General features: G+C 65.2%; 62 protein-coding genes and 12 tRNA genes (1 of these 74 only partly in view). 47 read left to right on the plus strand and 27 right to left on the minus strand.

The genetic code is table 11. The features are described 5' to 3' along the window. Positions 1-1,443 (minus strand): HNH endonuclease signature motif containing protein (locus A5779_RS15425; RefSeq protein ID WP_064883296.1); only part of this gene is annotated, 1,443 nt, incomplete at its 3' end. Positions 1,444-1,614: 171 nt separating this feature from the next. Here A5779_RS15425 and A5779_RS15430 point away from each other — a divergent pair. Then, positions 1,615-2,541: a LysR family transcriptional regulator gene (locus tag A5779_RS15430; RefSeq protein ID WP_064883298.1), complete on the plus strand. Its 927-nt coding sequence runs from the start codon at positions 1,615-1,617 to the stop codon at positions 2,539-2,541. On the opposite strand, the gene A5779_RS15435 is transcribed toward A5779_RS15430, so the two are convergent. Next, the gene (locus tag A5779_RS15435; RefSeq protein ID WP_110777363.1) at positions 2,538-3,518 is read right to left on the minus strand and encodes a 2-hydroxyacid dehydrogenase; all 981 of its coding nucleotides are present in this window, start codon (positions 3,516-3,518) and stop codon (positions 2,538-2,540) included. The genes A5779_RS15430 and A5779_RS15435 overlap by 4 nt on opposite strands. A 317-nt stretch (positions 3,519-3,835) precedes the next feature. On the opposite strand from A5779_RS15435, the gene A5779_RS15440 reads away from it, so the two are divergent. The 10 genes from A5779_RS15440 to A5779_RS33010 are packed head-to-tail and all read left to right on the plus strand — an operon-like array spanning position 3,836 to position 13,553. Further along, complete coding sequence (locus tag A5779_RS15440; protein ID WP_064883302.1) at positions 3,836-5,389, plus strand: ABC transporter substrate-binding protein; 1,554 nt, start codon at positions 3,836-3,838, stop codon at positions 5,387-5,389. A gap of 5 nt (positions 5,390-5,394) precedes the next feature. After that, positions 5,395-6,324 (plus strand): ABC transporter permease, encoded by a 930-nt coding sequence (locus tag A5779_RS15445; RefSeq protein WP_064883304.1) that lies wholly within the window; start codon positions 5,395-5,397, stop codon positions 6,322-6,324. 11 nt (positions 6,325-6,335) lie between these two features. Next, positions 6,336-7,322 (plus strand): ABC transporter permease, encoded by a 987-nt coding sequence (locus A5779_RS15450; protein ID WP_064883306.1) that lies wholly within the window; start codon positions 6,336-6,338, stop codon positions 7,320-7,322. A 23-nt stretch (positions 7,323-7,345) separates the two neighbouring features. Then, positions 7,346-8,377 (plus strand): ABC transporter ATP-binding protein, encoded by a 1,032-nt coding sequence (locus tag A5779_RS15455; RefSeq protein WP_064883308.1) that lies wholly within the window; start codon positions 7,346-7,348, stop codon positions 8,375-8,377. Further along, positions 8,370-9,359, plus strand: coding sequence for an ABC transporter ATP-binding protein (locus A5779_RS15460; protein WP_064883310.1), 990 nt, complete (start codon positions 8,370-8,372; stop codon positions 9,357-9,359). The genes A5779_RS15455 and A5779_RS15460 overlap by 8 nt, the downstream gene beginning before the upstream one ends. Then, positions 9,356-10,078 carry a sulfite exporter TauE/SafE family protein gene (locus A5779_RS15465; protein WP_064883426.1) on the plus strand — a complete coding sequence of 241 codons (723 nt, stop codon included), beginning with the start codon at positions 9,356-9,358 and terminating at the stop codon, positions 10,076-10,078. The genes A5779_RS15460 and A5779_RS15465 overlap by 4 nt, the downstream gene beginning before the upstream one ends. A gap of 1 nt (position 10,079) precedes the next feature. Then, on the plus strand, positions 10,080-10,880 hold the full coding sequence (locus tag A5779_RS15470; RefSeq protein ID WP_064883312.1) for an IclR family transcriptional regulator: 801 nt from the start codon (positions 10,080-10,082) through the stop codon (positions 10,878-10,880). Between the two features lie 25 nt (positions 10,881-10,905). Beyond that, a complete protein-coding gene (locus A5779_RS15475; RefSeq protein ID WP_064883314.1) occupies positions 10,906-12,255 on the plus strand; it encodes an enolase C-terminal domain-like protein in 1,350 nt (449 codons plus the stop codon). A 1-nt stretch (position 12,256) separates the two neighbouring features. Beyond that, a complete protein-coding gene (locus A5779_RS15480) occupies positions 12,257-13,216 on the plus strand; it encodes a 2-hydroxyacid dehydrogenase (RefSeq protein WP_064883316.1) in 960 nt (319 codons plus the stop codon). 55 nt (positions 13,217-13,271) lie between these two features. Next, entirely contained in the window at positions 13,272-13,553 is a 282-nt protein-coding gene (locus A5779_RS33010; RefSeq protein ID WP_082941700.1) for a WhiB family transcriptional regulator, read from the plus strand. 100 nt (positions 13,554-13,653) lie between these two features. Here A5779_RS33010 and A5779_RS15485 read toward each other — a convergent pair whose 3' ends face one another. Continuing rightward, on the minus strand, positions 13,654-15,000 hold the full coding sequence (locus A5779_RS15485; protein WP_413784922.1) for an MFS transporter: 1,347 nt from the start codon (positions 14,998-15,000) through the stop codon (positions 13,654-13,656). 318 nt (positions 15,001-15,318) lie between these two features. Here A5779_RS15485 and A5779_RS15490 point away from each other — a divergent pair, with 318 nt between their 5' ends. Next, on the plus strand, positions 15,319-15,519 hold the full coding sequence (locus tag A5779_RS15490; RefSeq protein WP_064883319.1) for a hypothetical protein: 201 nt from the start codon (positions 15,319-15,321) through the stop codon (positions 15,517-15,519). A 152-nt stretch (positions 15,520-15,671) separates the two neighbouring features. Here the strand turns inward: A5779_RS15490 and mbp1 are convergent, their stop codons facing one another. After that, the gene (mbp1, locus tag A5779_RS15495; RefSeq protein ID WP_064883428.1) at positions 15,672-15,914 is read right to left on the minus strand and encodes a microaggregate-binding protein 1; all 243 of its coding nucleotides are present in this window, start codon (positions 15,912-15,914) and stop codon (positions 15,672-15,674) included. 218 nt (positions 15,915-16,132) lie between these two features. On the opposite strand from mbp1, the gene A5779_RS15500 reads away from it, so the two are divergent. After that, the gene (locus A5779_RS15500) at positions 16,133-17,152 is read left to right on the plus strand and encodes an iron-containing redox enzyme family protein (RefSeq protein ID WP_064883321.1); all 1,020 of its coding nucleotides are present in this window, start codon (positions 16,133-16,135) and stop codon (positions 17,150-17,152) included. Position 17,153: 1 nt separating this feature from the next. Here A5779_RS15500 and A5779_RS15505 read toward each other — a convergent pair whose 3' ends face one another. From A5779_RS15505 to A5779_RS15545, 9 genes are all read right to left on the minus strand, one after another. Then, entirely contained in the window at positions 17,154-17,342 is a 189-nt protein-coding gene (locus tag A5779_RS15505; RefSeq protein WP_055110950.1) for a CDGSH iron-sulfur domain-containing protein, read from the minus strand. Continuing rightward, a complete protein-coding gene (locus A5779_RS15510) occupies positions 17,339-18,037 on the minus strand; it encodes a HemK2/MTQ2 family protein methyltransferase (RefSeq protein ID WP_064883323.1) in 699 nt (232 codons plus the stop codon). Before A5779_RS15510 ends, A5779_RS15505 begins: the two co-directional genes overlap by 4 nt. A gap of 98 nt (positions 18,038-18,135) precedes the next feature. Further along, positions 18,136-20,319 (minus strand): catalase, encoded by a 2,184-nt coding sequence (locus A5779_RS15515; RefSeq protein WP_064883325.1) that lies wholly within the window; start codon positions 20,317-20,319, stop codon positions 18,136-18,138. 171 nt (positions 20,320-20,490) lie between these two features. Next, complete coding sequence (locus A5779_RS15520; protein WP_064883327.1) at positions 20,491-20,829, minus strand: MGMT family protein; 339 nt, start codon at positions 20,827-20,829, stop codon at positions 20,491-20,493. Then, a complete protein-coding gene (locus A5779_RS15525) occupies positions 20,826-21,371 on the minus strand; it encodes a DUF488 domain-containing protein (RefSeq protein ID WP_064883329.1) in 546 nt (181 codons plus the stop codon). The genes A5779_RS15520 and A5779_RS15525 overlap by 4 nt, the downstream gene beginning before the upstream one ends. Continuing rightward, on the minus strand, positions 21,364-21,579 hold the full coding sequence (locus A5779_RS15530; RefSeq protein ID WP_064883331.1) for a hypervirulence associated TUDOR domain-containing protein: 216 nt from the start codon (positions 21,577-21,579) through the stop codon (positions 21,364-21,366). Before A5779_RS15530 ends, A5779_RS15525 begins: the two co-directional genes overlap by 8 nt. A gap of 21 nt (positions 21,580-21,600) precedes the next feature. Beyond that, complete coding sequence (locus tag A5779_RS15535) at positions 21,601-23,181, minus strand: MFS transporter (RefSeq protein ID WP_064883333.1); 1,581 nt, start codon at positions 23,179-23,181, stop codon at positions 21,601-21,603. Between the two features lie 3 nt (positions 23,182-23,184). Next, a complete protein-coding gene (locus A5779_RS15540) occupies positions 23,185-24,426 on the minus strand; it encodes a cytochrome P450 (protein WP_064883335.1) in 1,242 nt (413 codons plus the stop codon). 3 nt (positions 24,427-24,429) lie between these two features. Continuing rightward, a complete protein-coding gene (locus tag A5779_RS15545; protein ID WP_064883337.1) occupies positions 24,430-25,383 on the minus strand; it encodes a sterol desaturase family protein in 954 nt (317 codons plus the stop codon). 159 nt (positions 25,384-25,542) lie between these two features. Here A5779_RS15545 and A5779_RS15550 point away from each other — a divergent pair, with 159 nt between their 5' ends. Next, complete coding sequence (locus A5779_RS15550) at positions 25,543-26,142, plus strand: TetR/AcrR family transcriptional regulator (protein WP_064883339.1); 600 nt, start codon at positions 25,543-25,545, stop codon at positions 26,140-26,142. Positions 26,143-26,183: 41 nt separating this feature from the next. Here A5779_RS15550 and A5779_RS33015 read toward each other — a convergent pair whose 3' ends face one another. Further along, positions 26,184-26,891: a TetR/AcrR family transcriptional regulator gene (locus A5779_RS33015; RefSeq protein WP_082941702.1), complete on the minus strand. Its 708-nt coding sequence runs from the start codon at positions 26,889-26,891 to the stop codon at positions 26,184-26,186. A 110-nt stretch (positions 26,892-27,001) separates the two neighbouring features. On the opposite strand from A5779_RS33015, the gene A5779_RS15560 reads away from it, so the two are divergent. Both A5779_RS15560 and A5779_RS15565 read left to right on the plus strand, forming a co-directional pair. Further along, on the plus strand, positions 27,002-27,940 hold the full coding sequence (locus A5779_RS15560; RefSeq protein WP_064883341.1) for an oxygenase MpaB family protein: 939 nt from the start codon (positions 27,002-27,004) through the stop codon (positions 27,938-27,940). A 43-nt stretch (positions 27,941-27,983) separates the two neighbouring features. Continuing rightward, the gene (locus A5779_RS15565; protein ID WP_064883343.1) at positions 27,984-28,676 is read left to right on the plus strand and encodes an alpha/beta hydrolase; all 693 of its coding nucleotides are present in this window, start codon (positions 27,984-27,986) and stop codon (positions 28,674-28,676) included. 24 nt (positions 28,677-28,700) lie between these two features. On the opposite strand, the gene A5779_RS15570 is transcribed toward A5779_RS15565, so the two are convergent. After that, a complete protein-coding gene (locus tag A5779_RS15570; RefSeq protein WP_064883344.1) occupies positions 28,701-29,822 on the minus strand; it encodes a sensor histidine kinase in 1,122 nt (373 codons plus the stop codon). Beyond that, on the minus strand, positions 29,815-30,510 hold the full coding sequence (locus A5779_RS15575) for a response regulator transcription factor (protein ID WP_064883431.1): 696 nt from the start codon (positions 30,508-30,510) through the stop codon (positions 29,815-29,817). Before A5779_RS15575 ends, A5779_RS15570 begins: the two co-directional genes overlap by 8 nt. 88 nt (positions 30,511-30,598) lie before the next feature. On the opposite strand from A5779_RS15575, the gene A5779_RS15580 reads away from it, so the two are divergent. Then, the gene (locus A5779_RS15580) at positions 30,599-31,123 is read left to right on the plus strand and encodes a hypothetical protein (RefSeq protein WP_064883346.1); all 525 of its coding nucleotides are present in this window, start codon (positions 30,599-30,601) and stop codon (positions 31,121-31,123) included. 29 nt (positions 31,124-31,152) lie between these two features. On the opposite strand, the gene pyrE is transcribed toward A5779_RS15580, so the two are convergent. Next, positions 31,153-31,692, minus strand: a complete 540-nt coding sequence (gene pyrE / locus A5779_RS15585) for an orotate phosphoribosyltransferase (protein ID WP_064883433.1) — start codon at positions 31,690-31,692, stop codon at positions 31,153-31,155. Positions 31,693-31,859: 167 nt separating this feature from the next. Then, positions 31,860-32,552: an HAD family hydrolase gene (locus A5779_RS15590; protein ID WP_236734779.1), complete on the minus strand. Its 693-nt coding sequence runs from the start codon at positions 32,550-32,552 to the stop codon at positions 31,860-31,862. A 601-nt stretch (positions 32,553-33,153) separates the two neighbouring features. On the opposite strand from A5779_RS15590, the gene A5779_RS15595 reads away from it, so the two are divergent. From A5779_RS15595 to A5779_RS15695, 22 genes are all read left to right on the plus strand, one after another. Further along, positions 33,154-33,238, plus strand: a tRNA-Leu gene (locus A5779_RS15595). A gap of 54 nt (positions 33,239-33,292) precedes the next feature. Beyond that, a tRNA-Lys gene (locus A5779_RS15600) sits at positions 33,293-33,367 on the plus strand. An 8-nt stretch (positions 33,368-33,375) separates the two neighbouring features. Further along, positions 33,376-33,451, plus strand: a tRNA-Gly gene (locus A5779_RS15605). 34 nt (positions 33,452-33,485) lie between these two features. Further along, positions 33,486-33,980 (plus strand): HNH endonuclease, encoded by a 495-nt coding sequence (locus A5779_RS15610; RefSeq protein WP_064883349.1) that lies wholly within the window; start codon positions 33,486-33,488, stop codon positions 33,978-33,980. A 71-nt stretch (positions 33,981-34,051) separates the two neighbouring features. Then, positions 34,052-34,125, plus strand: a tRNA-Asn gene (locus tag A5779_RS15615). 4 nt (positions 34,126-34,129) lie between these two features. Further along, positions 34,130-34,214, plus strand: a tRNA-Tyr gene (locus A5779_RS34040). Positions 34,215-34,221: 7 nt separating this feature from the next. After that, a tRNA-Gln gene (locus A5779_RS15620) sits at positions 34,222-34,295 on the plus strand. A 5-nt stretch (positions 34,296-34,300) separates the two neighbouring features. Continuing rightward, positions 34,301-34,371: transfer RNA gene (locus A5779_RS15625), tRNA-Glu, on the plus strand. Between the two features lie 10 nt (positions 34,372-34,381). Continuing rightward, positions 34,382-34,452, plus strand: a tRNA-Glu gene (locus tag A5779_RS15630). Positions 34,453-34,464: 12 nt separating this feature from the next. After that, positions 34,465-34,552, plus strand: a tRNA-Ser gene (locus A5779_RS15635). Positions 34,553-34,554: 2 nt separating this feature from the next. After that, positions 34,555-34,631, plus strand: a tRNA-His gene (locus A5779_RS15640). Between the two features lie 11 nt (positions 34,632-34,642). Next, positions 34,643-34,716, plus strand: a tRNA-Arg gene (locus A5779_RS15645). 11 nt (positions 34,717-34,727) lie between these two features. Continuing rightward, a tRNA-Arg gene (locus tag A5779_RS15650) sits at positions 34,728-34,801 on the plus strand. A gap of 168 nt (positions 34,802-34,969) precedes the next feature. Further along, positions 34,970-36,028 (plus strand): catalase family peroxidase, encoded by a 1,059-nt coding sequence (locus A5779_RS15655; RefSeq protein ID WP_330220072.1) that lies wholly within the window; start codon positions 34,970-34,972, stop codon positions 36,026-36,028. After that, positions 36,025-36,600 carry a cytochrome b gene (locus A5779_RS15660; RefSeq protein WP_064883353.1) on the plus strand — a complete coding sequence of 192 codons (576 nt, stop codon included), beginning with the start codon at positions 36,025-36,027 and terminating at the stop codon, positions 36,598-36,600. Before A5779_RS15655 ends, A5779_RS15660 begins: the two co-directional genes overlap by 4 nt. A gap of 19 nt (positions 36,601-36,619) precedes the next feature. Beyond that, entirely contained in the window at positions 36,620-37,072 is a 453-nt protein-coding gene (locus tag A5779_RS15665; protein WP_165609157.1) for a COG4315 family predicted lipoprotein, read from the plus strand. A 5-nt stretch (positions 37,073-37,077) separates the two neighbouring features. Beyond that, positions 37,078-37,623: a sigma-70 family RNA polymerase sigma factor gene (locus tag A5779_RS15670; RefSeq protein ID WP_269085846.1), complete on the plus strand. Its 546-nt coding sequence runs from the start codon at positions 37,078-37,080 to the stop codon at positions 37,621-37,623. Further along, entirely contained in the window at positions 37,620-38,267 is a 648-nt protein-coding gene (locus A5779_RS15675) for a zf-HC2 domain-containing protein (protein WP_064883356.1), read from the plus strand. The genes A5779_RS15670 and A5779_RS15675 overlap by 4 nt, the downstream gene beginning before the upstream one ends. 7 nt (positions 38,268-38,274) lie before the next feature. Further along, complete coding sequence (locus tag A5779_RS15680; protein ID WP_064883358.1) at positions 38,275-39,189, plus strand: ribonuclease Z; 915 nt, start codon at positions 38,275-38,277, stop codon at positions 39,187-39,189. 82 nt (positions 39,190-39,271) lie between these two features. Next, complete coding sequence (locus A5779_RS15685) at positions 39,272-39,835, plus strand: hypothetical protein (RefSeq protein ID WP_131811651.1); 564 nt, start codon at positions 39,272-39,274, stop codon at positions 39,833-39,835. 300 nt (positions 39,836-40,135) lie between these two features. Then, positions 40,136-40,816, plus strand: coding sequence for an MspA family porin (locus A5779_RS15690; RefSeq protein WP_064883362.1), 681 nt, complete (start codon positions 40,136-40,138; stop codon positions 40,814-40,816). Positions 40,817-40,879: 63 nt separating this feature from the next. Then, positions 40,880-41,572 carry an MspA family porin gene (locus A5779_RS15695; protein WP_064883365.1) on the plus strand — a complete coding sequence of 231 codons (693 nt, stop codon included), beginning with the start codon at positions 40,880-40,882 and terminating at the stop codon, positions 41,570-41,572. Here the strand turns inward: A5779_RS15695 and A5779_RS15700 are convergent. The 6 genes from A5779_RS15700 to A5779_RS15725 all read right to left on the minus strand — a co-directional run bounded on the left by A5779_RS15700 (position 41,548) and on the right by A5779_RS15725 (position 45,905). Further along, complete coding sequence (locus A5779_RS15700) at positions 41,548-43,017, minus strand: glyceraldehyde-3-phosphate dehydrogenase (protein WP_064883367.1); 1,470 nt, start codon at positions 43,015-43,017, stop codon at positions 41,548-41,550. The genes A5779_RS15695 and A5779_RS15700 overlap by 25 nt on opposite strands. 118 nt (positions 43,018-43,135) lie before the next feature. Further along, a complete protein-coding gene (locus tag A5779_RS15705; RefSeq protein WP_064883368.1) occupies positions 43,136-43,417 on the minus strand; it encodes an Ada metal-binding domain-containing protein in 282 nt (93 codons plus the stop codon). After that, positions 43,414-44,136: a 2OG-Fe(II) oxygenase gene (locus tag A5779_RS15710; protein WP_064883369.1), complete on the minus strand. Its 723-nt coding sequence runs from the start codon at positions 44,134-44,136 to the stop codon at positions 43,414-43,416. The genes A5779_RS15705 and A5779_RS15710 overlap by 4 nt, the downstream gene beginning before the upstream one ends. After that, the gene (locus A5779_RS15715; protein ID WP_413784923.1) at positions 44,133-44,684 is read right to left on the minus strand and encodes a methylated-DNA--[protein]-cysteine S-methyltransferase; all 552 of its coding nucleotides are present in this window, start codon (positions 44,682-44,684) and stop codon (positions 44,133-44,135) included. The genes A5779_RS15710 and A5779_RS15715 overlap by 4 nt, the downstream gene beginning before the upstream one ends. Before the next feature lie 56 nt (positions 44,685-44,740). Next, entirely contained in the window at positions 44,741-45,250 is a 510-nt protein-coding gene (locus tag A5779_RS15720) for an RNA polymerase sigma factor (protein WP_064883373.1), read from the minus strand. Between the two features lie 55 nt (positions 45,251-45,305). Beyond that, positions 45,306-45,905 (minus strand): TetR/AcrR family transcriptional regulator, encoded by a 600-nt coding sequence (locus A5779_RS15725; protein ID WP_236734781.1) that lies wholly within the window; start codon positions 45,903-45,905, stop codon positions 45,306-45,308. A gap of 90 nt (positions 45,906-45,995) precedes the next feature. Between A5779_RS15725 and A5779_RS15730 the strand changes: the two genes are divergently transcribed. Beyond that, a complete protein-coding gene (locus tag A5779_RS15730) occupies positions 45,996-47,600 on the plus strand; it encodes an FAD-binding protein (RefSeq protein WP_064883375.1) in 1,605 nt (534 codons plus the stop codon). Here A5779_RS15730 and A5779_RS15735 read toward each other — a convergent pair. Further along, a complete protein-coding gene (locus tag A5779_RS15735) occupies positions 47,592-48,506 on the minus strand; it encodes a L,D-transpeptidase (RefSeq protein ID WP_064883441.1) in 915 nt (304 codons plus the stop codon). The genes A5779_RS15730 and A5779_RS15735 overlap by 9 nt on opposite strands. 106 nt (positions 48,507-48,612) lie before the next feature. On the opposite strand from A5779_RS15735, the gene A5779_RS15740 reads away from it, so the two are divergent. The 4 genes from A5779_RS15740 (at position 48,613) to A5779_RS15755 (ending at position 51,584) form a co-directional block, all read left to right on the plus strand. Beyond that, positions 48,613-49,353: a DsbA family protein gene (locus A5779_RS15740; RefSeq protein WP_064883377.1), complete on the plus strand. Its 741-nt coding sequence runs from the start codon at positions 48,613-48,615 to the stop codon at positions 49,351-49,353. Further along, positions 49,350-50,189 (plus strand): cytochrome c biogenesis CcdA family protein, encoded by an 840-nt coding sequence (locus A5779_RS15745; RefSeq protein ID WP_064883379.1) that lies wholly within the window; start codon positions 49,350-49,352, stop codon positions 50,187-50,189. Before A5779_RS15740 ends, A5779_RS15745 begins: the two co-directional genes overlap by 4 nt. An 85-nt stretch (positions 50,190-50,274) precedes the next feature. Beyond that, positions 50,275-50,649 (plus strand): BlaI/MecI/CopY family transcriptional regulator, encoded by a 375-nt coding sequence (locus A5779_RS15750; RefSeq protein WP_064883381.1) that lies wholly within the window; start codon positions 50,275-50,277, stop codon positions 50,647-50,649. Beyond that, entirely contained in the window at positions 50,646-51,584 is a 939-nt protein-coding gene (locus A5779_RS15755) for a M56 family metallopeptidase (protein ID WP_064883383.1), read from the plus strand. The genes A5779_RS15750 and A5779_RS15755 overlap by 4 nt, the downstream gene beginning before the upstream one ends. 7 nt (positions 51,585-51,591) lie before the next feature. Here the strand turns inward: A5779_RS15755 and A5779_RS15760 are convergent, their stop codons facing one another. Next, the gene (locus A5779_RS15760) at positions 51,592-52,011 is read right to left on the minus strand and encodes a DUF5313 domain-containing protein (RefSeq protein WP_064883443.1); all 420 of its coding nucleotides are present in this window, start codon (positions 52,009-52,011) and stop codon (positions 51,592-51,594) included. A gap of 67 nt (positions 52,012-52,078) precedes the next feature. On the opposite strand from A5779_RS15760, the gene A5779_RS15765 reads away from it, so the two are divergent. After that, the gene (locus A5779_RS15765) at positions 52,079-52,456 is read left to right on the plus strand and encodes an ArsR/SmtB family transcription factor (protein WP_055110904.1); all 378 of its coding nucleotides are present in this window, start codon (positions 52,079-52,081) and stop codon (positions 52,454-52,456) included. On the opposite strand, the gene A5779_RS15770 is transcribed toward A5779_RS15765, so the two are convergent. Beyond that, entirely contained in the window at positions 52,457-53,149 is a 693-nt protein-coding gene (locus tag A5779_RS15770; RefSeq protein WP_110777370.1) for a thioredoxin domain-containing protein, read from the minus strand. It abuts the gene before it with no gap. A gap of 139 nt (positions 53,150-53,288) precedes the next feature. Here A5779_RS15770 and A5779_RS15775 point away from each other — a divergent pair, with 139 nt between their 5' ends. Both A5779_RS15775 and A5779_RS15780 read left to right on the plus strand, forming a co-directional pair. Further along, a complete protein-coding gene (locus tag A5779_RS15775) occupies positions 53,289-54,581 on the plus strand; it encodes a lipase family protein (protein ID WP_082941705.1) in 1,293 nt (430 codons plus the stop codon). A 118-nt stretch (positions 54,582-54,699) separates the two neighbouring features. Beyond that, on the plus strand, positions 54,700-55,194 hold the 5' portion of the coding sequence (locus tag A5779_RS15780; protein ID WP_064883385.1) for a TetR/AcrR family transcriptional regulator. Its footprint extends 69 nt past the window's final position; only the first 495 of its 564 coding nucleotides appear in the window; it begins with the start codon at positions 54,700-54,702; the stop codon falls past the right edge of the window.

The following is a 55,194-nucleotide window of genomic DNA, read 5'->3' on the forward strand; positions in this document are numbered from 1 at the left end:
GCCACCCTTGAGTTTGATTGCGGTGAAGCCATATTCGCCGATGATCCGGCGGGCCTGCGTCACGATGCCGTCGGGGTGTTGGATGTCGGTCCAGCCGTTTTCACCGGTCTGAAAGGTCTTGATCAGGTGGTGGGTTCGGCATTTGGGGCCGAGGTTGCCGGGATGGGTGGCTCCGGCGGGCCAAGGGGTGGCGTGGTCGAGGTCGCAGTTGTGGGCTGATACCGCGCAGCCGGGGAACGTGCACACGAGGTCGCGCATCCGGACGAATGTGGCCAGTTTCGCCGAAGGGCGGTAGTTGGTTTGGGTGGTGAGGTCGTCCGCGTTGGTGAGGTATTTGACGGTGGCGCCGGTTGCGATGAGTTCGGCGAGCAGGGGTGCGGGCACGATTCCGCCGCCGAGAATTACTGCAGGACCGCCCGTTACGGCTGGTGTGCGGTCAGCGCCGTAGTCGTTGAGGTTGGATTCACCGTGGATGCGTGGATCACGGGGTGGTTGTGCCGGGGGTGCCGGTGTTTGTTCGCCGGGCTTGTCGGCACTGTCATCGTTGTCTTCACGGAGACTCACCTCGCTGTCCGCGGCATTGCCTGAGCCGCCGGCCTCATTGTTGTGAGTGTCGGTGGCTGACTGGGGCAGGGTTTGCGCGAGTAGGTGGATCATCACGGCGCGGGAGCGGGGGTCGACGCCGGTGGCTTGGCAGTCGAGGTCGTTGCATTGACAGGTGAGGTGGTCGGCTCCGGCGCCGATGGCGCCCAGTGCGTCGGAGCGGCGTTGCCCGGTGGTGCGCGGGTCGTTGTCGCAGACTCCGCGGGCCATGGTGTTGAGTAGGTTTCTGAGCAGGGCGGCGTCGGTGGCCAGCAGCCGTCCCCAGATAGAGACGGTGCCGTTGGGATCGTCGGGGTCGCCGAAGTGGATGTCGCGCTCGCGGGCGGCGGTGCGGGTTCTGCGCACGGCGGCGGGGTCGAATTTTTCCACCCAGACGTCGATGGCCTGTTCGGTTTTGGTGGCTGTCAGTGCACCGTAGGTGGTGGCGGCGCCGGCGAGGGCGGTGTCGACCAGTCGCAATGCGTCTTCGTCGTTGATGAGTTGGGTGCGCCAGGTGATGGTGGAGACGACGGCGGTTGAGATGTCTCCGCGGGCGAAGACGGCGGCGACTTTGGGAAGCCGTTCGCGCAGGGCTTGGGCGATGCGCATTTGGGTGGAGGCAGCGCGACGGGTCAGGTTGCAGGCGGCGCTGATCGCGGCGGTAGCGGATTCCCAGCCGTCGATCACCCGGAAGGCGGTGATGTCGTCTTCGTCGTCGCAGTGGCGGGCCACGATCTCGGCGATGGTTGCCAGGCGTCCGGCGGATTCGATGGCTTCGGCGCGGGTGCGGTGCTCGAGGGCGTCGATCAGCGCGGCGTCGGTGGATTCACCGAGCGCCGACCGATCGAGTAATTCGAACACATGTTCGATAATACTCGTATATCAGCTGGTTGGCCATGTTTTTCGATTGTCGCTGAACTGTCGCTCGCCAGGCGGGCAACGGCGTGCAATTAGTGCACCGCCAGGCCATCGCTGTCGTCCATTCATGCGGTTCAGGCATTGATGTAGGCCTACCGGCGATAGGCTGCACCGGTGTTCTCGCTGTCGAGGCTGTCGTGCTTCATCGCCGTCGCGGAGGAACTGCACTTCGGGCGGGCCGCCGAACGACTGCACATGACACAGCCGCCGCTGAGCCGCCAGATCCAGCAATTGGAGAGCGAACTCGGGGTGCATCTGATCGACCGCACCACTCGGTCGGTCACCCTCACGCCGGCTGGAGTGGCATTCCTGCCCGACGCGCGGCGCATCCTGCAATTGGCCGAAGGTGCGGCGCTCAACGTAAAGCGCGTTCCCGCAGGCGATCTCGGTACCGTGGTGATCGGGTTCACTGCGGCGTCGGCGCACCCGGTGCTACCCAGGTTGTTCGAGGCCGCGCGGCAACAGATGCCCGACGTGAAACTCGATCTGCGCGAGATGGTCACCGCAGCTCAGATCGAGGCGCTGATGACCGGTGAACTGGATCTCGGGATGGCGCGGCCACCGCTCAAACGGCCCGGCCTGGTATCCCGGCCGCTGCTGCATGAACAGCTCATCGCCGCACTGCCGGCCGCGCATCCGCTGGTCGAGGTGCGCCGTCAGCTCACGCTCAACGATCTCGACGGCCAGGACATGGTGATGTACTCACCGGTGCAGGCCCGGTACTTCAACGAGCTGCTGATCAGCACGTTCACGATCGCCGGCGCCACGCCCCGCTATGTCCAGTACGTCACCCAGGTGCACACGATGCTTGTGCTGGTCCGCTCCGGGATCGGCATCGCGCTCGTGCCCGCATCCACGGCCACCCTGCATCCCGAGGGGGTGGTGTTCCGCTCGATCGGCGCGTTCCGGGAGCGTCCGGTCGAACTGGACGCCGTCTGGCGCGGGGACAGCACAAACCCTGCGCTGCTGCGGCTGCTGCGAGACGTCCTGCCACCGCGTGAGTGGACCACCGACGATCTCGTCGAGGATTTCGTCGGTTAGCTACGTGCGGCAGGAGCCGGCATGGGCACCGGCGTGACGAGCTCGCCGGACTCCAGGAACTTGTCCAAGTTGGCCAGGGTCAGCGCCTCCATGGCGGCCCGGGTCTCGACGGTTCCACTTCCGACGTGGGGCAGCAGCACCACGGTGTCCAACGACAGCAACGCCTCGGGCACGTTCGGCTCGTCGGTGAACACGTCGAGTCCCGCACCTGCCAGCCTGCCTTCGCTCAGCGCCTCGACGAGGGCTTCCTCGTCCACGACGCTGCCGCGGGCGATGTTGATCAGGTAGCCGTCGGGCCCGAGCGCGTCGAGCACATCCCGGTCGACCAGGTGCCGTGTCCCGCTGCCGCCGGCCGCGGCGACGATCAGGACGTCGACCTGCCGGGCGAGCCCGACGGCGGACTCCACGTAGGTATACGGGCAGCCCGCGACCTCACGCCGGTTGTGATAGCTGATCGTGCAACCGAACGCGACCAGCCGGGTGGCGATCGCCTGCCCGATGCGGCCGAGGCCGATGATGCCGACGCGGGCTCCCGAAACCTTGTGGGTCAGTGGATAATTGCCTTCCGCCACCCAGCGGCCGGCCCGCAGATAGCGGTCGGCGGCCGAGAACTGCCGCATCGTGTCGATCAGCAATCCGACGGCAGTGTCGGCCACACAGTCACTGAGCACGTCGGGGGTGTTGCTGACCACGACGTTTCGCGCCGCGGCCGCCTCGATGTCCGTGGTGTCATAGCCGACCCCGAAGTTCACCACCGCGCCCAGATTGGGCAGCGCGGACATCAGTCCGGCGTCCACACCAGTGCGCCCCGAGGTCACCACCGCGGCGATCGTGGCACCGTGCTCGGCGAGGAATGTCGCGCGTTCAGGGCCGCCGGGCAAAACCTGGGCGTCGTAGCTGGTCCGCAGTGTCTCGGCGAGTGAAGGCTTGAGCGGACCCACCTGCAGGACGCGGCGGCTGGAATCGGATTCGGGCACACGTACTCCTCGGTCGGGATGCAGCTACGGTAAGCCTGCGTGCAAATACCCGTCCAACACGGAAATAGCATGGGTTGATACGCAAGCTGCATAATTCCCCCCGCGGCATTGCTGCGGACGTATCGGTCAGCCCCATTTTTGGTCGGAACCCCAGTTCAGAACCGCTTTTAGGGTGACCTGACCCACTTTCCAGCGTGTTCGATCAGCGTCATTTCTCCCGATTTCGGCGGGTTGACGGGCGGAGTGGGCCGTTCTTAGCGTGTGTCTGCGGTCACAACCAGCATCTACATACGTGGACATCACACCCTGGAGGATCCATGAGGCGAGTTCTCGCCGCTCCGGCAGTCGCTCTGGCCGCCTGCGCGCTCACCGCGGGGTGCACCGTCGCCAACACCGCGCACGGCGGCTACGACCCGGACACCTTGCGGATCGTCATCTCCCAGGAGCCGCCGACGCTGGAACCCTGCGAGAGCTCGCTGACCTCGACCGGCATCGTGGTGCGGTCCAACATCACCGAACCGCTCATCGAGCGCGATCCCGATACCGGCGACCTGCAGCCGCTGCTGTCCACCGCATGGCGCCAAACCGCGCCCAACCAATGGGCTTTCGACATCCGCAAAGGCGTCACCTTCTCCGACGGTGCGCCCTTCACCGCCAAGGATGCGGCCTTCTCGATCGATCGCGCGGTCAACTCCGATCTGCAGTGCAACGTCGACGGCTATGTGTTCGGCGACGACAAGCTCGACGTCAGAGCATCTGGCGACAACACGGTCGTCATCGGCACACCGAAGCCGGATCCGATTCTGCCGCTGCGGATCTCGTTCGTGGAGATCGTGCCGTCAGGAACCAGCACCACCGAGAAGGTGCGCGAGCCCATCGGCACCGGCCCGTATGCCATCGCCGACTGGGAGTACGGCCAGAAACTGCTGCTCAAGCGCAACGACCGCTACTGGGGTGCCAAGCCGGCCTTCGCCCGCGCCGAATACCAGTGGCGCAGCGAGGGCAGCGTGCGCGCCGCCATGATCACCAACGACGAGGCCGACATCGCCACCTCTCTCGGCCCCGAGGACGGCGCCGGCGACCGTGGAGTTCCGTTCCAGAACAACGAGACCACCGCGCTGCGCATGCAGGCGGGAGAAGCGCCGCTCGACGACATCCGGGTCCGGCAGGCCATCAACTACTCCGTCAACCGGACCGGCATCGTCAGAGCTCTGTTCCGAGGACTCGGGGAGCCGGCCTCCCAGCTGATCCCGTCGGGTGTCGTCGGGTACAACGACCAACTGCCGCTGTGGCCCCACGATCTCGACAAGGCCAAGGCGCTCATCGCCGAGGCAAAGGCGGACGGGGTACCCGTGGACCGCCAGATCCGGCTGATCGGCCGCACCGCTCAGTTCCCGAAGATCTCCGAGACCATCGAGGTGCTGCAGAGTGAATTCGCCGAGATCGGTCTCAACGTCAAGATCGAGATGATGGACACCGCAGGCCAATTGCAGTACCAACTGCGCCCGTTCCCCGCGGACACCGGGCCCTACCTGCTGATGATCATGCACGGCAACCAGGCGGGCGATGCCGCCTTCACCATGGACCAGTACATGCTCTCCGAGGGGCCGCAGAGCGCCTACGGCACACCGGAATTCGACGGCAAGATCCGCGCCGCCGAAGCCCTTACCGGCCAGGCCCGCCAGGACGCGTTCGCCAAACTGTTCGCCGAAGAGCCGCAGCAGATCATGCAGTTCGCCTACATCGCCCACATGAAAGGCATTCTCGGCAAGTCCCCGCGCGTGGACTACACGCCCAACTCCGCCACCGGCGACGAGATGCGGCTTTCGGAGATGACGCCCGCCGCGACCGACCGTACCGACAGGAGCTGAGCCCGATGTTCCCCTTCCTCCGTCGCCGGATGTACACCAGCACCATTCCGTTGATCGTCGTGCTGCTCGGCGTGTTCCTGCTCGCCCGGCTCACCGGCGATCCGACCAACCTGTACCTGCCCGAGTCCGCCACCGCCGACCAGCGCGCAGCGTTCGCCCACCAGCACGGGTTCGATCAGCCGTTGTTCACCCAGTTGGTGGACTACTTCAAGGGCGTGATCCACCTCGACTTCGGAACCTCTTTGCGCACAGGAGAATCCGCGTCGGCGATGGCGCTGCGGGCGTTCCCGGCCACGCTGCAACTGGCCTTCGTCACCATGCTCCTGGCGATCATCGGCGCGGTCATCGTCGGCTGCTGGGCTGCCTACCGGCCCAACTCACTGGCCGACCGGTTCTCCAGCCTGCTGTCGATGACCGCGGCCAGCATTCCCGATTTCTGGTTCGCCATCACCGGGGTGTGGCTGTTCTCCGTGCTGATGGGATGGCTGCCCACCTCGGGTACCGACGACGGCATGCTGTCCTGGATCCTGCCGATCGCCACCCTGATGATCCGTCCCCTCGGCGTGCTCACCCAGGTGGTCCGAGGCGCCATGGTCTCGGCACTTTCGGCGCCCTACATCCGGCTGGCCCGGAGCAAGGGTGCCGGCGATCTCCGGGTGGTCAGCCACCACGCGCTGCGCAACGCCGCCGCACCCGCGCTGACGGTGGCGGGCGATCTCGCGGTCGGGCTGATCAACGGCGCTGTGGTGGTGGAGGCCATCTTCGGCTGGCCCGGCATCGGCAAGCTCATGATCGACGCGATCCTGCAGCGCGACTTCGCGGTCCTGCAGGCGGCCGTCCTGCTCACGGCGGTGAGCATCTTCGTGCTGAACATCATCATCGACGCCTGCTACGCGCTGCTGGACGCACGCGTACGGGAACCGGCAAAGGTCTAGGGGTACGCATCGTGAGCACGCAAATCGACCTGGTACCAGTCAAACCCACCACCGCGATCGTCGGCGAACCGGAGGCCGAACCGACGCGGAGGCGCTCGGTGTGGCTCCGGTTGCTGGTCAACGACCGGGTGGCCGCCGCGGCTGCCGTGGTGCTCGGCCTGGTGGCCCTCACCGCGGTGTTCGGGCCCATGCTGGTCGGCAACCTCGCCACCCATATCGACCTGGACAACTCGAATCAGGCGCCGTTCACCCTCGCTCACGGCTGGGCCAACGTGCTCGGCACCGACCCGCTGGGACGCAGCATGCTGGCCCGGCTGATCGTCGCTTGCCGCACCACATTGTCGGTGGCCATCCCGGCCGTGGTGATCTCGGCGGTCGTCGGTTCGCTGATCGGGATGTGGGCCGGCTATTACCGCGGCTGGCGGGAAACGCTGGCCATGCGGGTGGCCGACGTCATCATGAGCTTCCCTTCGCTGTTGCTGGCCGTGGTGGTTCTCTACGTGTTCTCTCCCAGCGCGGCCAATATCGTTGCGGTGCTGGCGATCACCCGCATCCCGGTGTACCTGCGCACGGCTCGCGCCGAGTCGGCCGAACTGTCCAGCCGGGTGTTCGTCGACGCGGCCCGCACGTTCGGGGCCAGCGGACGTTCCATCATCGTGCGGCATGTGGTGCCGATCGTTCTGCCCACCCTGCTGACCGTGGCCACTCTGGACTTCTGCTACGTCATGTTGGCCGAATCCTCGCTCAGCTTCCTGGGTATCGGCATCCAGCCGCCGGATGTCAGCTGGGGCCTGATGGTTTCGCAGGGCCGCACGTACCTTCACACCGCATGGTGGCTCTCGTTCTTCCCCGGGCTGGCCATCGTCATCACCACGGTCTCGGCCACCATCCTGGCCGCCTGGGCCCGGATCGCGACTGATCCCGGCCAGCGCTGGCGGCTCACAGTCCCGCAGAAACGACTGTCCCGCTTCACCAAGTCCGGAAAGGCCCTCGGATGACCTCCCAGTCGAGAAGCAGTGTCATGGAACAGCCGACCAGGTCCGAGCACGCCGACAGAGATCCCGCACTGGTGGTGGACGGGCTCACCGTCGACATCCGCACCATCACCGGAACGGTGCGCGCCGTCGACCATGTCAGCTTCGCGGCGCACCGCGGTCAGACCCTGGCCCTGCTGGGTGAATCAGGTTGCGGCAAATCGATGACCGCCACCGCGCTGGTCGGGCTGCTCGAGCCGGTCGCGGAGGTGGTCGACGGTACCGCGACGCTGGCCGACGTGGACATCCTCGCCGCCGACCGCAAGACCCGCCGCAAACTGGCCGGACCCGAGTTGGCCATCGTGTTCCAGGATGCGCTCACCGCACTCAACCCGCTCTACACCGTCGGCACGCAGTTGGCCGAGCCGTTCCGCATCCACCACGGGATGAATGCCAAGGACGCCAAGCGCAAAGCGGTGGAACTGATGGCGCGGGTGGGTATCCCGCAACCGGAGGAGCGGATGAAGTCCTATCCGCACCAGTTCTCCGGCGGGATGAGGCAGCGGCTGCTGATCGCGATGGCTGTCGCGTTGAACCCGCGGGTGCTGATCGCCGACGAACCGACCACCGCACTCGACGTCACCGTGCAGGCACAGATCATGGCGCTGCTCAAGAGCCTGCGCACCGAGTACGACATGGCCGTCGTCCTGATCACCCACGACCTGGCGCTGGTGGCAGAGGAAGCCGATAGCGTCGCGGTCATGTACGCCGGCCAGGTTGTCGAAACCGGACCGGTGGCAGAGGTTTTCGCCAACCCCAGGCACCCCTACACCAAGGGGCTGCTCGACTCCGTCCCGGTGAGCGCGGTCCGCGGCGAGACCCTCAAGTCCATCGGCGGTGCCCCGCCCGATCTGCACTCGATCCCGGCCGGCTGTGTCTACCAGGACCGCTGCCCGTTGGCCCGGGACATCTGCGTGACCAACAGGCCCGCGCTCGAGGGCGGCAGCCGGCGTAGCGCCTGCCACTTCGCCGATGAGGTTGAGGCCGGCACCCGAGAAGGAGAAGCAGCAGATGTCTGAAAACCTGCTCACGGTCCGTGATCTGCGCAAGTCGTTCCGGGTGGGCAAGAAACAACTCGCCGCGCTTGACGGCATCAACCTCGACCTGGGACGTGGTGAAACACTCGGCCTGGTCGGCGAATCCGGGTGCGGCAAGTCCACCCTGGCGCGGACCCTGATGATGCTCGAGCGCCCGGATTCGGGCAGCGTGACCTTCGACGGCATCGACCCATTCCGCCTGCGGGGCGCCGACCTGCTGAAGTTCCGGCGCCGAGTCCAGATGGTGTTCCAGGATCCCTACGCGTCGCTCAACTCCCGCATGACCGCGGGCGACATCATCGCCGAGCCCTGGCGCACCCATAAGACCCTGCACCCGAACCGCAAGGACCGGGAGATGCGGGTGCGAGGCCTGCTCGACATGGTCGGCCTGGGCGCCAAGGCAGCGGGCAAGTACCCGCAGGAGTTCTCCGGCGGACAACGGCAACGCATCGGTATCGCACGGGCATTGGCGCTCAACCCCGACGTCATCATCTGCGACGAACCGGTATCGGCACTCGACCTCTCGGTCCAGGCCCAGGTGCTCAACCTGCTCAACGATCTGCAGCAGGAACTCGGTATCTCCTACATCTTCATCTCGCACGACCTGTCGGTGGTCCGCCACGTCGCCGACCGCGTCACGGTGATGTACCTGGGCCACATGATCGAGAGCGGCCGCACCGAGGACGTCTACCAGAATCCTCGGCACCCCTACACCGCGGCCCTGATGTCGGCGGCACCGAAACTCGATGCGGCCCAGCGCAACAACCGGATCCTGCTGAAGGGCGAGGTGCCGTCACCGCTGAATCCGCCGTCGGGCTGCCGGTTCCGGACCCGGTGTCCGAAGGCCACCGAGATCTGCGCGGCGCAGGCGCCGACGGCTACCGCTGCCCCGGACGTCGACGGTCATATATCCGAATGCCATCACCCGTTGGAACCGGCGGTGCCGGTTTCGGTGCCGGCGTGACCATCGCCGGTTACGGGATCGTCGCCGCCGCCATCGTGCTGGCGTCATGCATGCAGGCCTCCATCGGATTCGGCATGGGCATGCTGGCGGCGCCGATCGTGGCGATCGTGGACCCTGGGCTGATCCCGGGCACCCTCATCATGCTCGCCACGATGGTGACGCTCATGGTGGTGATCCGCGAACGCGAGGACATCGATCTCGCCGGAACCGGATGGGCCCTGGCCGGACGGGTTCCCGGCACCGTGGCCGGGGCACTGCTGCTGGTGGTGATGCCGAAGGAGATGCTGGCGTATGCGTTGGCCGCGGTGGTGCTCGGCGGCGTGGCGCTGACGAGCATGGGCTGGATCCCCACGCCCCATCGACGGAATCTGGTGCTGGCCGGCGCTACCTCGGGCTTGCTCGGTACCGCGACCTCCATCGGTGGCCCGCCGATGGCACTGGTGTGGCAGAACAACACCGGAGCCCGGTTGCGCGGCACGATGAGCGGATTCTTCCTCGTCGGCTCGGCCCTGTCGCTCGTGCTGCTCGCGCTCACCGGTTCCGTTGATCACCACACTGTCGTGGTGTTCGCGATGCTCGTCCCGGCGTGTGTCGTCGGCTATGCGTTGTCGCGGTGGGTCAACCGCCACCTCGATCGCCAGCGTCAGCGGTGGGCGGCCATCGCGATATCCACCATCGGCGCCGTGGTGCTGATCGTCCGTCAGTTGATGGGAGGCTGAAGTGACTACCGAGGACAGTGTTTCGGTGCGCAAGGTGAAATCCGCGGTGCGCACGGTCGAGCTGCTGGAGTTCCTGGCGGCTCGACCCGATCAGCCCGTGCGTATCAGGGAAATCTGTACGGCACTTGAGATGCCGCGCAGTTCCGCGCATGCGCTGCTTCGCACGCTGGTGGGGCAGGGCTGGGTGCGGTCCGACGATGCGGGCACGCAGTACAGCATCGGCATGCGGGCCCTGCTGGTGGGAACCAGCTACCTCGATGCCGACCCGTACCTGCCGATGATCGCGCCGTTCCTCGAAGACCTCCGCGGTCAGCTCGACGAGACGTTCCATCTCGCCCGGCTCGACGGTCACGACGTCGTCTACCTGGCCACCAGGGAATCCCGCCAGTACGTACGCACCGCCAACAAGGTGGGCCGCCGGTTGCCGGCCTATGCCACCGCACTCGGCAAGGCGCTGCTCGCCGAGCGGTTCGGTGCCGAACTGGATTCGCATATCCCGGACGCGCTGGCACCGCTGACTCCCCGCACGTTCACCGACCGGACCGCTCTCGACGCGGCTCTCGACGAGGTCCGGGTTCGGGGCTATGCCACCGACGACGAGGAAAACACGCAGGGTATCAAGTGTTTCGCGGTCACCCTGCGCTACCGGCATCCAGCGCAGGACGCGATCAGCGCGTCGGTCCCGCTGTCGCGACTCACACCGGAACGCGAGCGCGAGATCGTCGACGCCCTGCGCCTGGTGTGCGACAAGGTGTCTCGGGTGGTCCGCCCGGTTGCCAACGGGGACAAGTGGTTCGCATGAGTTTGCCCACCAGATTGGAGGACCGATGAGTGCACAGAACTCGACCCCCGTCGTAACCGAGTTGATCGTGATACCGATCGCCGGCCACGACAGCATGCTGCTCAACCTCAGCGGCGCCCACGGCCCGTTCTTCACCAGAAACCTGTTGATCCTCAAGGACTCCGACGGGAACACCGGAGTGGGGGAGGTGCCGGGCGGCGAGGCCATCCGGAGAACTCTGGACGACGCGAGGCCACTGGTGGTGGGCCGCTCGCTCGGTGGCTACCACGCCATCCTGGGGAGCATCCGCCGCGAGTTCGCCGGCCGCGACAGCGCGGGACGTGGCGCACAGACCTTCGATCTGCGGGTCATGGTGCACGCCGTCACCGCCGTGGAGTCCGCACTGCTGGACCTGCTCGGCAAGCACCTGGGAGTCCCCGTCGCCGCACTGCTCGGCGACGGTCAACAGCGCGCTCGGGTGCAGGCGCTGGGCTATCTGTTCTTCGTGGGGGACCGCAACCGCACCGATCTGCCGTACCAGTCCGCGGCGGACGAGCCGGCCGACGCCGACGCCTGGCTGCGCATCCGACATGACGAGGCGCTCTCACCCGAAGCCGTGGTGCGACTCGCCGAGGCCGCGCGCGACCGCTACGGATTCCACGATTTCAAGCTCAAGGGTGGAGTGCTGCCCGCGGCCGACGAGGCCAAGGCCGTCACCGCACTGGCCGAACGATTCCCGGATGCGCGGATCACCCTGGACCCCAACGGCGGCTGGCTGCTGGCGGACGCGATCCAGACCTGCCGCGGGCTCACCGACGTGTTGGCCTACGCCGAGGACCCGGTCGGACCCGAAGGCACGTTCTCGGGGCGTGAGGTGATGGCCGAGTTCAAACGGGCCACCGGCCTACCGACCGCCACCAACATGATCGCCACCGACTGGCGCGAGATGGGGCACGCGATCCGGGCCGGTGCCGTCGACATCCCGCTTGCCGACCCCCACTTCTGGACGATGAACGGCTCGGTCCGGGTGGCGCAGCTCTGCGACGCCTGGGGCTTGACCTGGGGTTCGCACTCCAACAACCACTTCGACGTGTCCCTGGCCATGTTCACCCATGTGGCCGCGGCCGCGCCGGGCGACATCACGGCCATCGACACGCATTGGATCTGGCAGGACGGCCAGCGGATCACCAAGGCGCCCTATCGAATTGTCGACGGGTACCTCGACGTGCCCGAGACCCCGGGGCTCGGCGTGGAGCTCGACGAGGAGCGGGTCGCCGCGGCGCACGAGCTCTATCTGGCGAACGGATTGGGCGCCCGCGACGATGCGGTGGCCATGCAGTACCTGATCCCGGGCTGGAAGTTCGACAGCAAACGACCTGCACTGCAACGGGGTTGACATGAAGATCGTCGTCATCGAACCGAATATTCTCGTGCACCGCGATCGCTTCGAAGCAGCGTTACCGTCGAGTGCCGAGGTGGTCTGGAACGGCGGCATCGAAGACCTGCGGGACGCCGACGTGCTCGTGGGTGGCCGGTTCACCGCCGAGATGGCGTCCGTCGCCGAGAAACTGCGCCTCGTGCACGTCGCCGGGGCAGGGACCGACAAGATCGACTTCGCCGCGCTGCGGCCAGAGACCCTGGTGGCCAACACCTTCCACCATGAACGCTCCATCGCGGAGTACGTGCTCGCGGCCGCGGTGTTGCTGCGCCGCGATTTCCTGGCGCAGGACCGGGCGCTGCGCAGGGGGGTCTGGGCCACCTCGGTTTACGACGCCAACCTGCCGCAGTTGCCCGCGATCGGAGCTGCCCGCATCGGGCTGGTCGGTTTCGGCCACATCGGCAGACGCGTCTGGGAATTGTTCCGCGGCCTCGGCTCGACCGGGGTCGCGGTGACCGGATCGGGTCGGGTCGACACCGCGGCCCACGGCCTGTCCTGGGCGGGTGACACCTCCGCGCTGAACCGGCTCATGACGGAGTCCGACGTGGTCGTGGTGTCGGCGCCGCTCACCGCGGCGACCGAAGGGATGATCGGCGCCGAGCAGCTTCGGGCGCTGGGCGCCGACGGCGTGCTGATCAATGTCGGGCGCGGGCCCCTGGTGGCCGAGCGCCCGCTCTACGACGCGCTGTTGGAGGGCTGGATCCGGGCTGCCGCCATCGACGTCTGGTACCGCTATCCCGGTCCCGGTGGGCAAGGGGTGCCGAGTGAGCTGCCGTTCGGCGAACTGGCCAATGTGCTTATGACGCCGCATTCGTCGGGCGTCACCACCGACACGTTCGGAAGCCGGGCCGCGGAGATCGCCGCCAACATCGGCCGGCTCGATCGCGGTGAGCCGCTACGCAATGTGGTGTCGCAGTAGCGCGCACGGGAACTGGTCTGAGGGTCTGGTTGTCCCTCTTGGTTAGGAGTTGACAATGCAATTGCCGCAGCAGCTGCCGGGTCCGAATGTGGATCATTGGGATTGGCAGATGGGTGCGCGTTGTCGAGGTGTGGACTCTTCGGTCTTCTTCTCGCCCGAGGGTGAACGCGGCCGTGCACGGGCTGAACGTGAACTGCGGGCCAAAGCGTTGTGCCGAAACTGTCCTGTCCTGGCGCAGTGTCGAGCCCACGCGTTGGAGATTGTCGAACCGTTCGGAGTGTGGGGTGGGTTGTCCGAGGGGGAGCGCCAGCTCTTGCGGAAGGGCAGCGGCCGATGACGTCGGCAATGGTGTCTCCCCGATAACCTTCAGGGCGGGTCGATGTCGGCCCAGCCGTATCGGGCGGCCGGGAAACTGTTGTGGCAGTGGTTGAGGCTCGTCAGTGCGAGGTCTTGTCGGCCGGTGCAGGCTCGGGGAAAAGGTAGTCGGTGACGTCGACCGATTTCTTGCGCACGAGCATGACGGACGCGGCGGCGATCAGGCTGGCGACAGCCAGTGCGTACAGACCCCAGGTGACTGCGCCCGTGGCCTGTTTGATCAACCCGAAACCAAACGGTGCGACAAAGCCGCCCAGATTGCCCAGCGAGTTGATGATCGCGATCGCGGGGGCCAGCACCAACGGGTGCATCGAGGATTGGGGGATGGACCAGAACAGCGGGCTGGCGCTCTTGAAGCCCATGGCAGCGATGCACAGGAACAACAGCGCCAGTAACGGTGAGGTGATGGCCGCGAGATAGGTACCGACCGCGGCCGTGAGGAGAGCGAAGATCAGCAGAGGACGACGCAGGTCAGGTCTGTGGTCGCCGAGGCGTGAGGACAGATACATCGCGATCACCGCACTGATCCAGGGAAGGCTCGACAGCAGGCCGACAGTGATGTCGTTGAGGCCGTGGATCCGGCGAACAATTGACGGCAACCAGAACGTGTTGGCGTAGATGGAAAGCTGAATGGCGAAGTAGATCCAGCAGAACAGCAGGAGCTTGGGGTCGGCCAGCATCTTCCAGCGGTTGCCTTTTCCCTCGACGCCGGAGGTCTTGGTCTTTTGTGCTTCCTCTGCGTCGATCGCGTCGATGAGGGCGTCCTGTTCAGCGCGGTTCAGCCATCTGGCATCTCGGATCTTCGAGTTGAGCATGAAATACGCGACGATGCCGACCAGTACGGACACCATGCCCTCGATGAGGAACAGCCATTGCCATCCACGCAGACCGCCCTGGCCGTGCAGCGAGAGGAGGGGGCCGGACAGCGGACCCGAGATCGCGGCGGCGATCGAGGAGCCGGCGATGAACAGCGCCGTTGCCCGTCCGCGGTGGCTGTCGGGTAACCACTTGGCCATGTAGTAGATGACGGCTGGGAAGAAGCCGGCCTCGGCCATGCCGAGCAGGAATCGCAGGACGTAGAACATTTCGGCGCTTCGAACGAACATCATGGAGGCGGACACGAGACCCCAGCTGATCATGATGCGGGTCAGCCAGATCCGGGCGCCGAACCTCTCCATCAGGATGTTGCTCGGAAGCTCGAAAAGTGCGTAGGCCACGAAGAACACGCCCGCCCCGAAGCCGTAAGCAGCAGCTCCGATGCCGACGTCGGCTTCGAGGTATTCCTGGGCGTAACCGATGTTGGCGCGGTTGAGCTGATTGCAGATCAGCATGATGATCAGCAGCGGCACAACGCGGCGGAAGAATTTCGACACCGCTGACTGCAAGTCGGCGGGCGCGGGCGGCGTGATCACACTTCCGCTCCTTTCGATCAACCCACCCCGTGCGTGGTGGTCAGGGGATGCATCGGCGAGTGACCCGCCTCACAGTGGAATGTAGAGCAGAGTATTGATGCACGTCCAAGACTATTTGGGCATCAGCTGATCCAGCCTCGGTATGAGTTGCGTCCGGAGCTTTCGTGGTTTGGCGTCGACAGCACGGCGACATGTCGGCAAGAGAGACTGCTGGCAGTCCTCCGCATGACCCGGTGTCAGAGTGTCAATGATTCCGGCGAGTTCGTTACATAACGTAACTCCGGCCCCGTCGGCGCGCGGCCTAAGGTCTGCGTTGTGCGCGACGAGAGCGCACCGCAAGAGCGTCAGTTCGTCCGTAAAGGTTGCTTCATGAGTGGTGTTCTAGAGCGGCTGCAAACTGCCATGTATCTCACGCTCACGGCAGCGTTCTTGGGGTTGACACTCTCGGCTCTCGTCGCGGTCCTCGTCGCTGCCGCGCCTCTCAAGCTCTTGGCATTGATCGACAGACAAGCTTGATCGGCAACTCGTCAAGCTCCGTGACGACCGGCCTTCCATAAGCACAATCGGCAGTTGGGTCTGGTTCTGAGCCAGAAGGAGGCCGCACTGGCCTCCGGACGAGAGATAGCCCAACCCGCAGGGGGCTGGGCTATCTCTTCAAACACGCCCGGTTACGGTCGCTGGTAAGCCTCTTGCCGCTTCTCGGCCGCCTTGGCTCCGGCCCGTGCCGACTCCGCCTCGGCCTCCTTCTTCGCGACGTCCTTTTGAGCGTCGGCCTTGTCCTGCTGAGCTTTGCCCTCGCGAATCAGATCGTCGCGACCGGTCACGGTACCTACAGCTTCCTTGGCCTTGCCCTTGACATCCTCGACGACGGCCTTGATGCCTTCTTCAGGACCTGAGTTCTTCTCGGTCATGCTTGCCTTCCGTTCCTGGTGTTTGGCGGGTTCCACGAGGCCTCGGCCTCTCCAAGCTGCAGCAGGATTGCCCAAATGGCCTCGCAGTAAACGGCTGCCGTTTCGGCTGCGACGGGGTTCACACTGCTGTCGGCGATTTCGTCGATGTTCCGCCGCCCGCCCGGCAACCGGCCGAGCATCCCGATTACTCCGCCGCTCTTCTGGGTAGGTATACCGCCGTGACGTCTGCGCCAATCCTTACCGAGCCCACGCTGCCAGACCCCCGTGGTCCGTTGTCGGCTGCGGTTATCAGGTTGTTGGGGGAGCGGGCGCCCTGTAACCAGCTGTCTCGCGTCGAGGCGTCGCTGGCCGATTCCGACCCCTGCGGTCTCGACCTACACCTGGCGCTCTATGTCTGCTACGAGCTGCATTACCGCGGCTTCGCCGGCGTGGACCCTGGCTGGGAGTGGGATGCCGGTCTGCAGCACTTGCGTGGGAAGTTGGAGCGGGAGTTCCTGACGGAAGTGCGGCGTGGCGTCGGTGAGATTCACCCCGGAGACACCGCGCCGGCCGAGATGGAGAAGATCTCGATCGAGCCGGTCGACGGTGAAGGCCTGTCATATCACCTGCGCGACAAGGGAACCTGGGAGCAGATGCGCGAATACTTCGTGCACCGCTCGCTGTATCACCTCAAAGAAGGTGATCCGCACGCCTGGGCCATCCCGCGGCTGACAGGCCAGGCCAAAGCGTCCTTCGTCGCGGTGGAATTCGATGAGTTCGGCGGCGGCCGCGGGCCGCGGCTGCACCAGCAGTTGTTCGCCGACCTGATGTGCGCCGCCGGCTTGGATTCGAGCTACCTCGGCTACATCGACAATGTGCCGGCCGAATCGCTGGCGGCGGTGAACCTGATGTCCCTGTTCGGTCTGCATCGCAAGCTGCGCGGTGCGGCGGTCGGGCACTTCGCCTCAACTGAAATCACCTCCTCGCCGGGTTCGCGGCGGCTGGTGGAGGCCTTGGAGCGCCTTGGTGCACCGCAGGAGTGCGTTGGGTTCTACGCAGAACATGTAGAAGCCGATGCCGTGCACGAGCAGGTGGTCCGCACCGACGTGGTGGGTGATCTGTTGGCCCGCGAGCCCGACCTCGAGACGGATGTGGTGTTCGGGATTCGAGCCCACGCTCTGGTTGAGGACCGGCTGGCCGATCACATGATGGGTCGATGGGCCAACGGTCAGTCCTCGCTGCGCTGCCCGCTGAGCTGAGTCATCGCCGGCGCCGGTGGCTGGTGTCGCACAGCGGATAATCCTTGCTGCGCCGGCACGCGCAAATAGCCACCATGAAGCGGTCGGAGTCCACCACCGTGCCATCAGGCATCTCGATTCGAACGGGGCCCTGCACCATCACAGGGCCCCCTTGCACCGGCCGCACAGTGCGGCGGTCGGCGTCACTCATGGCTTGTCCGCGCGGATCACCAGCAGTTCCTCCTCGCGTCGGCCGGGTTCAAGACGCCCGGTTTCTTCGAGCCACTCCGCGCGGGAGGACAGCACCGGGCCGAACGGAACCCACTGCCAGGCAACGATATCGGCGTCCAAGCCGGCAGCGGACAGATCCGCCAAAGTCTTACGGGGGTTGGCGAATTCCGATTGGACCAGCAGCAGGCTGCCGCCGTCGGCGAGCAGGTCGGGCGCCGCGGCGCACAGCGGGTCCAGAACCATTCGCCCGTCCTCACCGGCATCCCACGCACGCGCCGGACCGGTCACTCCCGTCGGCGCCGCGTTGTCCGAGTCATGTGGAACGTACGGTGGGTTGCAGGTGATCAGGTCGAAAGGCCCGAACTCGGCGGCCCGCGCCCAGGATCCCAGATGCACGTCGACGGCGACATTGTGCGCCAAGACATTGGACCGGGCGCACCGCACCGCACGCTGGCAGATGTCGAAGGCCGCGACGGCCGACGCTCCCTGGGCCGCGGCGTTGATCGCCACTACGCCGCTGCCGGTGCACAGATCCGCAACGGTCCGGCCGACTGCCAGGCCGGCTTCTTCCATCACATCGATCAACAGTTGAGAATCTTCTTGTGGGGCATAGACACCATCTGCCACGACAATCGTGCTGATCGGGTGGAGCTCCGGGTTGTATGCGGTTGTCACATCGGCCTCTCAACGGTGAAGGGGTCAACACTGCCCGTGGTTAATGCCCGCTATCGCCGCTGTTCAAACGCTGTTGATCTCAGTCGAGCGTCGGTGTCCTACTTTGCGCGGGCGCGCCGAGTCGCCTTCTTGGCGGCAGACCGTTTACCCGAGACCGCGGGCGGGAGAGCGGGTTTCGACGGTGGAATGGCAGAAGCGGTGACCACATCGGCGCGGTCCCAGACCCGGTGCAGGCCGAGGGCGGCGACGAGTTCGGTGGTGAACGTCTTGTCTGCCTCACCGGCCAGCAACACTCCGGGCAAGGTGCGGTCGATCCCCGCGGCATCGAGTTGCGCAACTCCGTCGCCCCAGGCGCCCAGTGCCTTGCAGTGTCGCAGCAGTTCCTGCAACAACACGATGGCCCGGATGTCAGTGGTCGGTGCCGTGCCCGCCGCCACGACGGCTGCGTCGAATTCGATCGAGCGGGCGGTGGCGAACGTGCGTTCCACCACCACCGAACGCCGCCCTGATTTGAGGGTGCCGCCGTGCGGGGCGACGACCAACGCCTGCACACCCAGTTTGTTCAGAGACTTTGTCAGCGTGGCGATTCCGGCCAGATCTGAATTCGCATCAGCGATTACCGCGACCTTGCGCCCCGCGACGGGACCAGGCTCGGTGACGATCTGGGACAACGCCGGTGAGATCAGAACGTCCTTGGGCGGGTTGCCCTTCGGCGCAGGCAGACCCAGACCGGCGGCCACCTTCTGGCACAGTTCGGTGTCGACGTTGGCGAGCACCTGCAGTTCGCGTTCTTTGATGGCCTGCTCGAAGCACTTGCCGAGTTCGAAAGTGAACGCATCTGCGACGTGGTCCTGCTCGATCTTGGTCAGGCTGCGGTAGAACATCGCCGCCTGGCTGAAGTGATCGTCGAACGACGCCGGCTGTGCCCGCTCTACCGGGCCGTCCACGACCCGCGGCGTCGGGACGTAGCCGCCTTCCTCGGCGTCGGCGACCAACGGTTCCCCACCGTCGATGCTGTTGGGCCGGTAGGGCGCCTGGCCGGTGTGCACGGCGGTCTGATGCATGCCGTCGCGCAGCATGTCGTTCACCGGGCAGTGCGGCCGGTTGATCGGCAGCTGGGTGAAGTTCGGCCCGCCCAGGCGGGTGAGCTGGGTGTCCAGGTAGGAGAAGAGCCGAGCTTGCATCAGCGGATCGTTGGTGACCTCGATGCCGGGCACCAGGTTGCCGGTGTGGAATGCCACCTGCTCGGTCTCGGCGAAGAAGTTGGTGGGGTTGCGGTCCAGCGTGAGCTTGCCGATCAGCTGCACCGGAACCAGCTCCTCGGGCACGATCTTGGTCGGGTCCAACAGGTCGATGCCCTCAAACGCGTCCGTGCCGTCGTCGGGCATCACCTGGATGCCGAGTTCGTATTCCAATGGAGCACCGGCCTCGATGCCGTCGGCCATGTCGCGCCGGTGAAAGTCCGGATCCACCCCGGCGGTGATCTGCGCTTCTTCCCAGACCAGCGAGTGCACCCCGGCGATGGGCTTCCAGTGGAACTTCACCAGGCTGGTTTCGCCCTTGGCGTTGACCAGACGGAAGGTGTGTACGCCGAATCCTTCCATGGTCCGGAAGGAACGCGGGATGCCGCGGTCGCTCATGTTCCAGAACACGTGGTGGGTGGCTTCGGTGTGCAGCGACACGAAGTCCCAGAAGGTGTCGTGCGCCGACTGCGCCTGTGGGATCTCGCGATCCGGATGCGGTTTGCCGGCGTGGATGATGTCGGGGAACTTGATGCCGTCCTGGATGAAAAACACCGGCATGTTGTTGCCGACCAGGTCGAAGTTTCCCTCGTCGGTGTAGAACTTCACCGCGAACCCGCGGGTGTCACGTACGGTGTCGGCCGAACCGCGCGAGCCCAGCACGGTGGAGAACCGGCAGAAGACCTCGGTCTTCTTGCCCTTCTTGCCCAGAAAGTCCGCTTTGGTGACGCCGGCGGCATTGCCGTAGGCCTCGAATGTGCCGTGTGCGGCCGCTCCGCGGGCGTGCACCACCCGCTCCGGAATACGTTCGTGGTCGAAGTGGGTGATCTTCTCGCGGAGGTGGAAGTCCTCCATCAGGGTGGGGCCGCGGCGACCGGCCTTGAGTGAGTGATCGGTGTCTGGGATGCGTACGCCCTGCGCCGTGGTCAGATACCGTCCGGTCTGTGCTCGTGAGTCCGCCTGTCCGAGAAAACCTTCGGCGACCCCCGCGGGTCCGACGGGGGCGGGGGATTTCTGGTCTCGATTTCGTGAAGGGGGCATCGGACACTCCAAGCGTAGAGAGAGTTGGGGCTGTCAGCGCCACACCGCGGCCCGCACGGGACGGCGCGGCGGCTGCGCGCCGGGAGTTACCTGGTACCCGGCTGCATCGGATCGCAAACGCAGCGGGTCGAACGAGAGCCAAAAACCTACGGCGCCTGCGTGACCCGACCTCTACGCGGAAGGGTCGTGGTGATCAGCGTGGTCCACGACGCGTGAAGCGTCCCACGGATACCGGGCCCGGGCCAGGTCGACGCGTCCGCCCTGGAACGCAACCCCTTCGGACTTGAGCAACACCACAGCGCGACCATCGCGGCAGGCTGCCGGTTCACCATCCGCACGCACGACGCGCCACCACGGAACATCGTCAGGCACTCTGCTCACTTCCCGTCCAGCTTGTCGTGGCGAGATGCCCAATCGCCGGCCGACGTCGCCATAGGTCGCGACGAATCCCGGCTCGATGTCGTCCAGCACCGCGCGTACTGCCTCGTTGAGAGCTTCTCGCCTGGTCATGGTCGTTCTCCGGTGGCTGGATAGGTGACTGTGTCGGCAGGCCCGATGACGGCGCCGGCGCTGAGTTGCGCAGTATCGACATGTCCCGGGCCCATGATGTGACACACCGTCTCGTTGTGGGAGAGCAGATGATCGGCGATGATCCGCCGGTGGCAGCGCCACCACACTGCCTCCGAGCACATCACGGCGATCCGTGAGGTGCGTCTCCACTCGCGTAACTCATCGAGGGCGCGCCGGAAGTCCTCGGACATCGCGTAGTCGGCATAGTTGTGGAAGCTGCGGTTCTTCCACCATTCGTTGACCGCGAACGGCACTTCGGTGCTGACGGTACGGCGGCCGGTCAATCCCGGCGCGTACTGATAGCCGATTCCCGCATCGCCGAGCGACGCCGACAGCGAGTCCTGATCGAACTGCGGATATCGAGTGGAGCCTGGAAGCTTCCGAACATCGACGATCAATTGGACGCCGCTGTCGCGGAGCAACCCCGCGAACTCGGCGAACGTTCGGGTGGAGTGTCCGATCGTGAAGACGGGTTCACTCATCGACGAGCCGCAGGGCGCCGCCTTTGTGAGCGGCGACGTGGTCGGTCTTGTCGCTTTTGATCTCGTACTGTGGATCGTCGGTCGAGGCCCGATGGGTGTGGCCCTTGTACTGGAAATCCTGCGTGTGGACCTTGGCCACCGTGCCCGAGACGTGCCCGGCTTCCGAGTTCCACGCCACGTGGTCACCGACATTGAATTTGTCAGGCATAGCAACTCCTCTGTGAAGCCATTATGTACGGCCCCGGCGACGTCCGGGTCGAGGACCGTCCAGGCCCCGATGGGCACGAGTCGGCTGGCCGCGTTGTACCGGCGTGGAGGGAATCACCTTGAGTGCGACAGCAGCTGCAGCGGCGAGTAGGACCGCGGCGATCAAGGAGACGACTTGCACCCCGAAGGTGAAGGCGTGCTGGGCTTGTGCGAGAAGGTGCGGCGCATTGGCGAAGTGATTGGTGGCTGTGGCCAGTGAGTCGTGGAGGGCGACGCGGTCGGTGGCACTGAGGTGTTCGGGTACGGGTAGTCGGGTTCGGTAGAAGACGGTGTGCAAGGTACCGAGTACCGCGATGCCAAGGGCGACTCCGAGTTCATAGGCGGTTTCTGAGATCGATGCGGCGGCTCCGGCGCGTTCGGCGGGAGCGGCGCTGACGACGGCGTCGGTGGACAGTGTCATGGCGGCTCCGACTCCGAGACCGATGATGCCCAGCGAGACGCCGATTCCCCAGTAGGTTGACCAGCCTTCGGTGATGGCCAGGCTGACCAATCCGAGCGCCGAGATCGCCAGGCCGCCGGCGATGGCTCGACCTCGCCCGAGCCTGGTCAGGAGATGGCCAACGATCCCCACGACGGCGACGGTGGCGATCGACGCGGGCAGCTCGGCGAGTCCGGCTTGGAAGGGGCTCATGCCCAAGACCAGTTGAAGGTGTTGGGAGAAGAAGAACATGACGCCGATGAACGCGAAGATGGCGATGGTGTCGGCCGCGACTGCACCGCTGAACGCAGGAAGTCGGAACAGGCTCAGGTCGATCAGTGGTTGGGTCAACGCACGTTGTCGGCGGAGGAAAGCCCATGCGCCACCGGTTCCGAGGAAGACTGAGGCAGCCACGGTCCAGTCAAAGCCGGTACCGACGACGTGTTTGACGGCGAACACGGTCGGCACGATCGCAGCGATCGACAGTGTTGCGGAGACGAGGTCGAGCCGCCCGCCGTCAGGGTTTTTTGATTCGGGTAGCAGGGCGATGCCGGCGAGGACCACGACGACCATCAGCGGCACGTTGATGAGAAACACTGAGCCCCACCAGTAACGCTCCAACAAGAAGCCGCCGACGAGGGGCCCGAGCGCGGCGCCGCCGGTGGCGCCGGCGGTCCATGCGGCGAGCGCGGTGGTGCGCTGTACTGGGTCGGCGAACAGGTTGCGCGCGATCGAGAGCGTGGAAGGCATGATGGTGGCGCCGGTGACACCGAGGAGCACGCGCGCCGTGATCAACATTTCAGGTGTGGTCGAGAACGCGGCCAGTGCGGAAGCCAAGCCGAATCCGATGCTGCCGATGAGTAGGAGCCGTTTGCGGCCGATGCGGTCGGCGAGGTTGCCCATCGTCACGAGCAGTCCGGCGAGGGCGAAGGAGTAGACGTCGCCGATCCACAGCATCTGCGTGGCCGTTGGTGTGATGTCGGCGGCCAGCGCAGGAACGGCGAGGTACAGCACGGTGCCATCGATCGCCAGCAGAACGGTGGCGAGCATGAGAACGGCGAGAGCCGCCCACTCCCGCACGCCGGCCCTCACCGGTACTTCGCGTGCGCACAGTGGTGCGGGCATGGATCAGTGCACCCTTTTGGCCAAGTCGACGGGGAGGTGAGACATTCCGCGCAGGCTGACGTTGGGCCGGTAGGTGGGTGCGCCGGACAGCTGCGCGTGCGGATAGCGCGCCGTCAGTGCCTTGAGCGCGGTAACGGCTTCCAGTCGGGCCAAGGGTGCCCCGAGGCAGAAGTGCACCCCGTGACCGAAGGCGAGATGACGGAAGGCCGGCCGGTCGGGGTCGAACGCGTCGGGGTGATCGTATTCGGCTGGGTCTCGATGGGCGGAACCCAAAAGCAGGACAGCGGTGTCGCCCGCGGGCACGACGGTGTCGCCGATGACCATGTCGCGTTCGGCGATGCGGTCGAGTATCTGTACCGGCGGATCCCAACGGAGTGTCTCTTCGACCACGGCGGCCATGCGGTCGGGGTTCTCGGCGGCGGCGCTCCATTGGCCCGCGTGGGTCAGCATGGCCCGTGCTGCGTTGGCGATGAGGTTGACCGTGGTCTCGTGTCCCGCCACGAACAGCAGTTCGCACGTGGCTACGACCTCGTCTTCGGTGAGTTGGTCACCGGCTTCCTCGGCGGCGACGAGGGCGGACATCAGGTCATCCCGCGGCTTGCCACGGCGTTCGTGGATGAGGCCGCGTAGGTAGTCGTACATCCACGCGGCGGCATGATCACGTTCTTGCCGACCGGCGTCCAAATCGTCGACGGCTGGGATGAAGTCGTCGAGTCCTTGCGCGATGAGCTTGGACGCATGGCCGAACCGGGGTTCGTCTTGGATGGGCACTCCAAGCAGACGGCAGATCACCGCGACCGGGAGCGGATAGGCGAGATCATCGACGAGGTTTGCTGTGTTGTCCACCCGGTTGAGCAGTTCGTCAACGAGCATGGTGATTTCCTGCTCCAGTTCGCGAATCCGACGCGGGGAGAAGGCTTTCTGTACCAGCCGGCGAAGCCGGGTGTGATCAGGAGGATCGAGGACCAGAAAGCTGTGGGTGTCGAAGTCGGCAGGGTCGGCGCCGTTGGCAATGGCTTTGCGGACCTGTGCCGATTTGCGACGGTCGTTGGCCCCGTCCGGATGGCGCAGGGCTTGGTCGCAGTCGGCGAAGCTGCCGAAGACGACCATGTTGAGCTCCGGTAGTGCGAAGGGTGCGGCGTGGCGTGCGGCGCGGTAGGCGGGGTAGGGGTCAGCCCGGATGGCAGGATCGAAGAGCGCTTCGAAGCGTGCCTGGGGGCTGGCAGGAACGTCGGGGGATTTCATCGGTCAGCTCGCTTTCTGGATCGTCGCGGCCGTGGCCGCAGTAGAGGTTTCGAACTGCGGTGCGGTGGCCGTGTTCTCGCCGAGCACAGTTGTGGCGGTGACGGTTTCGCTCCAGCCGGGAGGCTTGAGCAGGTAGTTGACACGTCCGTTCCAGGTCTTGGCGTTCCACACGTCGCGGGCGGCGCGGGCCAGTTCCCCGTAGTTGACCTTGACCGGGTTGTAGGTGCTGATCTGTTTGGTCAAGCCATAGGCGACCGGCTCGGTCTCCTCGGCATACGTACCGAAAATGCGGTCCCAGATGATGAAGATGCCGCCGTAATTCTTGTCCAGGTAGGGGTTGTTGACGCCGTGGTGCACGCGATGGTGTGACGGGGTGTTGAAGACAAACTCGATCCAACGGGCAAGCAGGCCAACGCGTTCGGTATGGATGGGGAACTGGTAGGTCAAGATGATGGCCTGCAGCAGGAACAGCAGCCACACCGGTAGACCGAGCAGCAGCAGCGGGACGTAGAACAGGAATGACGACAGGATGTCGGTTGGCATCAGCCAGCCCAGGCGCAGTGCGGTGGTCTGGTTGAAGTGCTGACTGGAGTGATGCACGGTGTGGCCGATCCAGAACATCCGAATCCGGTGATGCGCCCGGTGCTCCCAGTAGTAGACGAAGTCGACCAGAATCAGCGCCGGCAGCCACCAGGTTGTCGACCACTGAACCGGCGCCAGTGCGCCGGCGAGCAGCAATACCGGTAACTGCAAAGTCTTGCTGATGACGTCGGTGAACGCGCCGATGCCCGACATCGACAGGCTCGTCACCGCGTCTTTGGCGTTCACCCCGACCATGGGTCGTTTGGGTGGCTGGGCTCGGCGCTTCTCCCAGTAGTAGGCGAGGAACTCAACGGCGATCAGCACGGCGAAAGCCGGTAGCGACCACAACGAGATCTTGTCGAGCAGCTCTGGCACGACGTCCTTCTTTCTCCCTGTCCGTATCGCGTCTGCGACGCCACCATCATCTCTAGGTCAACCGCCTAGGTCAAGTGACCTAACTTGTGACGTACCTCGCCCCGAGTATCGATTTGAGGGCTTTGACCTGCCCGTTTGTCGGTCTGGCAGACTGGCGGCATGACCAGCTCGGCGCGCAGTACCGACCGGCGTGATACCAGCAAGCGCGATGCGTTCGTTGCCGCGGCGGTCAGGGTGATGGCCCGAGACGGTGTCGCGGCTCTGACAACTCGGCGTATCGCCGAGGAGGCTGGGTTGCCACAGGGCATCTTCCATTACTGGTTCGCCGGCAAGGCGGAGCTGCTCGAAGCCGTCCTGCACTCAGTGATGGCCGATGCCGCCACCGCAACCGCACCACCGGAGGCCGACGGTGACCCGGCGGGCAGCTGGAAGGCGGCGTTCCAGAAGATCCGTGCGGATGAGGCGGGACGTCAGCTCGGCGCCTACGAACTGACTGCCATGGCACTGAGAAACCCGGAGTTGAGGGGGATGGCGCAACAGCTCTACCGCAGCTATCACGAAATGGCTCGCGCCGACATCGCGCCGCTCGTCGACGAACTCAATGCGGGCGGAGCCGAACTCGACGTCGACCTCACCGCCAGCCTGATCGCCGCGCTTTTCGACGGCCTCACCTTTTCCTGGCTGGCCAATCCTGACGGTCCACCCCCCGAGGATGTGCTCGACTTCGCATTTCGCCTGCTGCGCAACATATCTCGTTAGAGGTAATTGAGAGCTACCCCATGTACTCCGCGCTGCGGCGTTCAGTGGTTGGGCGTGACGACAGCCCGAATAATCTCAGTGATGGCTGGTTCGATCTCGGTGAGCGTCTCAGGGTCGTTGCTGGCCAGATGCTGCACCACGAGTTCGATGGCTGCGGCCACGAGTGCATTGCACAGGCCCAAACTCAAAGGGGGAAGGTCGGGTTCGGTGGTGGCGCGCAGGTGCTGCAAGCCGGGCGTCACCGCAGTGACGAACTCGGCGATAGCGTCGTTGCGGCGGGCGCGCACCACAGCGCCGGCTCCTGTGGCTTCCAGGAAGAATGCTCGGGCCGCCGCGGGGGACGCGGCAACGACCGCCAGCAGCTGCCGCACCGCCTCAGACAACGTCCGCTGCGTGAAGCGTTGTGGTGAGCTGTTGCCCACACCGGCGGCTGCGGCCATCAGCAACTGCGTGCAGCGGTAGGTGTGCAGGAACACCGCTTCCTTGCTGTCGTACAGGTCGTAAACGGTGCGCCGGGAAACCCCGGCTCGGTCGGCGATCTGTGCCACGGTCGTCTCCGCATATCCGCGGTCCCCGAAGAGCTCGATGGCCGCAGCCAGGATTCGCGCGGTCTGCGACCTGCGGACTTCTTCTCGGCTGAGTTTGTGGCGGTGGCGCGGCAACCGGTCGGCGGACGTTCCTGACAGCAGCGCGAATGTGGCCCGCGCAAGCTCTCTGTCGTCTAGGGCTACGTCCACCTCGGCGGTCACGTCCTCACCTTACCGATTCTTGACGTAAGAAACACACTGTGTATTCTCACTAAAGAAACACACTGTGTGTTTCTTGAGGTTGCTCGCTGACCACCTGAGAAAGGCGTTTCGTGACAAGTTCGACCGATCAGCAGTTCCACTTGGACCTGCCCGCACGGAGAGCCGACGAGGGCCTGTTCGGACCGGAATCGGTGTCGTGGCGGGTGTGGTCGCATCCGGCCGCCATCCCCGGCGTCATGCGCTCGTTCGTGCTCGACATGGTGTGCAGCACGCATGGTGCCGCCGCACTCGAAGAACACAGCCGCTACCGCGAGGACCCGCTCGGTCGGCTCAACCGCACCATGTACTACTTCCTGACCGCCGTGTTCGCCGACACCGCTACCGTGGCGGCGGCCAACCAGCGCCTGGACCGCCTGCACGCCCGCATCGAGGGCAGTGAGCCGATGACCGGGCAGTCCTACAGCGCGATGGATCCCTACCTGCGCCTGGGAAACCACATGCTGTCCTGGCATTCGGTGTTCTACGCCTACCAGACCCTGACCACCGGTCTTTGTGAGGAGGAGCAGGACCAGTTCTTCGCGGAAGCGGCCATCGCCTTCGAAACCTTCGGGATCGACTATGACGACATCCGCGCCTCAGCGGTGCGGCACGGTATCGCCGAACACCTTATGCCGGAGCATATTCCGTGCACCCGTGACGAGTACCGCAGGTTGTGGGCCGCCTCTCGCCATCTGATCTGCGTCAACGCACAGACCCGGGGTGCGCTCGACGCCATCCTGCACCCGCGTGCGCTGGACGGAGACCCCGTCAAAGCTGCCCTGTTCCGGGCTTATCCCGTCCTTGCCCGCGCCGGGCTTGCCCTCGTTCCGCGCCACATTCGACACCTCAGCGGACTGCCCGCTTCGTCCGCCGGCGATGCCGCAACCATCGTGGGCGCTCGGGCCGCCATGACCATGTTGCATCGCACCGGCACCTATCCGTTGGTACTCAAGCGGTTGTGCCCACATGGCCACCGCATCCAAAGTCAGGCACTTCGCAGCATCGGGTAGTCGCACCGACGTGGAAATCAGTTCGAAGAGAGGAACGGTCACCATGATTGGAAAACCGGCAATTGTTCTGGTGCATGGCTTTTGGGGCGGAGCAGCGCACTGGGGCGAAGTCATCATCGAGCTGAACAGGCGCGGATACACCTCACTGCATGCGGTGGAGATCCCATTGACTTCGCTGGCCGACGACGCCGATCGCACCCGCAAGATGATCAGACAGATCGAGGGCCCCGTGGTGTTGGTGGGACATTCCTACGGCGGCGCGGTCATCACGGAAGCCGGTACGCTCCCTAACGTCACCGCATTGGTCTACATCGCGGCGTTCGCACCCGATACCGGTGAAAGCCCCGGCCAGATAAGCCAGGAGATGCCTCCCGCGGCGATCGAAAACCTCGCTGCGGACTCCGATGGGTACCTCTGGATCAAGCCGGAAAGGTTCGGCGAGAGCTTCTGCCAAGATCTCCCCGCTGACCGGGCCCTCGTCATGGCAGTGACCCAGAAAGCGCCGCTGGCCTCCACGTTCGGCGACACGGCAACGGACCCGGCGTGGAAGGTCAAACCGGTGTTCTACCAGGTCTCCACCGCCGACCGCATGATTCACCCAGACAATGAGCGCAGGATGGCCCAGCGGATGAACCCTCGCAGAATCATCGAACTCGACGCCAGCCACGCCTCGCTGGCGTCACAGGCCGGTGCGGTTGCCGATCTCATCGAGGAGGCCGCCACACACGAGGCCTGACTGGCGAACCGGGAGGCGGCTGTTTCATGCCGGCTGCTGATCTGCCCCCACCCTGGGCAGCTGCACCACGACCCGCAACCCGCCGCCGGGGCGGGCAGTGAGGGTGAGCGTCCCGTCGTGGGCATGGATGATGCTGTTGACGATCGCCAGACCGAGCCCGACACCGTCGTGGTGGGTACGCACGCGCTCGCTACCGCGTTGAAACGGCTCGACCAGCGTGGAAACCATTGGTGCAGTGAGCTTGTCGCCGGTGTTCTCGACAGAGAGCATCACGGAGGTCGGGTCAACCCTCGTGGTGACCCACACGGTTCCATGAGCGGGCTGATTGTGCACGATCGCGTTGTGCACCAGGTTGGTGGCCATCTGCAGCAGGAGCGCGGCAGAGCCCGTGGTGGGCGCCACGTCGCCGGACGTCTCGAGGATGATGCCGTGTCTTTCCGCCAGGGGCAGCAGCGTTTCGGTGGCTTCCTCGGCGATGAGCGACAGGTCGATGTGTTCTTGGGTGAAGGATCGTTGATCAGCACGGCTGAGTAGGAGCAGCGCTTCGGTGAGGTCGATCGCCCGGGTGTTGACGGCGCACAGGCGTTCGACCAGCTCACCGGTGTCGGTGTTGGGATCCTGGCGGGCCACATCGAGCAGGGTCTGCGTGATCGCCAACGGGGTGCGCAGTTCATGGGAGGCGTTGGCGGCGAATCTCTGCTGTTCGGCGACGTGTGCTTCGAGCCGCTCGAGCATGGTGTCGAAGGCGTCGGCGAGTTCGCGAAGCTCATCTCGTCTCCCCGACAGCCGAATTCGGTGTGACAGTGATCCTTTCGAGGCCATGCGGGTGGCGGCTGTGATGCGCGTCAGGGGTGCGAGCATTCGGCCGGCCAGCAGCCACCCGCCGACCAGACCGAACACCAGCAGAAACGCCATCACGACGGCGGCTCTGGGAGCGAAAACGTGCAGGAGCCTGGACCGGATGGGAAAGACATCGTTGGGGAATTCGATGTCAGTGCTGCCCGGGATGATCATCATCCGGTCTGGCACGTACCGCAGCAGGAACACCCACACGGCGGTGAGCAGCAGAGCGCCGGCGACCATCAGGAACCCGGCGTAGCTGAGGGTGAGCTTGAGCCGAAGGCTCAATCCCGGTGTTCTATCCATCGTTTCGTTCCCCCTGCCCGGAGCCCGCTGCGTTCTCGATGCGGTAGCCGACCCCGGGCACGGTCGCGATGATCCGGGGTTCGCCGAGGCGTTTGCGCAGCGCCGACACCGTGATGCGCACGGCATTGGTGAACGGGTCGGCGTTCTCATCCCACGCCCGCTCCAGGAGCTCTTCGGCACTGACGACACCGCCTTCGGCCGCGACGAGAACCTCGAGCACCGCGAACTGTTTCCTGGTAAGGCCGACATATCGGCCGTCGCGGTACACCTCGCGCCGGAACGGATCCAGCCGCAGGCCCGCGATCTCCCACACCGGCGGCCTGCTCTGGGCGCGCCTGCGGTCGAGTGCTCGCAGCCGCAGCACGAGCTCTCGCAGTTCGAACGGCTTGGTCAGATAGTCGTCGGCACCGAGTTCGAATCCCGAAGCCAAGTCATCGAGCCGGTCTGCAGCGGTCAACATCAGGATCGGCGTCCCGCTGCCCGAAGCGACGATACGTTCAGCGACCTCGTCGCCCGAGGGGCCGGGGATGTCGCGGTCGAGCACGGCGATGTCGTAGGTGTTGATGCTCAACAACTCCAGCGCGGTGTCTCCGTCACCGGCGATATCGGCGGCGATCGCCTCCAGACGCAGACCGTCGCGGATGGCCGTCGCCATATAGGGCTCGTCTTCGACGACCAACACACGCATGCTCTCCACGCTACGAGCTCGCTCATATCGTCGGCATATCGAAAATCGCATACGCGCCGACAACACCGTCGGGCCTTGACTGGCGGCCATGACAAACGACAACTCAGCACACGACCGACGCCCCTTCGTCACCCTCGCCGTCGCCGCATTGATCGGCGCGGGAGGTGTGGCCTTCGCCTCCCAGGCTGTCGCCGACCCGGCGGGTCAGCAACAGACGACCAGGTACTCCGAGTGCATGCGGGCCAACGGCGTCGCGGACTTTCCAAATCCCAACGCACAAGGCCAAATTAGCTATGGAGGCATCTCTGTGCCGAAGGCCACCTGGCAGAACGCGATCGGTGCGTGTGCGAATCTCCAGCCCTCGGGTTGGTCCGACGCCCAGCGCACGCCGGCGCAGCAGGCCGCGGCGCTCGAATTCGCGCAATGCGTGCGCGACCATGGTGTGCCGGACTTCCCCGACCCGGGCACCGCACGCGATCCGCTCATCGACACTTCGAGGATGCGTGGCGACGTCAGCGCCGGCAGCATTCCCGAGCTGAAGCCCGCGGTCGAGGCGTGCCACGACTTCTTCGCCGCCGCGCTCCCGCCAGAGGGGACTGGCCGGCCGGGCTGAGAACCCAAAGGCTCGGGGTTGACGTCGAGTTAATCGGTTGTGCTTGGTCGGACGGCGTCGAGGTCGTCCTTGGTCAAGACAGCACGAACGGTCAGTCCGACGTCTCGTAGGACGGTGGTGGGATCAGCACTTCGGTTGATCGCGCAGATTACGGTCGAGACCTTGCCGTGCTCGCTGCGTATGGCCTGAGCTGCATCCCGGACGGCACCGCCGGTGGTGATCACGTCCTCTATCAGAGTGATCGCTCTTCCGGCGGTGTCGGCACCCTCGGCGAGCCTGCAGGTGCCGTAGGCCTTGGCGGCTTTCCGTACGAATAGTGTTGGTATGCCCGTGAGTTGACTCAAAACGGTGGCCAGTGGGACGCCGCCGAGTTCTAGGCCACCGAGCAGGTCGGTATCGGCAGGAATGAGCGGAACCATGGCCTCGCACACGCGTCGTAATAATCGAGGGTCTGTCTCGAACGAGTACTTGTCGAAGTACTCGTGAGAGATCTGGCCTGATCGAAGCTGAAACTGTCCTCGGAGGCGACAGGCGCGGTCCACATCCGAAGCGAGCAGTTGGCGGTCCATGCTGTTCATCGTGGCACTAGATGTGACGAGTGGGCCGGCGTGTGGGGCTGTCACACACGCGAGATCTGGGGTTGGATTCCTCATACGGAACGGCGTCGCCGCCGTCGGTGGGAGGGGCTCTAGTGCCTGACTGGGAGTACCAGCTGTGGCCCGGCACCTCGCATGCTCTACCGCTCGAGCTTCCTGACGAGGTCAATGCCGGTATCCGCCAGTTCGTGATCGACCGCCGCACCGCCTGATGTCAACCATGCGGTCAGCTCCTGCAACGAGTCCACGCGCAGATCAGCAAGTGAGGCTTCGTCTTTGAGAGCGTGGAGATAACCCCATGGGCCGCGCCGAACGAACACTGTCCGCATCCCGGCCGCGCGGGCGGGCAGCACGTCATTATCGAGGCGATCGCCCACATACAAGATGGACTCGGCGGGGACGCGCGCTTGCCTGATCAGGCGGAGGAAGAACGCGGGATCTGGCTTGGCCACGCCCCACTCGGCCGACGAGGTAACGAAGTCAGCCTCGAGGCCGGCGCCGGCGAGCACCTGTTCGATCTCCACTGGCTGGTTGCCGGCGATACCGACGGTCAAGCCGACCCGACGCGCAGTGGCCACACATTCCAGAGCGTCGGCGTACAGATCGCACTCACCCGGATCGAGACCCGCTGCCGGCGGGTCGACACCGATCACATCCCATAGATCGTGGTGATCCCTGCCGGTGGCGATCAACGCCCCCACCACGGCGCATAAAGTGAACGGCGTCAATCCCAATCGCTGTGCCAGCGCGTTCCACATGCGAGTTTCGTCGACCAACGTCTCGCCGACATCGAACACCACACACCGGATCTGTGCCAACCATCCCGAAGCCACAGACCCAGAGTTTCACATCCGTGTCTCTCCGCTGAAGTTTCGCGACCTGGTCGTACCCACCAGGCTGGCAGTTTCGGGCATGAATGTCCTACCCAAAAATCACTGGGACCTGTCGCAATGCGGTGTTACCGTCACGCCGTGACTATGTTCTGCGACGCCTATGCGCTGCTCGCCGGGATGCACTACGCATCCACGGCGAGTTTGTCGTGTGCAGGCCTCGCGGGTACGAAAGGCATTGCCCGGCAGTCGGTCGTGCGCAATGCCCTGTGGCATCGCCGTTGCTTTCGGTCAACACGTCTGCAAACTTCCACCCGCTCAGTGGGTGCACGCCCCGGCCGGAAGCATGGGCCCGAAGAACAATCTCACAAAACTCTCAACCTCACCGTTGCCGCTGACAGGAACGTCGCCTGACGTTTCTGTAATTTGATGCGCCCAATTCAGTTGGTGCGCAGTAAGTTACGGCGAAAAATACTCTCGACAATTGCGGTTTCGGCAGCGCATGCTGTTGGCGGCAAGGCGCACGAATAAACGTGTACAGAACGGCGCGACATCGAAAATTCGTGTCGCGTCGGATCTTTGAAAACTGCAGAATGTGGCATCCGCGCTCGTGGCGGAACTGGAAGACGCGCCCGGCTCAGACCCGGGTGCCCTACACGGGCATGCAGGTTCAACTCCTGCCGAGCGCACTGTCGGATCGTCGGTGAATCGTGTATCACTCTCGACGATCGGCACTCACACACGCGCCGTTAGCTGAGTTGGGATAGCACCAGACTCTTAATCTGGGGACGGGGGATCGAAACCCTCACGGCGCACCAGTATTCATGCCGCTGAGGTGTAACCGGTTTGCACGCCAGTCTTCCAAACTGGCAGAGCGGGTTCGAGCCCCGTCGGCGGTTCCATTGAAACGACAAATCAGAGAGGAGGCACGCGGTCATGAAGCACTTTCGTCAACGCACAAACCGTCAGCATGCCGTGACGGTGTACAACGCCGACTACCGCGTGCTGACCCACGTGACCTGGCAGGAGGCGGTCCGGCTGCTGCTGCGGGGTTCGGTCTACGTGATCGAGCGCCACAGCCCAGCCGTACACATACACAGCCCGTCGACGGTCATCGAGTTGCCCGTGTCGGTCGCGCTACGTGAGTACATCCACGTGCCGTACCGGCCTGGCCATCGTGCAGCCCGTGCCGGGGTGCTGGAACGTGACGGCTACACCTGCGCCTACTGCGGGGGACACGGCGACACGCTGGACCACGTCGTGCCGGAGTCGCGTGGGGGCCAGAACACCTGGCTCAATCTCGTCGCTGCGTGCGCACCGTGCAACGGACGCAAGGGGAATCGCACTCCCGAAGAGGCTGGGATGCGGTTGTTCTGGGAGCCGTACGAGCCGCGTGAGCGGGACCGCTACCGCGTGCCGGCGATGGCCTGAACAATGATGCTTCACCCGCCGGGGCGGACGATGCAATGAGTGGAAGTCGTCCGCCCCGGCCGCCCATCTACTCCCTCGTAGCTCAATTCGGTAGAGCCGCGCCCTGTTAAGGCGAAGGTTGTTGGTTCGAATCCAGCCGGGGGAGCGATCTGCGCGCGGTGACGATGGTGTGTCACGGCTGGCTGTAAACCAGTTGCTTCGGCTCAGGGGGTTCGAATCCCTCCGCGCAGACCACATTCTCTGCCCGCTAGCACAATTGGTAGCTGCATCTGGTTTTGACCCAGAGGGTTTCAGGTTCGAATCCTGAGCGGGCAGCGCAGGGTCCGTTGGTGTAATGGCAGCACACCTGGTTCTCAAGCAGACAGCAGGAGTTCGACTCTCCTACGGACTACGTTGTGCAGGCCCCGTTCGGATATGGGTAGTCTGCTGCCCTTTCACGGCGGCGGAGCGGGTTCGAGTCCCGCGCGGGGCACTGGCAATTCCGGGAAGTGTGGCAGAACGGTAATGTAGCGGCTTGCTAAGCCGTGGTCGCGGTGACCCCGCGGCTGGGGGTTCGAATCCCTTCACTTCCGCTGTGGCGGTAGCTCAATCCGGTAGAGCTCCAGGTTGTGATCCTGGTCGTTACGGGTTCGAATCCCGTCCGCCACCCCACTCATGCCCACGCCCCTGTAGCTCAATCGGATAGAGCGTCGTCCTCCGACGGCGAAGGTTGACGGTTCGAGTCCGTCCAGGGGCACGGCACGGGATGCCCGCGTAGCTCAAATGGAGAGAGCGCCTGTTTACGAAGCAGGAGGTTGCTGGTTCGAGTCCAGCCGCGGGCGCGCACGACGCTGCTCCAGTGTGGCCTGGGCTGGGCAAGCAGACCCCGCATCGATCGCGGTGAACCTTCGGTGCCGGTCCGGCGTATACCCCCGGGTACTGGCCCAACAGGTATAGGTAGGTCGTTCATGGTTCGCAGATCGGTCGTGCACTCATCACGGCGTAGCGGTGTGGTCACTCGACGAAGCGTGGTCCTCGGTATCGCGGCGGTCGGCGGGTTCCTTGCCACCGACCTGGGTGCGGTGCTCTACGCCCGCGGTCCGCTTGGATCGCGGAGCAGGTTGACCCCTCAGGCGTTCGTCGACGCGTTTTACAAAGTTGCCGGGGTCCATCGCGGCTATCGGCTGAATCATGCGAAAGGCGTTGCGGTAAGCGGGTTTTTCGAGAGCAACGGTGCCGGGTCGGAGATCACCAAGGCTGCGGTTTTCCAGGTCGGCCGCACCCCGTTGGTAGGACGGTTCTCGGTGCCGGGAGGAAATCCCATGGTGGCCGACACCGTCGATGCTCCGCGGGGACTGGGCCTGGCCATGGGGTATCCGGGTGGTGGGCAGTGGCGAACCGCGATGCTGAATATTCCGGTATTCCAGGATAATTCCGTACAGGGATTCTACGACCGATTGCTCGCCTCCAAACCCGTGCCCGGGACCGGCAAGCCTGATCCCAACGTCATGGCACGTTTCCTGGCCGACCATCCTGAAACCGCGAGCGCCATGTCGGTGATCAAGCAGCAACCGCTCACCTCGGACTTTGCCGACAGCACCTTCCGAGGGCTCAACGCCTTCTACTTTGTGAACGCGAACGGTGACCGCACACCCGTGCGATGGTCACTGAGCCCGCTGCGGGAGGTAAGGCCACCCGACGAAACTTCGAGCAATCCGAACCGGCTGTTCGACAGCGTCATTCGCGATATCCGCACCGAGCCGTTGCGGTGGCGCCTATTGGTGACGATCGGTGAGCCGGAGGACGATGTGCGCGACGCCACCGTCGCGTGGCCGGCTGATCGGCGCACGATCGACACGGGGACCGTGGTGCTCGACTCCATCGCGACGGAGTCGGCGGGCAACGCCCGCGATGTCAACTTCGATCCCATGGTGCTGCCGGACGGCATCGAACCCTCGCAAGACCCGCTACTCCCCGCACGCTCGGCGGTGTACGCGGCATCGTTTCGTCGGCGCGCCGGTGTTGCCGGCGAAGCCCCGCAGGTCGAGGCCGGGGAGGTGGCGCAATGATCGCGTCGGCCATCCGATCCGGCTCCCGCTACGCGCTGGGCACCCGCGTTCTGCATTGGTTGGCCGCAGTGCTCGTGTTCGGCGCACTGGTGGTCGGGTTTGTCCTGGCCAACTCCCTCGCGGACTACGCAGTGCTCCTCAGCGTGCACAAGGTTCTGGGCGCACTCGTGTTCGTGGTGTTCGTGATCCGTGTGCTCAACAGGCTCACTGATCGTGGGCCCGCTCTCCCCGCGACCGTCGGCCGGGTCGAGCGCATCGCGGTTGTCGGCTCCGAACTCGCCATGTACGCGCTGCTGTTGGCGCAGCCGCTGCTCGGATGGGCGATGCTGTCTGCGAGCGGAGTGCCGGTTGTGTTGGGCGGCGCGCTTCGGCTGCCACCGGTCGTCCCTGTGAATGCTGAGCTGTTCGGTCTGCTTCGGGACGCTCACTCGGTCGTGGCGTACGCCCTGGTCGCGATGATCGCGGCACACGTGTCGGCGGTGCTCTGGCACACGCTGACACTGCGCGATGGCATGCTGCGCCGAATGACGTTCGGGGGCGATGAACCTCTTGAGCTCCGTCGGCGTACGTAAGCCCGTGGATATCACTCGGATGAGAAGAACTGTTGGTGCAACCCTGTTTTCCGCAGGCGTGGTCGTCGGATTCGCAGCGCCGGTTCACGCGAACGCCGACGAGCCGGCCGGGCCGGAACCGATCCTCGCTAAGCAGGTATCGGACCTGGGTGAGATCGTCGTCGACGCGCGGGGAATGACGGTGTACGCGTTCCAGGGCGACACTCTCGCGACCAGTGGATGCGGCGAGCGCTGCCTACAGAAGTGGCCTGCCGTCGCCGCCCCCGATCCGTTGCCTGCGCAGGTGGCAGGTGTTGACGGAGTATTGGGTGTGTACCTACGCCCGGATGGCACCCGCCAGTTGACCTTGAATTCGCGCCCGCTCTACACCTTCATCCAGGACCAGACGGTCGGGCAACATGAGGGCGTGGGTAAGGAGCTGGCCAATTCCAAGTGGGGGATTGTGCAATCTGACGGGCTACCCCGGTACTGAACGTGGTGAACCGTCCGCGACGTCGCCGATCGTCGGCCGCACGTTCACGCTGTGCGGCCGACGACCGGCTCTTGACCATGCTGTACACCATGCACGGCGAAGCGGTCCGGCGATTCGTCGCCGGACATGTCGTCGATGTACAGCACCGTGAGGACGTCGTGCAGGAGACGTTCGCGCGGGCCTGGAAGAACATCGACCAGATCGACGCCGACGACGGCAATCCCAGATCATTCCTGTTCACAGTGGCCCGGAACGTCATCGTCGATCAATGGCGGCGACGGTCACGGCGAGGTGAGGTGCTTGTGGACACCGATATTGGACTGCCCAGTGCCGATGTCGTCAACAAATCCTTGGAGCGGATCGTCATCGGTGAATCGTTGCAACGGTTGTCCCCCGAACATCGTGAGGTGGTCAAAGCGCTGTACTTCGACGACCTCACTGTTGCTGAAGCAGCGGATAGGCTCAATGTTGCTGTGGGTACCGTGAAGTCACGCAGTTACTACGCAGTGCGCGCATTGCGAGCGGTGTTCGACGAGATGGGGCTGCTGTGATCGACGAACCTCATGTTCTTCTCGGCGCCTATATCCTCGGGGGTCTCGATGCCGAGGAACGCGGGCGGTTCGAGGTGCACCTCAAAGAATGCGCACAGTGCCGCGCCCAAGCTGCAGATTTCGCACCCCTGCCGGCTCTCCTGAGCAAGGTCGACCGGGCGGATCTGGATACCCAGCCCACCGACGATGGGGAGTCGGAACTGGCACTGCGCGACATGCTCGCTGCCCGCCGTGCCGCAGCGACCCGCCGTGTCCGCCACCGGGTGATGCTGGCTGCGTGCGCCGCGGTACTGGCCGCCGTCGCACTGGTGCTGGTCATCCCGCGCGGCGATACGGCCCCACCGGGTACGGGCACCTTTGCGATGCATTCGGTCGTCGCGGCCGGCGCCTCCGGGTCGGTGACGTTGACGCCGAAGCCGTGGGGGACCGCCATCGTGCTCGACCTGAAACAGTTGCCGCCCGATGGCGTATTCACACTGCGGACGATGGACGACAGCGGACAGATGCAGCCGGCCGCTACCTGGGCCGCCATGCCTACCGGGGCGGGGGTCGTACAAGGGGCGACGTCGATTCCGATGCCGAAGCTGCGAAAGCTGAACATCGTCGATGCCGACAACACTGTGCTGGCCAGCGTGGAACGCTGAGCAGCCTGTGTCGATCCGCGAGCTGATCGTGCTCGGTACCGCCAGCCAGGTGCCGACACGTCACCGCAATCACAACGGATATCTGCTGCGTTGGGACGGCGAGGGCTTGCTGTTCGACCCAGGAGAGGGATCACAACGCCAGCTGATCCTCGCAGGTGTTTCGGCCAGTGCCGTCACCCGGCTGTGTCTGACCCACTTTCATGGCGACCACTGCCTCGGGGTTCCGGGAATGCTGCAACGCATGTCGCTGGACGGGGCGTCGCATTCGCTGCACGCCTACTATCCGGCGTCCGGCCAGGAGTACTTCGCCCGCCTTCGGCACGCGAGCATTTTCCACGACACACTCGACGTGCAGGAGCACCCGATGAGCGCCGACGGCCCGGTCGCCGATGGTGCATTCGGCCATCTGGAGGTGCGCACGCTCGACCATTCGGTGCCCTCGATCGGCTACCGGCTCGTCGAGCCCGATGGCCGGAGGATGGTGCCTGACTCGCTGGCACGTTTCGGGGTTGCCGGACCACTCGTCGGCGAACTGCAGAAGACCGGAGAAGTGCGTATCGGTGACCGCCGGGTGCGGCTGTCCGAGGTCAGTGAGCCTCGGCCGGGCCAGCGTTTCGCCTTCATCATGGACACCCGCCTGTGCGACGCCGTGTACGCCTTGGCAGAGGACGCAGACCTCCTGGTGATCGAAGCGACGTTCCTCAACGGGGACGCCGAGCTGGCTTCGCGTTACGGCCATCTGACCGCGCGGCAGGCCGGTCAGGTCGCCGCCGCGAGCAACGTGCGGCGGCTGGTGCTGACCCATTTCTCCCAGCGCTACGACGATGCCCGGCATCATCACGACGAGGCAGCCGAGGTCTTCGGCGGCGAGGTGATCACGGCCGAGGACCTGGCCAGGATCCGCGTCCCCCGACGGTTGTGAGGGCGCCGATCCCCACGCGTGCATGACATGAAGTTGATATGAAGTCTCCGGCGGACACCGTTAGTGTCCGCAGAATGTCAGAGTGACGATGTCGGTCCCCTCCTGCGATCAGCAGCGTGCCGGCACATCGATCCGAGCGCTGAGTGTTGCCGATGAGCCCGAGAGGCTCGACGCCGCCGCGGAGCGCGACGAGGTCGTCCAGCTGACCCGTCAGCAGGAGCTGCGGCAGGCCCGCTACTACCGGGGACTCCTGGAGTCGCAGCGGGCTGAGGTCGAAGAAGAGTTGGCCCGTGACTGCGAACTGCTCGTCAGACACGCGGCCGACGATCGCAACCGGCGTCGGACGCCACGCCTTCGTGAAGCCATCAGACGCAAGCGCCGGGAGCAGTACCAGATTGACTGTCTGCTGGAATCTCTGAACATGCGGTTCTTTCGGCCGCGGCCGATGCCGTTACCGGACCACCGCTTCACCATCGAGGTCGAACCCACGCGGCACGGCTACCGCGTAAGGATCCCCGAACTCGATCAAGTCGTGACCGCCGTCAGCCGCGATGATGCTGCAATGACGGCCCGCGAGTACATCGCCGTGAGCATCGGCATCGCGATCAGCCGGATCTCCGTCACCCCAGGGCGCTTGGGCACGTAGTTCTGATGGGTGCTCCTCTCGAGCCCCTTATCTCTGCGTCAATGCATGAGTTTCTAAAGTATTTCGCAACTCTCGTGCGGAAAACTCCTGTGGGACAAAGTATTGCATCAGTGTGATGGCTTGCCATATGTGGCTATCGGTTAATGTCCAGGCACAGTTTCCCCGTCATTCACCTACGGGAAACGCTGCGTCCCAACTATTTATGTGCAACTGATCGCTGGCTGGTGACACCGCTTCACGGGCACTGCTACGTTCCCTCGGGAAGAAATCTTCGATTACTGAGAGGCCCGCCGCCGCACCATGCTGAAAACCCTTGCACCACTGGCTGTCGCCTGTTCGCTCGGCGCTTTTGCTTCTCTTGCCGGCGCCAACCAGGCTGGAGCCCAGCCGATTCCAGCTCCGCCGGCGCCCGATGTTGCACCTGCGCCCGAAGTCGACAACGGCACCGTCCCGTCGGCGGCGCCGGGGATCTTGCCGACACCCGAGGGCTGGACGCTTTCGGTCAAGGCAGTGGACGAAACGCAGCTCGACGTGGCTCCGTTGACTACCGCCGTGTCCTCGCGCGAATACCTGGTGGGTGGAACGTTTCTGGGCGAGGTCACCGGCTCTGGCAAGGCCGCGCTGGCCGGTGGCACGTTGGAGGCCGGCTACCAGATCGGTTGTGGCATCAGTGCCGATGTCGTCGATGCGAGGTTCGGCGGCAATATCACGCCCTCGCTGAGCTCCGCGGGAGTGCCGAGCGTCGGAGGTGGTCTCTTCGCGCAGATCCGCCCCACTCTCAAGCCGGGCACGGCATCCGTCGTCCCCGTGACGAAGATCGAATATGAGGGTGATGCGGCACGTGTGACGATCACCGGCCTGCGGATCAAGATCGACAGCTGCGTCGGCCAGTCCTTCATTCGCTCATACGCGACCTTCACCAGCTCCACGGCCGACACGCAGGATGTCGTCTCCTACGTGGGCGTGACCAAGGCCGTGTGAAGTCCCGGCCTCAAACTCACACTCGCTCAATCGTTTACGTTCCGAGAGGTGTCAACAACTGACATGACCAAGATTCTTGCTGCATTGTTTGCGGTAGGTGCGCTGGCGGTGCCGGCGCCCCACGCGACCGCCGCTCCCGAACCCGTCTTGCCGCACGAGCCGAACGCAGATGCTCTGCCGCCCGTCGAAGGCGAACCCGGAGCCCCGCCGGACACCGGGACCGTCGGCTCCGCGGAACAGTCCGTGGTCACGACGCCGGACGGTTGGGTATTGAAGCTCGCGGCCAGGGATGAGACACAATTGCCGATCCCAGCCCTGACTACCGCGACCTCGTCGCGTGAGTACCTGGCTGGTGGGACATTCACCGGCAACATCAGCGGTAGCGGCACCACGTCGTTGCAGGGCGGCACGCTCGAGGCGGGTTACCAGATCGGCTGCGGTATCGAGTTGGGTTCGGTTCGCCTGACCGGCAGCCTCGGCCTTTCCTCGTCGGTCAGCCGGACTGGCCTCGGCGGAATCAACGCACCGATTCAGGGCAATGTCGAAGTGCGCCCGAAACCGGGCGAGGTCATCGACGTCTCGGTCACCGAAATGAAGTTCAAAGGCAAGGATTCCCGGGTCACGCTCAAAGACGTGCACATCAAGATCGATGGGTGCGTTGGCCAGTCTTTTCTGCGGTCATTCGCAAAGCTGACCAGCGCAGCCCCGGGGTCCCAAGACGTCGTCGCGTACTACGGAGTGACCAAGACCGTCTGATCCGCGTCGGCCCCGATCTGCGGATACGTCGGGTACTCGATGCCCGACAGGTACTGCACCGTGCGCACCACCTGGGACGAATAGCCGAATTCGTTGTCGTACCAGACGTAGAGGATCACGTTGTCTTCGTCGACGATCGTCGCGTTGGCATCGATGATGCTGGCCGCGCGTGACCCGATGAAGTCGCTGGACACTGCGTCGGTCGCCGCGGTGTAGTCGAGGTTGCGGCTCAACGGTCCCGACAGGGACGCCTGGCGCAGGTACTCCAGGGCTTCTTCCTTGGTCGTCGGGCGGTGCAGCTGCATGTTCAGGATCGCCACCGAGACGTCCGGGGTGGGAACGCGGATCGAGCTGCCGCTGATCTTGGCCTTCAGGTCAGGCATGGCTTTGGCGACAGCGGAGGCCGCACCGGTTTCGGTCAGGACCAGGTTGAACGGCGCGGACCGGCCGCGGCGGTCGGCGTTGTGATAGTTGTCCAGCAGGTTCTGGTCATTGGTGAACGAATGCACGGTCTCCACGTGGCAGCGGGCGATGCCGTACTCGTCGTCCATTGCCTTCAGCGGCGGAACGATCGCGTTGGTCGTGCATGATGCGCACGAGAAGATCTGCTGTTCGAGGTCGAGGGTGCGGTGGTTGACCCCGTGCACGATGTTCGGGACGTCGCCCTTGCCCGGGGCGGTCAGCAGGACCTTCGCGATGCCGGGCCGCAGGTGCTTGGACAGGCCGTCGCGGTCACGCCACTTGCCGGTGTTGTCGATCAGGATCGCGTTGTCGATGCCGTACTCGGTGTAATCGACGGTCGCCGGGTCGTCACTGTGGATGAACTTGATGACGTTGCCGTTGGCGATGAGGCTGTTGGTTTCAGTGTCGACCTTGATCGTGCCGTCGAACTGGCCGTGCACCGAGTCGCGGCGCAGCAGCGACGCCCGCTTGGCGAGGTCGCCCTCCCCGTTGCTGCGGATCACCACAGCGCGCAGGTTGAGGCCGTTTCCGGAGCCGGCCTTCTCGATCAGCAGGCGCGCGACGAGCCGGCCGATCCGGCCGAACCCGTAGAGCACCACGTCCCGCGGACCCTGCGGTTCGCTCTTGTTCTCGCCGGTCACGTCGCTGAGGACCTGCGCGGTGAACTCGGGCACCGACAATCCCTCATCGCTGGCGCGGTACGCCATGATCAGCAGGCCGAGGTCGATCTTCGACGGGCCCAGGTCCAGGTCGGCCAGCGCCTGCAAGAACGGGAAGGTCTCTTCGACCGACAGTTCTTCACCGCCGACCTGTCGCGCGAACCGGTGCGTCCGCAGGATCTTGATGACGGACCGGTTCACCAGCGACCGGCTGTGCAGCAGGACTGTGACGCCCTTCGCCCGGTACAGGGTGCCGATGATCGGGATCATCGCCTCCGCGAGTGCTTCCTGAGCATTCCAATGGGCGAGTTCTGGCGAGTTCAAATCAAGCGTCCTGTGGGTCGTGTGGGCTGGCCCCTCGGATGAGTACCGCCTTGATGGTAGCGATTGTCCGATCTCACAATGCGTCGCGGTTCGCCGGTGAGAATTGCAGTGGCCCAGGTCACAGGGGGAAATGGCGCGCCGTCTGTTTCCAGAACCGGTAGTCGTCGGGCAGGCAGACCGCGCAGGGCCGGTAGCCGGCGGCGACGGCGGTGGCCTCGTCGGCGAAGAAGACACGGTTGCGCACGTATCCGCCGGCCGCGATGGCTCGCAGGGCCGACGGGCAGTCCAGGCGGCCGTAGAGCTTGCTGCCGCGATGCCCACCCAGGGTTCCGGGTGTGACGCTGCGGTACGGCTGACCATCGGCTCCCATCAGCGTGTACCGCTTGATGTTCGACGTCATGCGGCGTCGTGGAAGACAAGCCCCAGGGTGAATCGCGTACCGCTACGAACCACGGAAACCCCATGCCGCACCGGCGCTGCCGACCATCCGCGGGCCGAGGGCACCGGCCTGTCCCGGGTGGTGAAGACCAGGCCGTGCCCCTGCGGGATGACGGTGGCGGTGCCGCGCGACTGCGCGCGCGGCCGCTGTTCGTAGAGCAGGAACTCCCCGCCGGTGTGGTCGACGCCGGGGCTGGTCAGGTTGATGACCACTTGCAGCGGAAAGACCAGCTCCCCGTACAGGTCTCGATGGAGGGCGTTCCAGTCGCCGGCCTCGTACTTGAGCAGGATCGCGGTGGTTTTGGTCTGTCCCGCTGCGTGGCACAAGCCCAGCCAGTCGTCCAGATCGTCGGGCCATGGCGCTTCCCGGCGAAGTTTGGTCCACCAGTCGCGCGCGATCGGCAACAGCCGGGGATAGAGCGCGTGCTTGAGCGCGACGACGGCGTCGGGATAGGGCGTGGAGAAGTAGCGGTACTCGCCTTGCCCGAAGCGGTATCGGCTCATGTCGATCGTGGAGCGGAACCGGCGCTCGTCGGGGTAGAGCGCGGCGATCCGGTCGGCCTCGGCAGCGGTGAGGAGCGGACCGGTAAGAGCGCAGCCCACGCTGTCGAGGTCCGAACGGATCGCATCCCAGTCGGCTGCGGCCACGCGGCCTGCCCACGGCCCACCTGCGACGATCATGCGGCGGCCTCCAAATCCAGCAGAAGTCGTTTGGCTTCCACACCTCCGAGGTAGCCGCCCATCGCCCCGTCGCTGCGCACGACGCGGTGGCAGGGCACGACGACCGGCAGGGGGTTGGTGGCGCAGGCGGTCCCCACTGCACGTACGGCTTTGGGGTTGCCGGCGAGCTGGGCCACAGCTGCGTAGCTGGCGGTATGCCCGTAACCGATCTCTGGGAGGTGGTGCAGCACCGTGCTGCGGAATCCCGCGGACAACCGCCAGTCCAGCACGATGTCGAAGGTGCGCCGGATACCGGCGAAGTACTCGTCGAGTTCCCGGGCCACGGTGTCGAGACGGGTTGGTGCGCGCAGGATGCGTGGGCTGACCTTGTCGGCGAGCTGCTGCAGGACGACGTCGTGGTCTTCACTGGCATAGGCGACGCGCACCAGGCCCTGGTCGGTGGCGGCCACCAGCAGCGGGCCCACCGGGCTGTCGACGATTCGGTAGGCGACGTCGAGGATGCCGTCGCGGTCGGCGGCAACGGCCAGTCGTGTCCGCAGGGTGGCCATGTGGTCCGTGCCGTCGGCCATCTGCGCCAGGTCGTGGATGAGGTCGTGGTCGGTGTTCATCGGGTTTCTCCTCTCCGGGAGGTACTGATGGCGGCGGAGCCGCTGCGATAGGTACGCCTGAGGGTCGCGATGCCGTCGGCGGCGGCGCGCCGGGCGGCATCGGTGCTGCCGCCGAGGATGGCCGCGATGTCGGCATAGGGCAGGCCGGCCAGGTAGTGGTAGGCCACGGCTTGCTTCTGTTTGGTCGGTAGGCGCTCGAGCACATCGGCCAGGTCGTCGTCGCGGTCGTGCTGCGGTGCGGTGGGTGTCTCCGGCACGGTGTCGGTGGGGATCGCGTGGCGCGACCGGGCCCGGGTGATGTCGATCGCCTTGCGGTGAGCGACCGTCACCAGCCACGCTTCGATGTTCGCGTCAGCCGGAAGGTCCGGATAGGCCTTCATCGCGGCCAGGAACGTTTCCGACCACGCGTCGTCGGCGTCGATCGGTCCGACGACGGCCCTACACACCCGCAGTACCGTGGGGCCGTGGTCCTCGACCACTGCCTCGAAGGGCTGTTTGGCTTTCACGTTCTGTAGACGCTCCGACCGCAGGTTTCGTGAGATCCCAGTTTGGAATGGATGGTCAGCTCGGCGGCGCGAGGCCGTTGAGGATGAAATCCATGACCTCGTCGGCGATTTCGTTCTGGGTCTTGGTCGAGTTGATGACGCTGTGCAGTGCGGCGGTCATCATGATCGCCCCGAAGATACTGATCGCGGAGCTTTCTGGGTCGGCAAGACTGCGCAGTGAACCGTCGGCGGCCCCGGCCTTCAGCACACGGGCGATGGGTTCGTAGAAAGCCTCTTGAACTGCCGACGCGAGATCGGGCAGGCGAATGGCGCGCCCGAGGTCGCCGACCAGCGCCTGGCTGGTCCCCGGTCGGCCCATGGTGTGGGCAATCTGGACCTGGACCACGGCGGCCAACCGGTCTCGGCCCGGCCCGGGAGCATCGGTGGCCGCGGCAACATCACGGGCGAGCGCATCGAGGGAATCCCGGAACAGGAAGGCGAGGATGTCGTCCTTGCCCTTGAAGTAGTAGTACAGCGTTGCCTTCGGGACTCCCGATGCTGCGGCGATGTCCTCGATCTTGGTCTTCTGCAGCCCGCGGGTGGCGATGAGGTCCGTCGCTGCGTACAGCTTCTCGGCCACCGCAGGAGGCACGGTGCGCCCGGTCAGTTCAGCCACGAGCGCAGTCTACGAGCGTCCTTGCGCAGAGTTTGTACTTTGAGTACAAACTAGATGTCTAGTTCGGTGGTAACGATGTGCGGGAGAGTCATGACAGAGGCGCAGACAACCGACGTCCTCGTGGTCGGATACGGAGCCGCGGGGGTCTGCGCAGCGCTGGAGGCGCGCTCGAGAGGCGCCGACGTCCTGGCCATCGACCGATTCAACGGCGGCGGCGCGACGCAGGTGTCCGGCGGCATCATCTATGCCGGTGGCGGCACCTGGGTTCAGCGCCAGGCCGGAGTCGAGGACGACGCCGAGGCGATGTACGCCTACCTGCAGGCCGAGATCGGCGACGCGGTGCGTCCCGAGACGCTGCGGCGTTTCGTCGACGACAGTCCGGCGATGATCGACTGGCTCACCGAACACGGCGTGCCGTTCGAGGCTTCGGTCTGTCCGTACAAGACGTCGTATCCGAACAACAAGTACTACCTCTACTACTCGGGCAGCGAGAACTCCGGGCGCTTTCGTGAGATCACGCCGCCGGCGCAACGTGGTCACCGGGCCAAGGGGCCGGGGGCTTCGGGCAAGAAGATCTATCAGCCTCTCGCGGCATCGGCAGCCGCACGCGGCGTGCGCACACAGTTCCTCACTCGCGCTGTCGCGTTGTTGACCGATCCCAGCGGCCGGGTGGTCGGTGTGCGGACGAGCACGCTTGCGCACGCACCGGCGTGGGTTCGGCGCCGCTATCGCGCGTATGCCGAGCTGGCGGTCAAACCGGGCATCTACTATCCGCCGCTGCGGGCCGCGATGGAAAAGCTGTTGGACCGCTTGGAAAGTCGGTACGCCCGCACTGTCGACATCCATGCGCGCAAGGCGGTCATTCTCAGTGCGGGTGGATACATCGCCAACCGCGAGCTGATCGCCGAGCATGCACCCGCGTACCGCGAAGGGCTTCAGCTGGGCACCACCGGGGATGACGGTGCCGGCATCGCGCTGGCCGCCGAGGTCGGCGCTGCGGTCGATCGCCTCGACAACGTGTCCGCGTGGCGCTTCATCACCCCGCCCAGCGCGTTCCTGGGAGGCCTCGTGGTCGATGAACACGGACAGCGATTCATCGACGAGACCCGCTACGGTGCCGCGGTCGGCCACGCGATGATTCAGGACCACGGCGGACGCGGCTGGATCCTGGCCGACCACCGGCTGCTCAAGCAAGCGCGAGCCCAGCTTCCCGAGCAGGCCATCTGGTTCCAACGCCTGCAGATGGAAGCCATGTTGCGTACCGACCGGGTCGTGGCCGACACCCTGGAAGAAGTTGCCGCCAAGGCCGGTGTCGACCCGGCGGGGTTGGTGGCGACCGTCGCGGCCCACAACGCGGCCGCCTCGGCCGGGCTGCCGGATCCGATGGGCAAGCCGGCAGAGTTCGTCAAACCTGTTGAACAGGGTCCGTTCTCACTGATCTCGATATCGATCAGGCCCAGCCTGCTCAACCCGTGCCCGATGTTCACCCTGGGCGGCCTGATCGTCGACGAACTCACCGGAGCGGTGACAACCCCTGCCGGCGAGTCGATTCCGGGTCTCTACGCGGCGGGGCGCACGGCCATCGGACTGTGTGTGAACTCCTACGTCAGTGGATTGTCGATCGCCGACTGCGTCTTCTCGGGCCGTCGCGCCGCAGAGCATGCTGTCGCGATGGAACCCACGCCGTCACCGTAGGGCGCTGCCGCCGAGCCACTCGTCCCACGGCACACCCCAGTCGCCGTTCTGCCAGATGGGCAGCGGATCGCCGCCGGTGTTTCGGACCTCGAACACGTCTCCGGGTTGGGAGAACTCGTAGAACCATCGCCCGTTGTCGGCATTGACATTCAGGCATCCGTGCGACGTGTTGGTCTTGCCTTGCGCCCAGATCGTGCTGTCGAGTTGGTGGACGTAGATTCCGCTGTTGGTCAGCCGTACCGCGTTGTTGACGGTCACCTTGTAGCCCAGGCGTGAGTCGACGGGCAGGCCGTAGGTCGACGAATCCATGACCACGGTGTCGGACTTGTCCATCACCGTGTACACGCCGGGCTGAGTCCAGAACGAAATGGTCTTGCCTGCAACGGTTTCTGATCCGCCCATGCCCATGGAGGTGGGAATCGTGCGGACCAGCTCGTCATTGCGGTAGACGCGGATCTGTTTGGTGGCGTCGTCGGCGACGGACACGTGCGACTCCCCGATCCGGAAGGAAATCCGGCCGGCGCCCCGGTCGTCGGCCGCCGCGACCACCTCGGTGCCCGGACGGTAGTAGCTCTGCGGCCGCCAGTGGGCGTGCCGGTTGTCCATCCAGTACCAGGAACCATCAACGGAAGGAACGGTTTTCACCGACAGCCGTCTTTCTGCCGCCTTGCGGTCGACGACCGGTTCGTCGAAGTTGGCGACGATCACCGTGCCGACCCCGTAGGTCCCTCCGTCGACCAAGGCGGCGCCCGACGTGGCGGTGAAGCTGACCCGGGCCTGTTCGCCGGCGGTGAGTTCGGTGGGCATCGACGCCGGCTGGGTCAGCCAGATGGTCGCGCCGATGGCGACGATGAGGGCCAGCGACAGGATCGGTAGTGGTCGCCTCCGCGGTGCAGCCGCCAACATCTCGGCGCCTCCCATCTGTCGGCCGCGTCCCGGCGGCGCAGTGTGCTAGAACGGAATACGTAGCTACGGCGTAGCTACGTAGGCGACGTTAGCATGGAGGTAGGCAGTGAGTGGACGGCGAGAGAGCGTCAAGAAGGACCTCATCTTCATCGGAGGCCTGGTTGTCATCGGCGCCGCGCTGATCGCCTACCTGCTGATACGTCCCGGCACCGACGCCGTCACCGCGGAGCCCGCGGCGGCTCCGGCGGCGACGTCACAGGCATCCGGCGCGGCGGGCGGTGACGCCGACCGGGGCCACAGTCCGGTGGAACGCCGGCAGCCCGGTGACCCGCTGGCGTTGGGGGATCCCGACGCACCCGTGGCGTTGGTGGTGTTCTCCGACTACCGATGCCCGTTCTGCGCGAAGTTCAGCCGGGACACCGAGCCCGAACTCGTCAAGCGCTACGTCGACGCCGGCCAACTCCGGATCGAGTGGCGTGACTACCCGATCTTCGGCCCGCAGTCGATGACGGCAGCACGCGCCGGACGCGCGGCGGCCGAGCAGGGCAGGTTCTGGGAGTTCAACCGGGCTGTCTATGCGGCCGCGCCGGAGCGGTCGAAGGCCGACCTCGCGGACGAGGATCTGATCGGCCTCGCCAGGCAGGCCGGTGTCCCCGACATCGACAGATTCACCGCATCAATGCGCGGCAGCACCTTCGACGACGCGATCAACGCCGATCTGGCGCAGGGCACCGGGATCGGTGTCCCCAGCACTCCGGCCTTCCTGATCAATGACGTGCCCATGCTCGGCGCGCAGCCCACGGACGATTTCGTGACGGCCATCGACGGGGCGCTGGCCAAGCGATGAGTGGCGTCGGTCTGCTCGGAGCCTTCCTCGGCGGGTTGGCCTCGTTGCTCAGCCCGTGCTCGGCCCTGCTGTTGCCGTCGTTTTTCGCCTACGCCTTCGACCGGACGCGCTTGCTGGTCCAGCGCACTGTGGCGTTCTGGGTGGGTCTCTGTGCGGTGCTGGTGCCGTTGGGAGCCGGCGTCGGGGCGCTGGGCAGCGTCGTCACTCGTTATCGCAGTGAAGTCACCGTGGCCGGAGGCCTGGTGCTGATCGGCTTCGGCCTGATGACGTTGCTGGGCAAGGGATTCGGCCTGTCGGGCATGCAACGGATGACGGCCCGGATCAACATTTCCGGCAGCGCGTCGGTGCTCGCGTTGGGAGCTGTGTACGGACTGGCCGGCTTCTGCGCAGGTCCGCTGCTGGGCGCGGTCCTGACCATGTCGGCGATGGGCGCCGACCCGGCCTACGGGGCACTGCTGATGGCGGTCTACGCCCTTGGCATGGCGGCGCCGTTGTTTCTACTCGCCTGGTTGTGGGAGCGCTTCAACCTGTCCGAACGCACCTGGCTGCGGGGCCGGCCGGTGCGCTTGGGCCCGCTGGAGACCCACACCACCTCGCTGCTCACCGGGGCGATCTTCATCGTTTTGGGCGGGCTGTTCCTGTTCACCGACGGCACCGCGAATCTCGGCGGGCTGCTGTCCGTCGACGCCCAGTATGACCTGCAAGTTTGGCTGGGCCGATTGTCGTCGGGGGTCAGTGATCTCCGGCTGATCCTGGGCGTTGTACTGGCACTCATCGTGTGGAGGTCGATCCGGTTGTGGCGAAAGCGTGCCGTCGGTGAGAGCACGGTCAGATGAGCCGAGAAGCTACTATCGCGCTACATAGGTTTGATGCGCGAGACCACCAACTGGTGACGGCGCACCCACGCAGGCGGTAATGAATATGGGAATCAAAGGGTTTGGCGATCTCGAAGCTGTGGTGATGGAAGTGCTCTGGTCACGTGCGGAGCCGTCGACGGTACGCAGCGTGCACGACGAGCTCGTCACCAAGCGACAGATCGCCTACACCACGGTCATGTCGACCATGGACAACCTGTTCCGAAAAGGCTGGTTGGAGCGGGAGAAGGTCGGTCTGGCGTATAGCTACCGGCCGGTCATGACCCGTGAGGAGCACTCCGCGCAACTGATGCGCACGGTGTTCGAATCCGGCGGCGACAGTGAGTTGATCCTCAACTTCTTCCTCGAGCAGATCGTCGATGACGATTCGAAGAAACTCCGGCAGGCGCTCAAGCGGTTCACCGAGGAGCAGTCACGATGAACGCGGTCACGTTTCTTCTCGGCTACGCAATGGCGCTGAGCTGGCTGGCGCCGGTGTTGTTCACCGGCCCGATCTCGGTCAACGTGCATCCCAGACTGTCGGTGGCAGGCTGGCTGGTGGTCGTCGCAACGGCGTCATTCGCCTGGGTGGCGGCGTTGGTGATCCTGATCGCAGGCGCCGCCCACAGCCTGATCACCCACACCGCACCGACGTTCTGCGTCGAGGCACTGGGGATCGCCGGGGCGGTGACGTTGCCGCCCACCGTGGCGACGGTGTTGGTGGTCGCCCTGCTTGCGGTCACTGCCGCAGTGGCGACCAACACCACGCGTCGTGTGATCGTCACGTTGTACCGAACGCGGCGCGCCAATCGTGAACACGCAGAAGCGGTTCGGATCATCGGCCGGCCCACCGGCCACGATGGCGTCATCGCCATCACGGCTGACCAGCCCGCGGCGTACTGCGTGTCCGGCGGCCGGCACCGCGCGATCGTCGTCACGACGGCGGCGTTGGAGTTGTTGAGGCCGCCCGCGCTCGCGGCGGTCCTGGCCCATGAGCGGGCGCACCTGCGAGGCCGCCATCATCACGTCATTGCGACGCTCAACACCCTCGCCGCAGCGCTGCCGCGCCTGCCCCTGATGCGGGAGGCGGCCCGGTCGGTGCCGGCGTTACTGGAGATGTGCGCGGACGACGCGGCCACCCGCAGACACGGCCGTGAGCCGCTGTTGGCGAGCCTCGTCGCGTTGAGTACCCGGCATCGGCTGCCCGACGGCGTGCTGGCGGCGGCGGGGACGGCGGTGGCCGACCGGGTTACCCGACTCCTGCAACCTCAGCGAGCGATCTGGTGGCGTCCACAGTCCTTGGCGATGGTGCTCATCGTCATCGCGACGGCCTCTGCACCGGCCTTCGCGCTGACGTTGTGCACCCTGCAGCCGTAACTGCCCGTCAGATGTCGCCGCTACTACTCGGCCCCGTGCGGGGGCCGTAGCGCTCGGCGTAGGCCTGGTGGATGTGCGCGTTCTTCTTGCGCGAGAGCTCGTCGATGAGGGCCGGGTTCAGACCGTGCTTGACGAGCATGTGACGCCGCCACACCTTGTTGAGGGCGTGGGAGAAGTAGACGAACGGGATGAAGATCGGCACTGTCATGCTGGCGTGCAGGTAGAGCGACATCGGGATGAACCAGATCGGCGCCAGAACCAGGATTGCCGGGATCGCGACACGGACCATCATCCGGATGGTGGCGCCGGGGCCTGCGAGGTCGTTGGCCACCCACTCGCGCATGGAGTCGGGTAGCCGCTTGCCGTAGCAGTACCCGATGTACTGCAGCGGGCCCGGTTTTGTGCGGGAGGCTTGGCCGGTGGGCATTGCAGCAGGGTAACGCTCGGTATCATGGATTGCGAATTTCATCAATCCATCAATCATTGGGGCAGCGGTGACCGACAGCGTCCTAGATGGTCCCGAGCGGCCGTTGTACGAGATCAAGGCCAACCTGTTCAAGGCGCTGGCGCATCCGGCGCGGATCCGGGTGCTGGAGATCCTTTCGATGCGCGACGGCCCGACTCCGGTCAGCGAGATTCTGGCGGCCAGCGATATCGAACCGACCCTGCTGTCGCAGCACCTCGCGGTTCTCAAGCGCCATCACGTGGTCAGCGGGCACCGGGTCGGCAACGCGGTGTACTACACGCTTGCGCACCCGAAGATCGCTGAACTGCTGCTCATCGCCCGAACGTTCCTCGCCGATACCCTTGCCGCCCAGCGCGATCAGATCGACGCCATCGGCTCGCTGCCGCCGATCGGCACCGCGCGATAGTCAGCGCGGAAGCTGGTCGAGCCAATCGGAATTCCCGTCGACAGCGTTGCCGTCGATGGCCACCAGCGGCACCCCGGGATCAGGGAAAGCTCGCAGCAGCGGAAGGTTGTTTGCGCCGATGGTGTGGCCGTCGTAGGGGATCGGAAGCCCCAGCTTGATCATGTCCTGGGCTGATGGTGGTGCGCCGGCGCGGTCGGCCAGCCCGGCGAGCTGATCGTTGCTCAGATCCGTCTCGCCTTCTTCTTTCGGCTGTTGATCGGCGGCGAAGATCTGCTCGATGAACTGCCAGGTGATGTCGCTCGATTGCGAGTGGTCGGCGACGATGTGGGCGGCATAGATGGCGCGGCTGTCGTAATTGCCGCTCGCCGAATACTTTTCGAGGAAGTTGACGAGACGCAGATTGATGTGGAGCTTGCCATCCGCGATGCGCCGGCCGATCTCGGCGCCCTGGTCGCGCACCATCTTCCCGCTGTAGGGGCACAGCGGGTCCAGATAGAGGTCGATCTGACCCGGCGCCGCGGGGTCGCCGATGGAGAGAACATCTCCGGCCGACGATGCCGGCGCCGCCTGCGCGCGGCCGGCTCCGGGGCCCCACATGAACGCCATCGTGAGTAGGCCGGCCAGCAGCAGGAGGTGAATCGTTCGGTATGCCGACCGATTCGCGGTGCCTGGTCCATGCGGGTTCGCGGTCATGACTTCCATCCTCGCTGACCGCGACGCACGCGACTCGGGTGAGGGGTGGGAAGGCCCTCAACCTGGACGTTTACTGTATTTCTCTAGTTATTTAGAGGAAAAGTGGCAGAACGAGACAGTTTGTTGTTACTGTCCGGTAATGCGCAATGCCGGGGGGATTGTGGTCGTCCTCATGCTGATCATCGGGTCGCTCGTCGCATCTACGACGTTGGCATTCGCCGACACGGGGGATGAGCCGCAGTACGCCGATTTCTATCTCCCGCCGGACCCGCTGCCGGCCGGTGTGCCCGGCGACGTGATCCGCACCGAACCCAGCCGGCTGGTGCTCGAGCCATCCGGTCAGCTGGGCGCCATCATGGCGACCGGAACGCGGATCATGTACCGCAGCATCGACTCTCGGAACAATCCGATCGCCGTCACCGGCACCTACTTCGAGCCGTACAACGACTGGCCCGGAAAGGGGCCGCGCCCCCTGCTCGTCTATGCGCCCGGTACTCAGGGGCAGGGCAATCAGTGCGCACCGTCGCGCCAGTTCAACCAGGGCATCCACTACTCGGGTGGCTGGGACATCATGGTCAACTACGAGGAGGCGTTCGTCGCGACCTTGGTGGCCCGCGGCTTTGCCATCCTCATGACCGATTATCAGGGTCTCGGCACCGACTCGATGCACACCTACGTGAACCGCCTGGCTGAGGGGCACGCCGTCCTCGACGCCGCCCGCGCCGCCATGAAATTGCCCGAGACATCGCTGGATCCGCATGGCCCCGTGGCCTTCTGGGGATATTCGCAGGGTGGTGGTGCAACTGCGTCCGCGGCGGAGCTGGCTTCGGCCTACGCGCCCGAACTGAACATCGTCGGCACCTATGCCGGTGCGCCGCCGGCCGACCTCAAGGAACTGCTGCCCTACGCCGACGGTAGTGCACTCGTGGGCGTCGTCGGCTACGCACTCAACGGCGTCATCGCCGCCTACCCGGAAGCCGCCGACGCGATCCGGTCGAAGCTCACCCAGCGCGGCAAGGACATGCTCGAGTCGGTGTCACGCCAGTGCGTGGGACAGACGATCGTCGACTTCGCCTTCCGGCATCTGCAGCCCTACTTCAACGAGGACATCAACAAACTCGTCAACGAAGAACCGTTCAGCAGCCTGTTCGATCTGCAGAAGCTCGGCCGGTTCAAGCCGAACGCGCCGGTGCTGATCAACAGCAACCGCTACGACCCGCTGGTGCCGTGGACCGCGGCCAACCAGCTGGGCCGGGACTGGTGCGCGCAGGGTGCCGACGTCGAATTCCGCACCAACGAGGAACCGCCGTTCCTCAACAAGCTGGTGATCAACCACGCGCTCCCGATGCTCGTGGACGGAGAGCCGGCCATGCAGTGGATCGCCGCCCGCTTCAACGGAGAACCCACCACACCCAACTGCGGCCAGTTCTGACGGTCGGGGCGATATCCCGGACCTCGAATGCCCGCTCGATAGACTGCGGGGCATCGCTGAACGCAGGAAGTACAACGCCGCCCAGCGTCGCCGCGAACTGGCTGACGCTGCCATCGAACTGCTCGGCAAGGACGGTTCGCGCGGCGTGAGTCACCCCAAGGTCGACAAGAAGGCAGAGGTTCCCGACGGCACGACGTCGTTCTATTTCCGGACCCGAGATGCGCTGATGCACGCGATCGCCGCGCGCCTCAACGAACTCGACCTCGCCGACCTCTCCCTGCTCACCGAGTTGACCGATGCCGATCCGACAGAGTTCGCCGGCACGCTCGGGTTCGCCACGCTGGTCATGTATTCGTCGACCGAACCGTGGCTCACCCGGGCCAAGGCCCGCTACGAGTTGGCCCTGCAGGCCGGCCGTGACGACGAACTGGCTGCAACACTCAGCGCGTCCGTCGAGGGGTTCTACGGGGTTGCGCGCGCAGTCGTGACGGAATGGCATGCCACGGACGAGAATCCGATGGCGCCCGACGTCATCGACGAGCAGGCCAAAACCCTGTTCTCGTTCATCAACGGGGTGATGATGACCTTTGTCATCGGACAACCGCTGGTGGAC

Source organism: Mycolicibacterium peregrinum (assembly GCF_001665625.1).
In the GTDB taxonomy this organism is placed as follows: domain Bacteria; phylum Actinomycetota; class Actinomycetes; order Mycobacteriales; family Mycobacteriaceae; genus Mycobacterium; species Mycobacterium peregrinum_B.

Bases quoted from the DNA above. Each gene is read 5' to 3' on its own strand.
- pyrE (WP_064883433.1), bottom strand. From the start codon at position 31,692: ATGGACCGCCAACTGCTCGCTTCGGATGTGGACCGCGCCTGTCGCCTC.
- A5779_RS15750 (WP_064883381.1), top strand. From the start codon at position 50,275: ATGGGAATCAAAGGGTTTGGCGATCTCGAAGCTGTGGTGATGGAAGTG.
- A5779_RS15705 (WP_064883368.1), bottom strand. From the start codon at position 43,417: ATGACGTCGAACATCAAGCGGTACACGCTGATGGGAGCCGATGGTCAG.
- A5779_RS15745 (WP_064883379.1), top strand. From the start codon at position 49,350: ATGAGTGGCGTCGGTCTGCTCGGAGCCTTCCTCGGCGGGTTGGCCTCG.
- A5779_RS15550 (WP_064883339.1), top strand. From the start codon at position 25,543: ATGACCAGCTCGGCGCGCAGTACCGACCGGCGTGATACCAGCAAGCGC.
- A5779_RS33010 (WP_082941700.1), top strand. From the start codon at position 13,272: ATGCAATTGCCGCAGCAGCTGCCGGGTCCGAATGTGGATCATTGGGAT.
- A5779_RS15580 (WP_064883346.1), top strand. From the start codon at position 30,599: ATGACAAACGACAACTCAGCACACGACCGACGCCCCTTCGTCACCCTC.
- A5779_RS15570 (WP_064883344.1), bottom strand. From the start codon at position 29,822: ATGGATAGAACACCGGGATTGAGCCTTCGGCTCAAGCTCACCCTCAGC.
- A5779_RS15660 (WP_064883353.1), top strand. From the start codon at position 36,025: ATGATCGCGTCGGCCATCCGATCCGGCTCCCGCTACGCGCTGGGCACC.
- A5779_RS15565 (WP_064883343.1), top strand. From the start codon at position 27,984: ATGATTGGAAAACCGGCAATTGTTCTGGTGCATGGCTTTTGGGGCGGA.
- A5779_RS15505 (WP_055110950.1), bottom strand. From the start codon at position 17,342: ATGAGTGACGCCGACCGCCGCACTGTGCGGCCGGTGCAAGGGGGCCCT.
- A5779_RS15445 (WP_064883304.1), top strand. From the start codon at position 5,395: ATGTTCCCCTTCCTCCGTCGCCGGATGTACACCAGCACCATTCCGTTG.
- A5779_RS15730 (WP_064883375.1), top strand. From the start codon at position 45,996: ATGACAGAGGCGCAGACAACCGACGTCCTCGTGGTCGGATACGGAGCC.
- A5779_RS15460 (WP_064883310.1), top strand. From the start codon at position 8,370: ATGTCTGAAAACCTGCTCACGGTCCGTGATCTGCGCAAGTCGTTCCGG.
- A5779_RS15525 (WP_064883329.1), bottom strand. From the start codon at position 21,371: ATGAGTGAACCCGTCTTCACGATCGGACACTCCACCCGAACGTTCGCC.
- A5779_RS15540 (WP_064883335.1), bottom strand. From the start codon at position 24,426: ATGAAATCCCCCGACGTTCCTGCCAGCCCCCAGGCACGCTTCGAAGCG.
- A5779_RS15575 (WP_064883431.1), bottom strand. From the start codon at position 30,510: ATGCGTGTGTTGGTCGTCGAAGACGAGCCCTATATGGCGACGGCCATC.
- A5779_RS15515 (WP_064883325.1), bottom strand. From the start codon at position 20,319: ATGCCCCCTTCACGAAATCGAGACCAGAAATCCCCCGCCCCCGTCGGA.
- A5779_RS15475 (WP_064883314.1), top strand. From the start codon at position 10,906: ATGAGTGCACAGAACTCGACCCCCGTCGTAACCGAGTTGATCGTGATA.
- A5779_RS15755 (WP_064883383.1), top strand. From the start codon at position 50,646: ATGAACGCGGTCACGTTTCTTCTCGGCTACGCAATGGCGCTGAGCTGG.
- A5779_RS15520 (WP_064883327.1), bottom strand. From the start codon at position 20,829: ATGACCAGGCGAGAAGCTCTCAACGAGGCAGTACGCGCGGTGCTGGAC.
- A5779_RS15480 (WP_064883316.1), top strand. From the start codon at position 12,257: ATGAAGATCGTCGTCATCGAACCGAATATTCTCGTGCACCGCGATCGC.
- A5779_RS15760 (WP_064883443.1), bottom strand. From the start codon at position 52,011: ATGCCCACCGGCCAAGCCTCCCGCACAAAACCGGGCCCGCTGCAGTAC.
- A5779_RS15735 (WP_064883441.1), bottom strand. From the start codon at position 48,506: ATGTTGGCGGCTGCACCGCGGAGGCGACCACTACCGATCCTGTCGCTG.
- A5779_RS15715 (WP_413784923.1), bottom strand. From the start codon at position 44,684: ATGGCCACCCTGCGGACACGACTGGCCGTTGCCGCCGACCGCGACGGC.
- A5779_RS15440 (WP_064883302.1), top strand. From the start codon at position 3,836: ATGAGGCGAGTTCTCGCCGCTCCGGCAGTCGCTCTGGCCGCCTGCGCG.
- A5779_RS15665 (WP_165609157.1), top strand. From the start codon at position 36,620: ATGAGAAGAACTGTTGGTGCAACCCTGTTTTCCGCAGGCGTGGTCGTC.
- mbp1 (WP_064883428.1), bottom strand. From the start codon at position 15,914: ATGACCGAGAAGAACTCAGGTCCTGAAGAAGGCATCAAGGCCGTCGTC.
- A5779_RS15770 (WP_110777370.1), bottom strand. From the start codon at position 53,149: ATGACCGCGAACCCGCATGGACCAGGCACCGCGAATCGGTCGGCATAC.
- A5779_RS15455 (WP_064883308.1), top strand. From the start codon at position 7,346: ATGGAACAGCCGACCAGGTCCGAGCACGCCGACAGAGATCCCGCACTG.
- A5779_RS15710 (WP_064883369.1), bottom strand. From the start codon at position 44,136: ATGATCGTCGCAGGTGGGCCGTGGGCAGGCCGCGTGGCCGCAGCCGAC.
- A5779_RS15690 (WP_064883362.1), top strand. From the start codon at position 40,136: ATGCTGAAAACCCTTGCACCACTGGCTGTCGCCTGTTCGCTCGGCGCT.
- A5779_RS15695 (WP_064883365.1), top strand. From the start codon at position 40,880: ATGACCAAGATTCTTGCTGCATTGTTTGCGGTAGGTGCGCTGGCGGTG.
- A5779_RS15775 (WP_082941705.1), top strand. From the start codon at position 53,289: ATGCGCAATGCCGGGGGGATTGTGGTCGTCCTCATGCTGATCATCGGG.
- A5779_RS15530 (WP_064883331.1), bottom strand. From the start codon at position 21,579: ATGCCTGACAAATTCAATGTCGGTGACCACGTGGCGTGGAACTCGGAA.
- A5779_RS15535 (WP_064883333.1), bottom strand. From the start codon at position 23,181: ATGCCCGCACCACTGTGCGCACGCGAAGTACCGGTGAGGGCCGGCGTG.
- A5779_RS15610 (WP_064883349.1), top strand. From the start codon at position 33,486: ATGAAGCACTTTCGTCAACGCACAAACCGTCAGCATGCCGTGACGGTG.